Origin of the sequence: Sphingopyxis sp. BE259, assembly GCF_031457495.1 — a bacterium.
Taxonomy (GTDB): Bacteria; Pseudomonadota; Alphaproteobacteria; order Sphingomonadales; family Sphingomonadaceae; genus Sphingopyxis.
In genome coordinates, this window is record NZ_JAVDWM010000001.1 from 3,567,769 (window position 1) to 3,622,890 (window position 55,122).

A 55,122-nucleotide genomic window follows, 5' to 3' on the forward strand; every position below is an offset into this window, starting at 1 on the left:
TGATTCTCCAGTGTCTCGAACGGCGTGAAAAAAGGATCGAAGACGATTTCCTGCGGTACGATGCCGATCGAATATTTGGCGTTGCGCGGGTCGGCGTCGATGTCGAAGCCCCAGATGCTCGCCGATCCCGCCGTCTTGTTGACCAGCCCCGCCAATATATTGATCAGCGTCGACTTGCCCGCGCCATTGGGGCCGAGCAGCCCGAAAATCTGGCCCCTCGGCACGTCGAAGCTGACATTGTCGAGCGCCTGCTTGCCGCCGGCATAGGTTTTGGACACGGCGTCGATGCGGATGGCGGCTTCGGTCATGGCCTGTGCCATAGCCGCGCGCCCGCGCGTGTAAAAGCCCCCATCGCCCCGGCCGCATTTGCCCAGCGCCGCGTTAACGCTATGTTGGAAACTTGCCGCTAGGACCAATTCTGTGAGGACCAGACGCATAAATAACCCGCAGCTCGCGCTGCGCGGCATCGCCGCCTGCGCGCTGATGATGGCCTCGGCCGTTGCGGTGCCGGCCCATGCCCAGCAGACCGCGCAGGGCCAGAGCGAAGCCATCGTGCTGCGCCCGCTCTCTTTCTTCAAGGTCAACGACCTCAGCTTTGGCGACATCATTCCGTCGAACGTCGCCGGTACGGTGACCCTGGAACCCGATGGTTCGCGCAGCCGCACCGGCGGTGTCACGCTGGCCGGCAATGGCGGCGAGCCCGCGCGTTTTGCCGGCCTCGGCAGCCTTAATCGCGAAGTCAACATCTCGCTCGGATCGAATACGATCTGGCTCAACGGGCCGGGGGTGCGGATGCGCGCCCGCACCTTTGAAATCGGCAGCACCCCGACTGCGGTGCTGTCGACCTCGCCGACGCGCTTCCGGATCACCTCACCGCTCGGCAACTATAATTTCCCGGTCGGCGCGACGCTAGAGGTCGGCGCCAACCAGGCGCCGGGCGATTACAGCGGCACCTTCACGGTGACACTCAATTATCTCTAGAGCTTCTGTGGGGGAAGAAGCGGCACCGGATGACCACCTGTATTCGCAAGAATGCTTGCCGGTGCCGCATGTTCCCACCCATCTAGCCCCCTTGGCGCAGACCCCGATTGCTCCCGCCCCGCGCGCTTGCTATGGGCGCGGTCGATGACCCAGCCTGCGCCCGAAACCATCCGCACCCCCAAAACCCGCATCGCTTGCGACGGCACCGGCGATGGCCTCGCCGACGCCGCGCTCGGTCACCCGCGCGTGTGGCTGGAAATCGATCCCGACGCGGGCTTTGCCGATTGCGGCTATTGCGACCGTCGCTTCATTCTGAGCGGCGGGATCGCCGACCACGCCTGATCACCGCGGCGGGCGGTCAGACGTAAACAGCCTCTTTACCAACCCTGTGCATCAACGACTCACATCCCGCTGGCATATCTGTGCCAGACAGGAGCAGAATCTGTGGGGATTCGAGGGACCAGAAACTGTCAGGACGCGGCCCGCGCCCTGAGCACCGCCGCCGTCGCGGCTGGCGCGCTGCTGTGTGGGCCGGTCCACGCCGCCGACACCAATGTCACCGTCAATGCCGCCGTCGTGCGCCCGAACACACTGATCAAGACCGACGATCTCGATTTCGGGACGCTCGTCAGCGGCGCGGCGGGTGGCACGGTAACCATCAACCCGGTGACCAATGCCCGCACCTCGGGCGGCGGCGTGACGCTGGTCGGCACGAGCGCACAGCGTGCGGTGTTTCAGGGCACCGGCGGCATTTTTCTGATCACCGTGTCGGGCAGCACGTCGGTGACCTTGGCGCGCATCGGCGGCGGCGCCCCGGCGATGACCGCGACGCTGGTCCGCGCCGCCAGCACCGGCGGCGGCGGCATCGCCCTGCTCGGCGGCACGTTGCTGCCCAGCGGCGTGCAGACCTATTATATCGGCGGCACCCTGACCGTTCCCGCGAATCAGGCGCCTGGCGATTACAGCGGCACCTTCACGCTGACCGTGAACTACCTTTAATTACGCCATGACGGTTTGCGCCGACGCGCACCCGTGCCTATATCGGCCGCATGACCCGTCCCACCGACCCCCGCCGGTTCCTCTATCGCGCCGACGCGCTCGACCCCGATCTGGCGCAGGCGCTCGCGCGCGAAGCGCTGGCGAAAGCCGACGACGGCGAGCTGTACCTGCAATATCGCGCGACCGAGAGCTTCGGCTTCGACGACGGGCGCCTCAAGACCGCCGATTATTCGACCGACGCCGGGTTCGGTTTGCGCGCCGTGTCGGGCGAGATGACCGGCTTTGCCCATGCCAGCGAAATCAGCGCCGGGGCAATCCGCCGCGCCGCCGAAACGCTGGCGCTGCTCGATCCGTCGAACCAGCCGCACGCCGCGCCGCCGCCGCGCACCAACCGCCACCTGTATGACGAAGCGAACCCGCTCGACCTGATCCCGTTCGCGAAGAAGGTCGCGCTGTGTCAGGAAATCGACGCCGCCGCGCGCGCCCGCGACCCGCGCATCGCGCAGGTGTCGGTGAGCCTCGCGGGCAGCTGGTCGGTGGTCGAGATCGTCCGCGCCGACGGTTTCCTCGCCACCGACATCCGCCCGCTGGTCCGCCTCAACGTCTCGATCGTCGTCGAAGAAAACGGCCGCCGCGAAACCGGCGTGTTCGGGCTCGGCGGGCGGTACATGTACGACCATCTGTTCGAACCCGCGCAGTGGAACCGTGCGATCGACGAAGCGCTGGCGCAGGCGCTCGTCAACCTTCGCGCCGTCGACGCCCCGGCGGGCGAGTTCACCGTGCTGCTCGGCCCCGGCTGGCCGGGGGTTCTGCTCCACGAAGCGGTTGGCCACGGGCTGGAGGGTGATTTCAACCGCAAGGGCACCAGCGCCTTTTCGGGCCGCATCGGCCAGCGCGTTGCCGCCCCCGGCGTCACGGTGGTCGACGATGGCGCGATGGACAGCCCGGTCGGCGGCGGCCGCCGCGGCTCGCTCAGCATCGACGACGAAGGCACGCCAACGGGTGAGACGGTGCTGATCGAGGACGGCATCCTCAAGGGCTATATGCAGGACCGCCTCAACGCGCGGCTGACGGGGACGGAGCCTACCGGCAACGGCCGCCGCGAAAGTTTCGCCCATGCCCCAATGCCGCGCATGACCAACACCTTCATGAAGGGCGGCAGCGACGATCCCGCCGAACTGCTGAGCCGCGTCAAAAACGGTATCTTCGCCAAGAGCTTTGGCGGCGGACAGGTCGATATTGTGTCGGGAAAATTCGTGTTCAGCTGTACCGAGGCGTACAAGATCGAGAATGGGAAGATCGGCGATTCGATCAAGGGCGCGACCTTGATCGGCGACGGGCCGAGCGTGCTGACCAAGGTCATGGGAATCGGCAATGACATGGCGATCGACGAAGGCATCGGCATCTGCGGCAAAGGCGGCCAGAGCGTTCCTGCAGGCGTTGGCCAGCCGACCTTGCTGGTCAGCGGGCTGACCGTGGGCGGGACGGCGTAAACCGTCGCCAGCCACTGTCGTCATCCCGGACTTGATCCGGGATCCATAGTCGCCGCCCGCTGCATGGACCCCGGATCAAGTCCGGGGTGACGATAGCGTTGTGACGCACCTCACTTGGCGGCGCCCCTTCCCGCGCTTATAGTCCTTCAAACAGAACAAGAATCGGGTCGCATCATCCGCCGGGTCTCCCCCGGCAACAGGGAGGATATTCATGCGTTCGAGTCTGCGTTTTGTTTCCGTTGCGACCATCGCCGCGATGCTCGCCGCTGTCCCCGGCTCCGCGCAGAAGAGCACCGGTCCCAAAGAACGTTATGAAATGGACGTCGCGACCGCATCGGGCTTCGCCGCGATGGCGGCGGGGGGCCGCGGGGTCGGCAATGTCATGGGCATGATGTTCGGCGGCGGACCGGAGGGCAAGGTCGCGCACACTCTGGAGCTGCGGCTGGGATCGAACCAGGCGCCGACCGCACCGCCGGTCAAGGCCGACCATTTCTTTCTGCCGCAGGCCAAGCTCGGCAAATCGGTGCCGCTATGGGGGCCCGAACCCGGCAAGCGGCAGGACGAAACCGGCACGTCGGAATTGCCGAAGGATTTTGAACGCCCCAAGGGCCGACTGCTCCTGTTCTGGGGCTGCGGCGCCAAGGCCGGGCCGGGGCAGCCGGTGATCATCGATTTCGCCAAGCTCGCCGCCGGACAGATGCCCCCCAACCTCTATACCACCACCGTGCCGCGCATCCGCGAAGTGATGACGTCGAACAGCAAATCCTATGCCGGGTGGCCGAACAGCAAATCGTCGAAACAGCCGCCGTCGGGGTCGTCGCTGCTCGGCGCCCACCGGATCGCGGGCAATGTCGGGCCGGAGATCAACTTCACCCTGGCGCAGGATTATATGCCCGCGCTGAACGCCTCGACGTCCATGCAGGGCGACGGATCGGTGATGGTCCGCTGGAACCAGCTCGCCCCCGCGACCGGCTATGTCGCCTGGGCGTTCGGCGGCATGGACCGCGGTGGGGCGGGCGGCGACATGGTGTGGTGGACCAGCAGCAACGCCCGCGAATTCGGCGGCGGGCTGTGGGACTGGTTGCCGCCGTCGACCGTTGCCGGGCTGGTGACCAAGAAAGTCGTGATGCCTCCTGCACAGACCAGCTGTGCGATCCCGGCCGAGGTCAAAAAGGCGTCGGGCGAGATGATGTTCGGCAACCTCAACGCCTTTGGCCCCGAGGCCAATTTCTCTTACCCGCCCAAACCCGCGGGCAATGCGGTGTGGAACATCGACTGGACCGCAAAAGTCCGCTTCCGCTCGCACACCAGCCTGCTGATCGGCGCCGATTTTGGCGGCCAGAACGGATCTGCGAGTGGCGCGAACGCGAGCAGCGGCACCGCCGCGCCACCGGCGAAAAAGAAGAAATGCAAAGGCCCGCTCGGCATCCCGCTGCCCGATGGGGCGTGCTGAATCCCGCAAATGCCGTCATCAGTCAGCCCTTGTTCACCCCGGCGCGGGTATGGCGGCATCAGGTAGGGTATTGAGCAAGACAGGAGTCGGACCATGCGCCCGCTGATCACCGCTATAGTCGCCGCCGCCGCCATCGCGGCAATGCCCGCTACCGCTTCCGCCATGGAGCGGCAGGCGCCCGAGGACCGCCTCGCCAAACTGCTCGAAGGCCGCGTCGCCGGTCAGCCGCAGGATTGCATCCAGCTGTCGACCGTCAGCAGCAGCCAGGTGATCGACAACACCGCGATCGTCTATCGCATCGGCAGCACCCTGTGGGTCAATCGGCCCGAGGGCGGCGCCCAGTCGCTCGACGACGACGATATTCTGGTCACCAAGTTGCCGACCGGCCAGCTGTGCAGCATCGACACGGTCCAGCTCCAGGATCGCGGCAGCAACATGTACAACGGCTTCGTCTCGCTGGGCAAATTCGTGCCGTATCGGCGCGTGAAGGGCGAATAGCGATATTTGGTCATTGCGAGCGCAGCGGAGCAATCCAGGGGTTGCATAAACCGCTCTGGATTGCTTCGCTGCGCTCGCAATGACGAACGCTTTGGAAACGCCCGCCACCCCGCCCACCGACTGGGCGCAGCAGCTCCTTGCCTTCTGGTTTGTCGCCCACGGCCACGACGACTGGTATCGCGGCGGCGCCGATTTCGATAAGGCGGTGCGCGACCTTGCCGAAGGCTGGCACGAAGCGCTGCGCTCGCGACCCGCCGAAGCCTTCCTGACCGATCCCGACACCGCGCTCGCCGCCGCGATCCTGTTCGATCAGGTGCCGCGCAACATCTTTCGCGGCCATGCCGATGCCTTTGCCACCGACCCGCTCGCCCGCGCCATCGCGCGCGGCATCGTCGAAAAGGGATGGGATCAGGCCTGGCCCGACGAACGGCGGCAGTTCGCCTATTTGCCCTTCGAACATAGCGAAGACATCGCCGATCAGCGCGAATCGCTGCGCCTGATGGGCCAGCTCGCCGACCCGATGTTCCTCGATTACGCACAAAAGCATTTCGACATCATCGATCGCTTCGGCCGTTTCCCGCACCGCAACGAGGCGCTGGGCCGCGCGACACGCGATGACGAGGCGGAGGCGATAGAAGCGGGCAAGAATTGGTGATAGGGCGGACGCGATCCACCATCCTTTTGCGGCGCGGAGCCCAGCCATGGCCGACTTCACCGACACGCTGACCGACAAACATATCGCCTTCATCGAGAAACAGCCGGTCTATTTCACCGCAACCGCCGCCGCCGATGCACGCATCAACCTGTCGCCCAAAGGCTATGCCGACAGCTTTCGCATATTGTCCGACAATCAGGTCGCCTACCTCGACCTCGCCGGATCGGGCAACGAGACCCACGCGCACCTTGCCGCAGACGGGCGCATCACAATCATGTTCTGCGCCTTTGACCGCAGCGCGCTGATCCTGCGCATCTATGGCCGCGGGCGCCCGGTGCTGCCGCAGGACGATGAGTGGGACGTGCTTGCGGCGCATTTCACCCTGCTGCCCGGCACCCGCCAGATTTTCGTCATCGACGTGGAGAGCGTCCAGACCAGCTGCGGTTGGGGCGTACCGATGATGGAGTTGCAGCACGAACGCGACACACTGCAAAAATATCACCGCCAGGCCGACCGCGCCTTGTGGGTCGAAAAGACGCTGGGCCGCACCAAAAGCATCGATGGTCTGCCGACGCGCCCGACCGACCGGTTTATCGAGGGCGAGACCGCCTGATGCCATTGGTCGAACTGGTCCGAATTCCGAATGGCGCTGAGGCCGAACTGCTGCGCGGGCGGATCGAAAGCGCCGGGGTGCATGCGGTGTGCTTCGACGCCGGCATGAACATCGCCGAAAGCGTCGGGCTGATGATCCCGGTGCGGATCATGGTGCTCGACGAGGATCTGGACGAAGCGCGGGCATTGCTGGCGGAATTTGACGATCCGGGGAACGGCTTGGCGGCTGGAGCGCTAGACCGCTGAGACCATGATCAAAGTTGCCAGTTACAATATGCGCAAGGGCATCGGGCTCGACCGCCGCCGCGATCCCGGACGGGTGCTGTCGGTGCTCGGCGAACTCGACGCCGACATCGTCGCGTTGCAAGAGGCCGACCGGCGGTTCGGCACCCGCGCCAGCGCGATCCCGCCACATATGTTCGACGAGCATAGCGACTATGTCCCGGTCGGGCTGACCGGACGCCCGCACAGCATCGGGTGGCACGGCAACGCGCTGCTGGTCCGCAAGGGCGCCGCGATCGAGGAAAGCCACGCGCTCCACCTGCCGACGCTCGAACCGCGCGGGGCGGTCGCGGCGACGATCCGCATCGGCGATACCAGATTGCGGGTGGTCGGCATGCACCTCGACATTTCGGGGCTGCGGCGGCGGCAACAGGCGCGCGCAATCCTGAACCATGTCGCCGACGGCGAGGAGCTACCGACGATCCTGATGGGCGACTGCAACGAATGGCGCGCCACCGGCGGGTGCCTGCACGATTTCGGCGAGCGCCACCGGCTGGTCGACACCGGTCACAGCTTCCACAGCCGCCGCCCGGTCGCCAAACTCGACCGCATCTTTGCCTCACCCGACCTCGAAGCCATCGACGCCGGGGTGCACCGCAGCGCGCTCGCGGCGCGGGCGTCGGATCATCTGCCGATCTGGGCGCGGTTTAGGGCTGCGGGATAGCAGCAGGATCGGATGTCTGCTCGGGGTGGGGAGCGGACGTCCCCCACCCTCGTCACCCCGGACTTGATCCGGGGTCCATGCCCCCTTGCGCTGCCGTGATCTTGAGAGAGCAGATGGATCCCGGATCAAGTCCGGGATAACGAAAGTTTATGTCCGCTACCGGTCGAAACCGGCCATTGTTTGTCGCCTTGGCTGCGCGCAAGGCTCAACCGACATTGCTGCCCAAAAATTAGGCAAATTCCTGCCTCCCCTGCCCAGCAATCGACCGAATCTTCGCCCATCACCTCCCAATCCGTCACAAAATGTTAACTTTTCTGCCGCCCGCGCAATCTGGCACGGCTGTTGCAGTGCAACATGGTGCTATTGGGTAAAAGGGGGCATCATGAAATTGATCCTGGCAATCATTAAACCATTCAAGCTCGACGAGGTGCGCGAAGCGCTCACCGGCTTGGGTATCGCCGGCATGACCGTGACCGAGGTCAAGGGGTTCGGCCGGCAAAAGGGGCAGACCGAAATCTATCGCGGCGCCGAATACGCCACCAACATGGTGCCGAAGGTGAAGATCGAGCTCGTCTGTGACGACGCGCTCGCGCCGCGGGTGGTCGAAACGCTCCAGCAAAGCGCCGGCACCGGGTCGATCGGCGACGGCAAGATTTTCGTTCTCGACGTGGGTCAGGCCGTGCGCATCCGCACCGGCGAGACCGGCGAGGCGGCATTGTGATGACAAAGGGGGAAACTATGACGTTCGCAAACAAGATTGCGGCGGGCGCCGGGGCCGTGGGCCTCGCGCTGTTCGCCGCGCTTCCTGTCTGGGCGCAGGAAGCGGCGACCGCGGTCGCCGCACCGGCCGCGCCGGCAGTTGAGGCGGCGGCGCCCGCCGCTTTCGTGCCCACCGCCGAGATGGTGAACAAGGGCGACGTGGCGTGGATGCTCGTCGCCTCGGCGTTGGTCCTGATGATGTCGGTGCCCGCGCTGGCGCTGTTCTATGGCGGCCTGGTCCGCGCCAAAAACATGCTGTCAGTGCTGATGCAGGTGCTGACGATCGTCTGCGTCGCGGCGCTCGTCTGGTTCAGCTGGGGCTATTCGATGGCCTTCACCTCGACCGGCACGCCCTTCCCGTCGCTGTTCGGCGGGCTCGACAAGGCGTTCCTATCGGGCGTCGATGTGACGACCTTTGCCGCGACCTTCTCGAACGGGGTCTATCTCCCCGAATATGTCTTCGTGGTGTTCCAGATGACCTTCGCCTGCATCACGCCGGCGCTGATCGTCGGGGCGTTTGCGGAGCGCGTGAAGTTCACGCCGCTGATCATCTTCACGGTGCTGTGGCTGACGCTGGCCTATTTCCCGATCGCCCACATGGTGTGGTATTGGGCCGGACCGGACTTCCTGCATGCCGCACCGACCGACATGGGCCTGCTGTGGGGCTGGGGTGCGCTCGACTTTGCCGGCGGCACCGTCGTCCACATCAACGCTGGCATCGCCGGTCTGGTCGGCTGCCTCGTGATCGGTCCGCGCCTTGGCTACAACACAGAACCGATGCCGCCGCACAATCTGGTCATGACGATGATCGGCGCCTCCTTGCTGTGGATCGGCTGGTTCGGTTTCAACGCCGGTTCGGGCCTGGAAGCCAACGCCTTCGGCGCGCTGGCCTTCATCAACACGCTCGTTGCTACCGCTGCTGCGGGGGCGACCTGGGCGATCATCGAGCAGATCATCCACAAGAAACCCTCGCTCCTGGGCGGGGTTTCGGGTGTCGTCGCCGGTCTGGTCGCGATCACCCCGGCGGCGGGCTTTGCCCACCCCGGCACCGCGATCCTGCTCGGCGCCGTCGCCTCGCTGGGCTGCTTCTTCTTCGTCACCACGGTGAAGAAGAAACTCAAATATGACGACACGGCCGACGTGTTCGGCATCCACGCCGTCGGCGGCATCATCGGCGCGATCGGCACCGGCTTCGTCGCCAACCCGGCATGGGGCGGTCAGGGCTGGATCGATTACACCGCGCCCGTCGCCGTGGCCGGCGAGTTCGACCTGACCGGTCAGGTGATGACCCAGATCTGGGCCGTCGGCACCACCGTGCTGTGGACCGGCGTGGTCAGCGTGGTGCTGTTCCTCGGCCTCAAATATACCATCGGCCTGCGCCCGTCGAAGGACGTCGAGCAGGAAGGGCTCGACCTCGCAGAGCATGGCGAGCGCGCCTACAACTACTGATTACACGAGACAGGATACCCGTCGCCGCACGTCTCTCCTTTCAAAAGACGGCGGCGGGATCCTCACCAGGTTCCTCCTGCGAACCACTGGCCGGGGCTTGTCCCCGGCCATTTTTTTGATTGTGGCCAAATTGGCCACGGGCCAGGGGTTTATCCCCGGCCATTTTTTTGATTGTGGCCAAATTGGCCACGGGCCAGGGGTTTATCCCCGGCCATTTTTTTGGCCTGCGACGCCGCACGCTTGCATTCGGCTACTGTGGCCGCCGCGCAACAGCTCTCGGTAATTTTGTTGCGCGGGATTCGCGGACCATTGCGAATTGCCCCGGACAGGCGCACCTCTTGCGGCGCGACGCGGCAACATAGCCGCGCGCGTTACAGAGAGGATATCACCATGCATGCTCGCACTATGCTGCTGGCCGGGCTTTCGACGCTCGCGCTGGTTCCTGTTGCCACGCCCGCGCTCGCCCAAGAGGCCGGCGCCGCCGACGACGACAGCAACATCATCATCGTCACCGCGACCAAACGCGACGCCAATCTTCAGGACATTCCCTTCTCGATCAACGCCCAGACGGCCGAGGACATCCAGAAATCGGGCGCCGTGACGCTGGAGGATCTGTCACGCAACGTCGCGGGTCTGTCGGTCCAGAACCTCGGGCCCGGTCAGAGCCAGGTGTCGGTGCGCGGCGTGTCCGCCGGGCAGGTCGTGCGCGACCAGCCGGGGGTCAAGGAACAGGTCGGGGTGTATCTCGACGAAAGTGTGATCTCGCTGTCGCTGTTCACCCCCGACGTCGATCTGTACGACCTCAACCGCGTCGAAACGCTGCGCGGGCCGCAGGGGACGTTGTTCGGGTCGGGTTCGGTCGGCGGCACCATCCGCTATATCACCAACCAGCCCAAGATCGGGGTGATGGAGGGCAGCGTGGAGGCGAACCTCAACCTCGTCGATGGCGACGATATCGGCGGCCATCTGAAGGGCGCCGTGAACATCCCGATGGGCGACACCGCAGCGATCCGCGCCGTCGGCTATTACACCCGCTACGGCGGCTTCATCAACGCGGTCGGCCCGGCGGGCGGCGACGATGTCAACAGCGGCGAACGCTATGGCGGCCGCCTCGCGCTGACCTTTGAACCCAGCGACAATTTCTCGATCACCCCGCGCGTGGTGTATCAAAAGATCACCGCCGACGGCTTCAACCGCCAGGACATCTACAACCTCTACGGCAACCGCTTCACGACGACGCGGCCGCAGGTCACCTATGACGAGCGCGAGCAATATCTGTTGCTGCGTGAGGGGTTCGAGGATGAAACGCTGATCGCCGACCTGAACGTCAATGTCGGCCTTGGCGGTGCCAAGCTGACCTCGGTGACCAGCTATATCAACCGCGACATCCTGGTCAGCCGCGACGCCAGCGCGCTCACCGGGTCGGTGTCGGTCGATCTTGGCTATCCCGACGCCGGGGTGCTGCTGCCCTCGAACCTGCTCGATACCACCGACCTCAAAACCTGGTCGCAGGAGCTGCGGCTTGCGTCGGACAATGACAGCCCGTTCCAGTGGGTCGTCGGCGCCTTTTATTCGAAAGTCGACCGCGTCTATACCCAGACGCTGCCGACCCCGGGCTATGACGCGGTCACCGATGCCACGCTCGGCGCCGGCACCTCGGCAGCGGTCGCCAACGGCTTTGCTGCCAATTCGCCGTACAACGCCTTCCTGCCCTACGACATCAAGCAGTTCGCGCTGTTCGGCGAGGTCAGCTACGACCTCAGCGAAGCCTTCACCGCCACGGCGGGCGGGCGCTATTACGACTTCAAGGAAACGCGCAGCTTCAAATCGGGCGGCCTGTTCGCCAATGGCGACAACCGCACCGACAGCACCAAGTCGAGCGGCTTCACCCCGCGCTTCCTGCTGTCCTACGACCTCAGCGATGCGGTGACGGTCAACGCGCAGGCGTCGAAGGGCTTCCGCCTCGGCGGGGTCAATGATCCGCTCAACCTGCCGCTCTGTTCGCCCGCCGATGCCGCATTGTTCGGCGGCTTCCAGGATTATGACGACGAATCGCTGTGGAACTACGAGCTTGGCGTGAAATCGCAGGGCCGCGGCTTCACCTTCAACGCCGCGGGCTTCTACAACGACATCAAGAACCTGCAAGTCACGCTCGATGCCGGCAGCTGTTCGTCGCGTGTCGTGTTCAACGTGCCCAAGGCGCATTCGATGGGGGTCGAATTCGAACTCGGCCTGTCACCCGCCGACGGGCTCGACTTCAACCTGTCGGGTAGCCTGATCGAGGCCGAATTCGATTCGACGCTGCCTGGCGTGCTGGCCGCGACGACCGGGATCCGCGAAGGCAACCGTCTGCCGTCGGTACCCAAATTCCAGCTGTCGGCGTCGGGCAGCTATGAATGGCCGATCGGCGATACGGCGAACATGTATGTCGCCGCATCATTCCAGCATGTCGGCACCCGCTTCACCCAGCCGGCCGACCAGGAAAACAATCCGCGGACCTTCGTCCACGGGCTGCCATTCGGCGGCGCTCCGGCGGGCGCATCGACGACGGTCGACCTGCAATTGCCCGACTATCAGCTGGTCAATCTCAGCGCCGGGGTCGACTTCGACAACGGCCTGTCGCTGATCGCTTACGTCAACAATCTGTTCGACGAAAATGCGCTGCTGTCGTTCGATCGCGAACGCGGCGGGCGCGCGCGCCTCGGCTATACGGTCGGCCAGCCGCGCACCTTTGGCATCACCGCGCGCAAGACGTTCTAGGACCAGGAAAGGGGCCGGTTCGGGTGCGAACCGGTGCCTTTTTTGCTGCACGCTGCACTGCACAATATTTAGGCAACTCTGCCGCAATTTTAGGCCTTTTCAACATGACATTAATATGGCATTCATTGCGTCAACAGTTTCAGGAGGGGAGAGCCTGAAAGGCTGGGCCGGGACGCAAGTCCCGGCCCTCTTTTTTTGCGCGCCGGATAGGCTGCCCGTAAAAAAGCCTGATTTCAGGATTTTCTCTCAAAGCGCAGCGCCGCAAAGCCGCGCCAGCTGCTGTCATCCTTTAACACCGAATCGGTGACGATCATCCGATCGGACGCTTCGAGCACGTAGGTCGAGCGACCGATTTCGACGTCGGCGCTGCCCCACAGATTGTGCCATTCCGACCCCGAAACGCGCCCGCCGATCGGCCGTGTTCGGCCGTCCTTATCGGTCCAGCGGCCGCTCACCCGCCCTTTGGCATCGACACGGTAAGTCGCCTCGGCCGCATAGGCGATCGGCGGCGTTCCCGGCACCGCCAATTGATAGGCGAGCACCGTCGCGCTGCCATCGGGCGCCGCCTTGATCACCAGCGTTGCCGTCGCTGCCTTGCCGAAGGCGGTCCCTTCGCCGGTCCACGTCCCGTGCCAGGCGGCGAGCGATGGCGCCAGGTCCTCCGCCGCCGCGGGGGCCGCGGCCGCCAGCATCGCCGCGACGACCCAGCGCGCCGTCATGCCGCCATTTCCGATCGCGAGAACATGAAGGGATTGCCGTCGGGATCATAGAAAGTGATCAGCTTTACCAGCCCCGGGATATGCTGGATGTCGCCGTCCTGCCGCACCCCCTCAGCATCGAGATGCGCTTTGGCCGCATCGATGTCCACCACTTCGAATACATTGGTCGCGCCTCCGCCCTGCACGACCGCCTCGACCTGGCTCAGCCCGATATTGACCCCCGCCATCGGGGTCGCGAGTTCGCACCAGCCGATCTCGTCGGCGCGGTAGAGCAATTTGCAGTGCATGACGCGCTCGTACCAGGCGATCGACGCGGTCATGTCGGTCACCCCCATCGAACAGGTCAGCTCGGATCCGATTTCGAGTGTCATGCCATTCCTCCCACACCCATCACGCTTGCCTCATTGGTCCGGTTTGTATAGTTACTTGCAAATGCCGTCAAGCACGCCCGACCCGCTGCTGATCCAGCTTGGCAGCCACCGCTGGCTGGTGCCGTTGCTCGCCGATCTGGCGGCGCATCGCGGCGCGCGTTTCGTCGAGATGATCCACCGGCTGGGGCTATCCCGCGACAGCCTGACGCGCACGCTGGAAGCCGCGGCGACGATCGGCTGGGTGCAGCGCAATCCGGGTCACGGTCACCCGTTACGCCCCGAATATATCCTTACGGAAGCAGGCGCCGCCGCCGCCGCGCGCGCCGCGACGATCAACGAAGCGCAGGTGGCGATCGGCCTGCCGCCCGGCGCCGCAACGCGCTGGACGCTGCCGCTGGTGGCAGGAATCGGCGCGGGCCACGACCGCTTCAACGCCCTGTCGCGGCTGCTCGCCCCCGCCACCCCGCGCGCGCTGTCGCAGGGGCTGTCGGTGCTGGGCGCACATGGACTGGTAAACCGCGCGGTGCTGGATGGGCGACCGCCAAGCAGTCGCTACGACCTTACCGGGCGAGGACAGGTGCTGGCGGGAGCGTGCCGCTGATTGCGACGAGTAGCAGACTAGCTACACGCGCCGGTGCGCTCGGCAATCACGCTGATCGTCAGCTTGTTCATCGTCGCCTGCGCCTGCTTCATCTGCTCCGCCTCTTCGGGCGCCATCGACGCCAGCACCGAATCGGGGAGTTCGAGCTTGATCTGCCCGTTGATATCGACGCGATCGCTCGACACTGCGCCGCTATAGGCAATGTCGAAACTGCCGCCCGCCGCGCGTTCGGGATCGGTCGGGCAACTCAGCTTGCCACTGAACGCATTGCCCTGCCGCGGTGCGGCGTCGAGCGAACAGCCCTCGGCCATGCCCAGATGTTGGCGTACCAGCATCTCGGGAACATCCTCGCCATAACCGGCAACGAGGCAAAAGCCGTCCTGCTCGTCTCTGGCAATCTTGCTGGCCAAGGGCATTCCGCCCTGCATGTCGCCGCCGATCGACACCTTATATTGACCGGGCAGCAGCGTCGCGGGTGCCTCGCTCGCCGGATCGCGCGCCTCGGTGCAGCCCGAAAGCGCCAGACCGGTCGCCACGACAAGCGCCGCCGCTGCGGTGCGAAACAGTAAAGCCACGCTGAAACTCCCCCATGCCCGTGCACAGCAGACTTAGCGGACATTCTATGCAAATTCGTAAATCAGCGCGCCGAAAGCGCCGCCTTCACGAACTCCGCTGCGCGTTCGCCGATCATGATGCTCGGCGCATTGGTGTTGCCCGACACCAACCGCGGCATGATGCTGGCGTCGGCGACCCACAGACCGTCGATGCCGTTCAGCTTCAGCGTCGGGTCGACCACCGCGCCCGCATCGCTGCCCATGCGGCACGTTCCGACGGGGTGATAGACGGTGTCGGCGCGGCTGCGGATCAGCGCGTCAAGCGCGGCATCGTCGTCGAGGTTCACCGGGTGCCGATCGCTCCCCGCATAGTCCGCCAGCGGCGGCGCGGCGACGATCCGGTGCATCATCCGCACCCCGGCCCTTAGGGTCACCATGTCGCGCGCGTCGGTCAGAAAGCCCGGATCGATCGCGGGCGCTGCCGCGGCATCGCCCGACGCCAGCCGCACCGTGCCGCGGCTTTCGGGGCGCAGCACGCAGGCATGGCACGAAAAGCCGTGGCCCTTGACCTTGGTCCGCCCATGATCCTCCAGCATCGCGGGGACGAAATGATATTGGATGTCGGGCGCGGGCAGATCGGGATGCGATTTCCAGAACCCCCCCGCCTCGGCAAAGCAGGTGGTCATGATGCCGGTGCGCTTCAGCCGGTGCTCAATAACCGCCTTCGCCATCCGCCAGGTGCCCGACAGGCTGCTACCGAGCGGGTCGGCCGACCGTGTTTCCCAGCTCGACACATAATCGATATGGTCCTGCAGATTGTCGCCGACCGCGGCGCGGTCGAGCGTCACCGCGATCCCCTTGTCGGCCAGATGTTCCGCCGGGCCGATCCCCGACAGCATCAAGATCTGGGGCGATCCGAACGCCCCCGCCGAAAGCACGACCCCGCCGCGCGCGCGCAGTATTTCCTGCCGCCCGCGGCGGCGGATCATCACCCCGGTCGCGCGGCCATCCTCGACGATGATCTTTTCGACCAGCGCCCCGGTCCGGATGTCCAGATTGGCGCGCCCGCGCAGCGGCTCGACATAGGCGCGCGCCGCCGACCAGCGTTCACCGCCCTTTTGGGTCACCTGATACAGCCCGAACCCTTCGTTGTTCGGTGCGTTGAAATCGCCGGTGCGCGGCAGTTGCAGCGCGGCGGCGCTTTCGATGAAACGGCGGCTGGTCACATTGGGCCAGCGCTGGTCCATGACATTCAGCGGGCCTTCGTGCCCATGAAATTCATCGCCGCCGCGCTCATTGCCCTCGCTGCGCTTGAAATATGGCAGCACGTCGGCATAGCCCCACCCGGTCGCCCCCAGCGCCGCCCACTGATCGTAATCAAAGGCATGGCCGCGGATATAGACCATCGCGTTGATCGCGCTCGACCCGCCCAGCCCGCGCCCGCGCGGCTGATAACCGATGCGACCATTCAATCCCGGTTGCGGCAGCGTTTCATAACGGTAGTTCGACTTTTCGGGGATGAAGGGCATGAACCCCGGCGTCTTGATCCGCACATCGTCGTTCGTCCCGCCGGCCTCGACCAGACACACCGTCCGCGTGCCATCCTCGGCCAGCCTTCCGGCCGCCGCGCTTCCCGCGCTACCGCCGCCGATGACGATGATGTCGAATTGATCCATATCCGCCGCTCCCCTCGCCACCGGTTCGGTGGTCAATCGGGACTTACATGAATGTCATTAAGCGGTGTGGCAACCCCTCTCCGTTCGTGTCGAGCGAAGTCGAGACACGTCTGCGCCCGCCTTCGCGTGTCTCGACTTCGCTCGACACGAACGGGCATCCAGGATGCCCTACGCCGTCGCCCGATCGTTCAGATGCAATTGCCCATCAGACAAGCAATCAAAAGAAGGATCATCGGCGAAGCGATCGCGAGGGCCAGGATCAGCAGCAACCCTCCCGCCGCCGCCAGCCGAGCGTCGCCTTGGCGCCAACTGAAAATCGCGCCGAGGCCGAAAACAACCAGAGCGCCGGAAAGAAGCACGATGTTGATCTCGGCGGGCGCGGCTTCGGCATGGAACAGCAACAATACAATCAGCGGCACGCCGCCCGCCAATAGCGCAGCTAAATCCCAGTGCTTCCAACCGGCAAAACCGTGGGGCTTACCTCGCGCCCTCACTCCGCCGCTTCCTCGCTCGCTCGCCCCGCCGCCCAGCGTTCCTTGATCATTGCGCTGGTCGCGCGGCTGCCGTCGTGGCTCCAGCCGGGTTCGCGCCAGATATAGCTCAGCTTATGCTTCCACGGCGCCGCCCATACATCCTTGGCGATCCCGACCCATTCATGCACCGCCGCCCACAATATGTTGAAGCTGCCGAGCTGTTTGACGATGCCATAGCGCACCGGCTCGTCGTCGCGTTCGGCCACGAAGCTGCCGAACATCCTGTCCCAGATGATGAAAACGCCGGCGTAATTCGCATCGAGATAGCGCGGATTGACGCCGTGGTGGACGCGGTGGTGCGACGGCGTGTTCATCACCGCCTCGAACCATTTGGGCAGTCGTTTGATCGCCTCGGTATGGATCCAGAACTGGTAGATCAGGTTGAGCCCGGCGCAGAAGAAGACCATCGCGGGCGGAAAGCCGATCAGGAACAAGGGCAGGCGGAACAGGAAGGTCAGGCTGAAAAAGCCCGTCCAGGTCTGCCGCAGTGCGGTCGACAGATTATAATGCTGCGAGCTGTGGTGGATGACATGGCTCGCCCAGAACCAGCGCACGCGGTGGGCGCTGCGGTGAAAGGCGTAATAGGCCAGATCGTCGAGAAAGAAGCAGAGAATCCACGCCCACCACCAGCGAGCAAATTCGATGCCGATGTCGAACAGGCGAAACTGATACACCCAAACCGACGCCGCGATCACCCCTGCGCCGACCAGCGCCCCCGCGACCTGGCTGCCGGTGCCGAGCATCAGCGACGTCATCGTATCGCGCGCGCTGTAGCGGCTTTTGTCGGCGCGCCGCGAAATCACCATTTCGGCAATTAGCAGCAGGATGAACGCCGGAACGGCGTAAACCACCGGATCGGGCAGACTATCCACAGTTGAGATCCCGCATCCGGCTCGCCCACATTCCGGCATCCTTGCCCAGATGCAGCGTCACCGCGCCGAACGTCCGCTCGGGCATCGTCAGGGTCAGGAAATCCTTGTCGAGCCGCCCCTCGACGCTGGCATCAATGGGGCGGGCGGCGAAATGATTGCCGTGGGCGCGAACCAGCATCTGGCGCCCCTCCGCATTGCGGACGATCGCAGCGAAACCCGCGCGGTCGCGCGCGGCCTCAACCCCGCCAAATCCCGCCTCGGCCTCTTCGGCGAGCCGGATCGCATGCGCTTCATCTTCGATCCGCGGATCGCTGCCCAGCCCCAGCTGGCCGACCAGCCATACGACAAACAGCACCGCGACCACCGAGCCGCCGAGCTGGATCAGCTCCGCCAGTGTCACCGCTCGCCCGCCAGCGCGTCGAGCATCGGGCGCATTCCCGACAGGTCGTAACCCGCATTCGCCCCCGCCTCGCAAATCGCCTCGACATCGTCGCCCGCCCGCGCGCGGGCCAGCGCCCACAAATGCGTCGAGCGCGTCCCCGAACGGCAATAGGCGAGCACCGGCCCGGTCGCCGCCGCCAGCACCGCATCGAGCGCGTCGAGCTGCGGATGGCTGAACCCCGCATGGCCCACCGGGATCGCCGCATAGGCCAATCCCTCGGCCGCCGCGGCCCCGGCAATATCGTCGCCCTGCGGCGCATCGGGCTCCTCGCCGTCGGGGCGGTTGTTGACGATCATCGCAAAGCCCGCGGCCTTTGCCTCGACCACATCCTCAAAGTTAATCTGCGGGGCGACGCTATAGTCGGCGGACAGGGTACGAAAATCGCTCATGGCCGCGATGTATAGGACAGCGGCTTTCGCTGACAAGCGCGAAGGTGCGGACATGGCCCCGGGACGACCGCTTTGGGGTGGGGAGCGGACGTTCCCCACCCTCGTCACCCCGGACTTGATCCGGGGTCCATGACCCCTTGCGCCGCGGCAATCTTGAGAGCGCGCATGGATCCCGGATCAAGTCCGGGATGACGAAAGTTTATGTCCGCTTCCGGTCGAAACCCGACGATCAAAACTGCCGGATCACCGTCAGAAACGCTTCGCCCCACGCCTCCAGTTTCTTGGCGCCGACCCCCGGAATCGTGCCCATCGCGTCGAGCGTCGCGGGCCGGTCGGTCGCCATCGCGCGCAGCACCGCGTCGTGAAAAATCACATAGGGCGGCACATTGGCTTCGGCGGCGAGCTCGCGCCGCGTGGCGCGCAGCGCATCGAACAGCGGATCGCCGATCGGGTTGGCGACTCCCGCGCCCGCCCCGCCGCGAACCTCGCGCTTCGTCCGCTTCACCGGCGGTTCGGCGATCAGCACCGGTGCCTCGCCCTTCATCATTATGCGCGCGCTGGGGCCGAGCATCAGCCCGCCATGCTCGGTCGTCTCGAGCGCCTCGCGCGCCACCAATGTGCGCACCAGCGGCTTGATCAGCCGCGCTTCGTCGCCCGCAACGATCCCGAATACCGACAATTTGTCATGCCCACGCCCCACGATCCGCTCGTCGCTGCGCCCGGTCAGCACCGCCTCGATATGTCCGGCGCCATAGCTTTGCCCGGTGCGATACACCGCAGACAGCAGCTTTTGCGCCAAGACCGTCGCATCGACCTGCGCCGCCGGGTCGAGGCAATTGTCGCAATTGCCGCAGCGGTCCGGCGGGCTTTCGCCGAAATGACGCAGCAACTGCGCGCGGCGGCATTCGACCGTTTCGACCAGTGCCGCGAGCGCGTTCAGCCGCACCCGCTCGCCCGGCACCCGCGCCTCGGGCAGCTCGCTCAGCCGCATCCGCGCCTTGGCAAAATCATCGGCGCCCCACAGCATCATCGCCTCGGCCGGATCACCGTCGCGCCCGGCGCGCCCGGTTTCCTGATAATAGCTTTCGATCGATTTGGGCAGCGCGGCGTGGGCGACGAAACGCACATCGGGCTTGTCGATCCCCATGCCGAACGCGACCGTCGCGGTGACGATACCGTCCTCCGACGCGACGAAATCATGCTGGACGCGCGCGCGCAGTTCGGCATCGAGCCCGGCATGATAGGCCGCGACGCTGCGCCCCGTCGCCTTCGCCAATTGGTCGGCCAGTCGCTCGGTGCCGCTGCGCGTCGGGCAATAGACGATCCCCGGCCCTGGATTGGCGGCGATGAATTCGACCAGCTGGCGCGCCGCGGTCACCCGCGGGCGGATCGCGTAGCGGATATTCGGCCGGTCAAAGCCCGCAAGGATCAGCCCGTCGTCGGGAATCCCGAGCTGAAAGAGAATATCCTCTCGCGTGTGCTTGTCGGCGGTCGCGGTCAGCGCCAGCCGCGGCACCGCCGGAAACGCGTCGAGCAACGGGCGCAGCAGGCGGTAGTCGGGGCGGAAATCATGCCCCCATTCCGAAACGCAATGCGCCTCGTCGATCGCGAACAGCGCCGGGGTCTTGGCCTCAAGCAGTGTGCGAAACCCTTCGCCTGTCGCGCGTTCGGGCGCGACGTAAAGCAGGTCGAGTTCGCCATCGCGATAGCGCTGCCGCGTCTCGGCGCCATCGGCATCGACGCTGGTCAGGCTGGCGGCGCGAATCCCCGCCGCGCGCGCGCCGCGCAGCTGGTCGTGCATCAACGCGATCAACGGCGACACGACAACGACGCAGCCATCGAGCGCCACCGCCGGCAGCTGGTACGTCAGCGACTTGCCCGCCCCGGTCGGCATCACCGCCAGCGTGCGTTCGCGTGCCATCACGCGATCGACGACGTCGCTTTGACGGCCACGGAAATGGTCGAAACCGAAGGTGGATTTCAGAAGGGGGAGAAGCGCGTCGGCAGACATTGGGACGGGCGATAGGGAAGATGGCAGGGGGAGGGAAGACCCCATAAGCTCCGTTCGTCCTGAGGAGCCGCTGAGCGAAGTCGAAGCGGCGTCTCGAAGGATAAGGCGCCAAGTGGTTCGAGACGGGTCTTCGGCTTCGCTCAGCCCCTCCTCACCACGAACGGCAGGGCTTCACGCCCGCACCAGCATCGCCCGCTCGGCCATCCGCGCCGCCGTCTCGCGTTCGGCCATCACGACATGGTCCGCGCCGCGCCGCACCAGATCGGCGACCTCTTCGTCCGAATGCGCGCGCGCGACGATCACCAGCTTCGGGTTGATCGCCCGCGCCCGCCGCACGATCGCGCCCGCCTCGACGCCTTCGGGAATCGCGATCAGCAGCGTCGATGCCTCTTCCAGACCGGCTTGCCGCAAGACACTTTCCTTGGTCGCATCGCCCACGATCACAGTCGCGCCCGTCGCGCGGGCGGCTGCCGCCATATCCTTTTGGTCCTCGATCACCGTCAGCCCCTCACCGCGCCCGCAGATCAGACCGCCAATATGGCTGCCGACGCGGCCAAAGCCGATCAGCACCACCCCGGCGTTGCACAGCGCAGCGGATTCCTCGCTCGCCATATCCACCGGTTGGGGCGCCGCATCGGCACGGATGCGGCGCACCGCTAGCGTGAACAGGATCGGGTTGACCAGGATCGACAGCAACGCGCCCGCCAAAATCAGGTCGCGCCCGGTTTCGGGCAGCACCCCCAGCCCGACCCCCAACCCCGCCAGAATGAACGAAAATTCGCCGATCTGCGCGAGACTCACCGACACGGTCAGTGCCGTCTGGTTCGTGTGACCAAAGGCGCGCACCAGCGCAAAAGCGGCGAGCGATTTGCCGACGACAATGATCGCCACCGTCGCCAGCACCGGCCCCGGCTGTTCGACCAGCACCTTGGGGTCGAACAACATCCCGACCGACACGAAAAACAGCACCGCAAAGGCATCGCGCAATGGCAGCGTCTCCTCGGCGGCGCGGCGGCTGAGCTGCGTTTCACCGAGGATCATCCCCGCAAAGAACGCGCCAAGCGCAAACGACACGTCAAAGATGACCGCGGCACCGAACGCCACCCCCAGCGCGATCGCCAGCACCGCGAGCCGGAACAGCTCGCGCGATCCGGTGTGCGCGGCCCAGTGCAGCACCCACGGCAGGATACGCCGCGCGACGACAAACATGAAGGCGACAAAGCCGACGACCTTGAGCAGCACGATCGCCGCTGATTGCAGCAGTCCGGCGCTGCTACCCTCGTCGCCGCGGTCGCCGAACATCGCGGGCAGCAGCACCAGCGCGAGCACCATGACCAGATCCTCGACGATCAGCCAGCCGACCGCGATCCGCCCCTTTTCGGTCTCGACCATATCGCGGGCCTGCAACGCGCGCAGCAGCACGACCGTACTCGCGACCGACAGGGCGAGGCCGAACACGGCGCTGCCCTTGATCGACCAGCCGAGCCACAGCCCGAGCATGATCCCCAGTGCCCACGCCACCGCAATCTGGGCAATCGCCCCCGGCACGGCAATCCGGCGCACCGACAGCAGGTCTTTCAGCGAAAAATGGAGGCCCACCCCGAACATCAGCAGGATGACGCCAATCTCGGCCAGTTGCATCGCCAGCCCGGTGTCGGCGACGAACCCCGGCGTGAACGGCCCGACCAGCACCCCGGCCAGCAGATAGCCCGCAATCGGGGAAATCCGCAGCCGATGCGCCAGCGCCCCCATCAGGAACGCGACGCCCAGTCCGGCGACGATGGTGCCGATCAGGGTGGTGTCATGCGGCATGAGATCATGCCTAAGGGGCGGGCAGGCAGGGGGTCAACCCAACCCGGTCAAACTTGTGGCGAAAAAGCCTCAGCTTTCGCGCGGCACGCTGTCCGGGAACCAGCGCCGCCCGAACCAGAAGGCCAGGTTGACGAGCAGGATCAGCACCGGCACCTCGACCAGCGGGCCGATCACCGCGGCAAAGGCGACCGGCGACGCCAGCCCGAACGCCGCAATCGCAACTGCAATCGCCAGCTCGAAATTATTGCCCGCCGCGGTAAAGGCGACCGCCGTGGTGCGCGGATAATCGGCGGCAATCCATTTGCCCATCGCAAAGCTGATCACAAATTGCAGGACGAAATAGATCGTCAGCGGCACCGCGATGCGAAGCGCGTCGAACGGCAGGGTCAGGATTTCGCCGCCTTTCAGGCTGAACATCGCCGCGATGGTGAACAGCAGCGCGACCAGCGTGATCGGCGCGATGCGCGGCAGGAAGCGCGTTTCATACCATTGCTCACCCTTGGCGCGGACCAGCAAGGTGCGGGTCAGGAACCCGGCGAGGAACGGAATGCCCAGATAGATCAGCACCGCCTCGGCGATCATCCATGTGTCGATGGCGATCAGCTGCCCCTCCAGCCCCAGTAGCGGCGGCAGGAAGGTCAGGAAAAACCACGCATAGGCGCTAAAAAACAGGATCTGGAACAGCGAATTGAACGCGACGAGCGCTGCGACATATTGATTGTCGCCCTTCGCCAGCTGGTTCCACACCAGCACCATCGCGATGCAACGCGCCAGCCCGATCAGAATGACTCCGGTCATATACGCCGGTTCGTCGCGCAGAAAGATTACCGCGAGCACGAACATCAGCACCGGCCCGATCAGCCAGTTCTGGACCAGCGACAGCATCAGCACCCGCCGATCCTCGAACACCTGCGGCAGCGCGGCGTAGCGCACCCGCGCCAGCGGCGGATACATCATCAGGATCAGCCCGATCGCGATCGGCAGGTTGGTCGTCCCGACGCTCATCGCGTCGATCCGCGCCGGTAGCGCCGGGAACAGCGTTCCGAGCGCAACGCCCAGAGCCATCGCGAGGAAAATCCACAGCGTCAGATAGCGGTCGAGAAAGCCAAGGCGGCTGCGCTGCATGTCAGGCGGCCCCTTCCATCGCGCCAATCGCGTTCAGCGCCTCACGCCGCTCCGCCGCGCTCATCGTTTCAAGCGGCAGCGCCAGCATCGCGTGCACCCGCATATCAAGCAGGCGATAGGTTTCGGCAAAGGCGGCATCCACCGCCGCTTCGTCTCCGGTGACATCGGCGGGATCTGGCAGCCCCCAATGCGCGCGCACCGGGGCGCCGATGAACAGCGGACACGCCTCGCCCGCCGCATTGCCGCACACGGTGATCGCGATGTCGATGCGCGGCGCATCGGGCGCGGCAAATTCATCCCAGCTTTTCGAGCGGAAGGGCGCGATGTCATAGCCCTCGCGCGCCAGCAGACGCAGCGCGCCGGGGTGCGGCACGCCCTTGGGCTGGCTGCCCGCACTGAACGCGCGGATCCGGCCCGCGCCCTTGCGGGCGATCAGCGCCTCACCCAATATGCTGCGCGCCGAATTGCCGGTACACAGCACCAATATGGTCAGCCCGCCGGTGCCGGTCATGTCAGCAGCAGCCGACCTTGACCGGCGCCGCCTGCGGCATCGTCGGCACGCAGCACGCGCCCTCGGCGGCATTGTCCGACGCCAGCGGCGCAAAATCGGGGCTGTCACCATAGACCGTCGCTTCGCCATTGGTCAGGAAGGCTTCCCAGACGACGCCGTCGGGGTCGGCGATCCAGCTTTTTTCGGATTTGGCGTAGCAACAGGTCGTCGCGCCTTCCTCCAGCACCGGCGCCCCGGCGTCCTTCAGTCGCCCATAGACCGCCGCGAGTTCAGCTTCATCCTCGACCTGAAGGCCCACATGCTCGATACCCTTGGCCGCGTCTTCACGCACCGAAATCGCGAAATTGATCCGCGGATCGTCGAGCATCCATTTGGCATAATCGGGCTTGGTCACGCTCGGCGCGGTGCCGAACAGCCCCGAGTAAAAGGCGATCGATTTGTCGAGGTCGCTGACCCCGACGTGCATATGAAACCGGCTCATGCAGCAGTCCTTTCATTCTTGTCTTTGGTGTCACAAGGCGCGGCAGGCGCGCATATCGCCCCGCCGCAACAATTTTCCATCAGGAAGCCGAGCAGCGCGGTCATCGCGCCATAGTCGGCCGAATAGATCAGCGACCGCCCATCGCGCCGCTGTGCGATCAGTCCGGCGTTGGTCAGTTGCGCAAGGTGAAAGCTGAGCGACGACGCGGGCACCCCCAGCGCCTCTGCAATCGCGCCTGCCGCGAGCCCGTCCGGCCCCGCCTGTACGAGCAGCCGGAATAGCGCCAGCCGATGCTCCTGCGCCAGCGCGCTTAAAGCGCGAACAACCGTTTCCGACTCCATCGCCACCTCCGTGATTCGATGATTGTCGAAATATGGAAATCAGAACGGGCCGTCAACAGATATTTCGAAAATATTCGAAATGAATTTGCACCTCGTCATTGCGAGCGAAGCGAAGCAATGACGAATAATTGGGCGGCCTTAAACCGTCCCCTCTTCCTTCTCCGCCTGCTGCCGCGCCCACATATCGGCGTACAGCCCGCGCATCGCGAGCAGTTGGTCGTGCGTCCCCGTCTCGGCCACCCGGCCATGATCGAGCACGATGATCCGGTCAGCGCCGGTCACCGTGGATAGGCGATGTGCGATCACCAAGGTCGTCCGCCGTTCGGCAATGCGTTCGAGCGTGTCCTGAATCGCCGCCTCGGTGCGGCTGTCGAGCGCGCTGGTCGCTTCGTCCAAAATCAGCACCGGCGGGTTTTTGAGCAAGGTCCGCGCGATCGCGACGCGCTGTTTCTCGCCGCCCGACAGCTTCAGCCCGCGCTCGCCGACCTCGGTATCGTACCCCTGCGGCAGGATTTCGATAAAGCCGTCGATCGCCGCGCCCTCGGCCGCCGCCGCAATCTCCTCGGCGCCTGCGCCTTCGCGGCCATAGGCGATGTTGTAGCCGATGCTGTCGTTGAACAGCACCGTGTCCTGCGGCACGATGCCGATCGCCCCGCGCAGGCTGGCCTGCGTCACCGCGGCAATATCCTGATCGTCGATGGTGATCCGCCCGCCTTGCGGATCGTAGAAACGGAACAGTAGCCGCGCAATCGTCGATTTTCCCGCCCCCGACGGCCCAACGATCGCCAGCGTTTCGCCTGCGCCGACCGCAAAGCTGACGCCGTTCAGGATTGTGCGGTCAGGCTCATACCCGAACACGACATTTTCGAACGCCACTGCGCCGCCCTGCACCACCAGCGGCAGCGCGCCTGGGGCATCGCTGATCTCCGGCGGGGTGTCGATCAGGCGGAACATCGCCTCCATATCGATCAGCCCCTGGCGGATCACGCGGTACACCATGCCGAGCATGTCGAGCGGGCGGAACAGCTGCGCGAGCAGGGTGTTCACCAGCACCACGTCGCCGACCTTATATTCGCCCGTCGACCAGCCCCACACGGTGTAGGCCATCGCCCCCGCCAGTGCGGCGTTGGTAATCAGGCTCTGCCCGATGTTCAGCCACGCGAGGCTGTTTTCGCTTTTCACCGCGGCGCGCGCATAACGATCGGCGACGTCGCGGTAGCGCGCCTCCTCGCGCGCTTCGGCTCCGAAATATTTGACCGTTTCGTAATTGAGCAGGCTGTCGACGCTGCGCCCGATGGTCAGCGTGTCGAGGTCGTTCATCTGGGTGCGCAGCGCATTGCGCCAGTCGGTCACCTTGCGGGTGAAGATGATATAGACGATCACCATCAGCGCCGTCGCGCTCGCCAGACCAAAGCTGAACTTGGTCCAGAAGATGATCAGCACCGCCAGCAATTCGATGATCGTCGGGGCGATGTTGAACAGCAGGAAATAGAGCATCGTGTCGATGCTCTTGGTCCCGCGCTCGATCACCTTGGTGACCTCGCCCGTCCGCCGCGCGAGGTGAAAGCGCAGGCTCAGCGCATGGAGGTGGCTGAACGTCGCGATCGCCAGCTCGCGCGTCGCATCCTGCCCGACGCGCTCGAACACGACGTTGCGCAGATTGTCGAACAACACCCCGGCAAAGCGCGCGCCGGCATAGGCGAGCACCAGCCCGATCGCGAGCGCGACGCCCTCCTCCATCCCCGGCACCATCTTGTCGATCGCGGCGCCATAGAGAAAGCCCATCGACAGCTGGACGCCCTTTGACGCCAGGATGATGAGCCCCGCCAGAACGATGCGGACCTTGTGCTCGGTATGCCCCGCGGGCCACAGATAGGGCAGGAAACGCTTCAGCGTCTCGAGAACGGGCGGTTCTTTGGCCGCGTCGGCGGAGGTGGCGGTGTCGGGCGGCATGCGCGCCCCATGTAGGGGGGCGAGAGCAGAAGGCCAAGCGGGGTGAACGGCGAAATGGATCAACCCCATCAATTCGTCATCCCGGCGAAGGCCGGGATAACGATTATCGGGGTGACAAAGCTAGAGTTTCTCGCGCGGACCTAAATGCCGCATGATCCGCTCGATCAAGCGGCGCTCCTCGGACGTCGGGCCAACGACAACGGGGGGTTCGATGCGGCGACCGAACAGCGGACGGCGCGGCGGAACAAGCGGGGCGAAGCGCATCGGGGGCTCACCTTCGTGACGCGGCGTCGCCCCCCGGCGCCGCAATGGTTCTGGTCCCTGCGCCAATGGTGAAGGCACAGGGTTGCCGAACTGTCAAAGACGCTGGTTACTGCTTTCTTTCCGGTACCGTGAAGGTGCCGGTGACGCGCCCGCCGGTGCCGCCCGCAACCGGATTGCCGTCGGGGCCGCGCGCCGCGCCGCGCCCGTCGACCGTCGCCCGGCCGCTGTTCAGGTCGATGACCATGCGCCCGCCATTCAGGCGATTACCGCGCTGGGTCAGCTGGACATTGCCGACCATCGTGATCAGGCGGCGGTCGAGGTCATAGATCGCGACATTGCCCGACGCGCGCTCGTCGCCCTTGGTCACCACCACGCCGCCGGTCGCGTCGAGCCGGTTGACGTCGGTGCCGCCCGACCGCGAATAGGCGACGGTCATCCGTGCTGCGGTCAGCGTCATCCCCGCCTGCGTCACCCGGACGTTACCGGCGATGACGACGCGGTCGGCGCGGTCCTGCACTTCGATGCTGTTCGCGGCAAAATCGACCGGGGCGTTGCTGTTGTGGTTGGCGAGCGCCTGCGCCTGCGCGGCATCCCCGCCGGTGCCGACCGACAGCAGGGCGAGGCTGGTGAAAGCAAACCCCGCGCCCGCAAGCGCCATGCTTTTCATGGTCCAAAGCCGGTTCATTTGATCACTCCCTGATTGATCCGCAGCCGCGCATTGCCCTGCAATCGCACGATCCGCTGGTCGAGATCGGCGGTCAGTTGGTTGGCCGAAAAATTGCCGATGTTCAACGTCCCGTTGACGCCGCCCTGTCCGACCAGGGTCCGCGTCTTGAGGTCGATCGACACATTGCTGGCATCGATGCGGTATCCGCCCGCGCCCTTGACCTGCACCAGTCCCGGCACCGCGACCTTTTCGGTCTCCATATTATAGGCGCTGTTGCGCGCGACGATCGTCGCCGGTCCGTCGGTCAGGCGGATCGCCCCCGACAGGTCGGTCATCCGCACGATCGGTTCGGCCGAGCTTTTCTGCACCGCGCTGCCCGCGAGCAGCGCAAAGGGCTGGCCCTTGGCATCCTGGCCGCGATATTCGGCGCGGGTCACCTTCATCCGCTCGGTCGCCATATCGACCTTGTCCTTGGCGAGCAGGAAGCTGATTTCGGAGCGCTGGGTGAAGGGCGAAAAGACCAGCACCGCGGCGACCACCCCGATGACCAGCGGCAGCCCGAACCGCAGGATACGCACGACGCGGTCGTGACTCGACCCGCTGGTCGCCCACAGGCGGCGCATCGTGCGGTCAAGATCGGCGCGTTCGGACATCGTCTCTCCCGCGAATCAAGTGTGAGCGAAAATATCGACCTCGGGCCACCCGGCCAGGTCGAGCGCGGCGCGCGTCGGCAGGAAATCGAAACAGGCTTGCGCCAATTCGGTGCGTCCCTCGCGCGCGAGCCGCATGTCGAGCACCTCTTTCATCGCGTGCAGGAAGCGCACGTCGCTCGCGGCATAGTCGCGCTGCGCATCGCTCAGCTCGGCGGCGCCCCAGTCGCTCGACTGCTGCTGCTTCGACACTTCCTGGCCCAGAAGTTCGCGCACCAGTTCCTTCAATCCGTGGCGGTCGGTGTAGGTGCGGATCAGCTTCGAGGCGATCTTGGTGCAATAGACCGGCGCGGTCACGACGCCGAGCGCCTGTTGCAGCGCCGCGATGTCGAATCGCGCAAAATGAAACAGTTTCAACCGGTTGGGGTCAGTCAATATTGCCTTCAGCACCGGGGCGTCATATGTGCTGCCGGGGCCAAAGCGGACAAGATGCTCGTCGCCCGACCCGTCGCTGATTTGAACCAGGCAGAGCCGGTCGCGCAGCGGGTTCAGGCCCATGGTTTCGGTGTCGATCGCGACGGCACCGGGGCCCAGCGCGCCCGCGGGCAAATCTTCTTCGTGGAAATATACAGTCATGGGCCCGCCTTAGGCGAAGCGGCGGTGCCGCTCAATGACTGGTTTTCCCGGCATCCGCCGGTCCGGCGCCAGCCCGCGGCAAAGCGCGCTTTGTCCGGCAGCGGCGGCGTGAATTTTCCGTTCGCAGATGCCATCTGTTTCAGCTATATATTGCGTCGTTAGCGGCATGGGGCGAGTCTGTGCCCGTGGTGAAGTGCGTCCCCGTCCGACGCAAGGCGCCGATCATATGGGGTATGGACGAACCGAAAGCGACTATTAGACAATGAGTTTCAACAAGGATCGCCGCGGCCAGCGGGGGCGCGGCAAGCGCGATGATTTCGGCAATTTCGACAGCTTCGAACCTGCACCTTATGGCGGCGACAGCTACGGCGGCGGCAACCGCGGTGGCGGGTTTGGCGACCGTGGCGGCTTTGGCGGCGGTGACCGCTCGGGCGGCGGTTTTGGCGGCGGCGACCGCGGCGGCTTCGGCGGCGGCGATCGTGGCGGCGGTGGCGGCTTCGGCGGCGGGCGCGGCGGCGGCATGCCCGCGCAGGTCGTCGGTGAAGGCCAGGGCACGGTCAAATTCTTCAACGCAGCGAAGGGCTTCGGCTTTGTCGCGCGCGACGATGGCGGCGAAGACGTCTTCGTTCACATCAGCGCGGTCGAACAGGCGGGGCTCCAGGGTCTCGCCTCGGGACAGCCGATGGGCTTCACGCTCGTCGAACGCAATGGCAAGGTGTCGGCCATCGATCTGAAGATCGAAGGCGAACCGATGCCGATCGAAGACAGCGGCCCGCGCCGCGACGATCGTGGTGCCCCCGGCGCCGCACCGGGCGGCGCCCGCGGGCGGCGTCAGCTGACTGGTGAACGCACGTCGGGCACCGTCAAATTCTTCAACACGACGAAGGGCTTCGGCTTTATCGCGCGCGACGACGGACAGGCCGACGCCTTTGTCCACATCAGCGCGGTGCAGCGCGCCGGCATGACCGGCCTCGACGAAGGCGACCGCGTCGCGTTCGACATCGAAGTCGACGATCGCGGCAAATTCGCCGCGGTGAACATCCAGCCGCATCAGGACTGATCGGCGGATAACCGGATAGGAAAAGGGCGGCTTGCGGGCCGCCCTTTTTTTCGGGACGTCTATGGCGGCAAGCGGTCGATTGCAGACAAAAGCGATCCTCCCCATCGACTTGCGATGGGGAGGGGGACCTCTCGCGAAGCGAGGGGTGGAGGGGCAGCAACGTCAGCGCCATGGCCCCTCCGTCAGCGCTTCGCGCTGCCACCTCCCCATCGCAAGTCGATGGGGAGGATAAGTTACAGCAACACACCACCCCAAAGCCGCCAAACCTCAGTACCCCAGCGTGGCTTCCAAAAACCAGATCCGCTGCTGCGTCTCGTCGGCCCACGTGTCGACCAGGCCGCTGGTCGCGATGTCGCCCTCGGCCTCAGCCGCAGCTTTCACCTCTTTCAACTGGCCGAGCAGGATCTTGTTGTCGTCCGCCAGCGTCCGGATCATCGCCTCGGCATCGGTTCCCGCGACATCGTCGTCGCGGATCGACTGACGGCGGCCGATGTCACCGACCGATTGCAGCGTCCGCGCGCCATTTTTTCGCACCCGCTCGGCGATCAGATCGGTGGTCGCGAAAATCTGCGTTGCCTGTTCGTCGAACAGCAGATGCAGTTCGCGAAAGCGCGGCCCCTGCACATGCCAGTGATAATTTTTGGTTTTCAGATACAGCGCAAAACTGTCGGCGAGCAGCACGTTCAGCGCATCGGCGACGGCGGGGACATTGTTGTTCTTGTCGGACATGGGAGCATCCTTTCGTTGACCGTCCCTGTATAGCGCGCCTCGATGACATTTTCCCATTGAACCTGTTCGTCGCACTCATCGATAAAAGCGATAACAAACCCGAAATAACAGCGATCAACCGATCAATCCGAACGCCCCCATCGCAGTGCGAATGCCCCAGATTGTCAGGATCGCCGCACTGACCCAGCGCAGGATATGCGCCGCGCGCTGCCCCGCCAGATCGGGGCCAAACGCCAGGAACGGCAGCATCGCCAGCGTCCAGCCGACCAGTCCGCCCGCCGCCGCCCATTGCCCCGCGCCGCTCGTCGCCGCGAGCGCGCCGATCAGGAAATGGCTGCGATCGCCGAATTGGGCGAGCAGCATCCGCCCCGCCAACATCGTCGGGGTGGCCGCCAACGCCTTGTCATCGAACAGCGACGGTCGCCCCTGCCACAGCAGCGCCGCCGCCGCCGACAGCATCGCCATCGCCACCAGCAGCGCCGCCACCCCCTGGCCGATCATGCGATTGGCTATCGCACCGGCGGTTGCGGCGATCATGGCATTCAGGATGAAGGCGCCGAAAGCAATGCCGGCGACGACCCGCCGGTCCGCTCGGTCGCTGAGCAGCCGCGACAGCAATATCCCGCTGCGCCCGTCGGCATTGGCCAGCAGCACCGCCACCAGCGCGAGCATGATTGCATCCATGGAAAACGGTGTGGATTGTCAGGCGATGAGGGTCAATGGCCCAGACGCATCGCGACCGACGCCAACCACGCCTCTTGCGCCGCCGCGGGCAGCGGCCCGCGCGGCACGCTGGCAGCGTCGCTCATCGCGTCGAGATAGGTCAGGATCGCGGCGCGGTAACCACCCCCGGCGACCGCCGATTCAAGCCGGCTGGCCAGCGTCTCCACCGCGGCGAAACCATTGTCGCGCGCCAGACAGCGGATGTCGTCGATCCCTTGGACGATCTGCGCCAGCGCACAATGCGGCAATGCTTCGGCAAGCGCGCCGATCTGGCCGGTGATCCGGTCCTGAATGTCATGATATGGGTCGGCTTGGGTCCGCATCACTCACCCCCTGTCCTGATGGGGACGATGCGCTTATTTGGTTAACGGGCGGTTAGCGGCGATGTCAGCGGTGACCGGGGAGGCCGCCCTGCCCCTGTTTATTGCGATACATATCGCGATCCGCGGCGGCCAAAATATCCGATTCGGTCATCCCCGATTGCAGCATCGCGATCCCGAAGCATGCCGACAGCGCGATCTGATGGTCGTCATAATGTGCCGGGGCGGCGGTAAGCACATCGCCCAGTCGCGCGATCTGGGCGCGGGCGCCATCCTCGCTCGACTGATCGAGGATCAGCCCGAATTCATCGCCGCCGATGCGCGCCGCGACGTCGGTGGCGCGGATCGATTCGGCGAGCCGTTTGGCGATTTCCATCAAGGCGAAGTCGCCCGCAGCATGGCCGAAACTGTCGTTGATCAATTTCAGCTGGTTGACGTCGACGAACACCACTGCGGCGCGTTCGGCGTGACGTTCGAACCGCGCCATGCGGTGATGGATCGCGGTCAGGAAATAGCGGCGATTGAACAACGGGGTCAGCGTGTCGCGTTCGGACACCCGTTCCAGTTCGGCGACGGCGATCTTCAATACGCGGTTCTCGCGGCGCAGCGCGTCGCGTTCGCGGCGTATTTCACGCAGTTGGTCCTCGATGGAGTCAACGGATAATGCGGCGAACTGATCGACCGCAATCCGCGCCCCCCCTACGCTGTCCATTCAACGTCCCCGCAACCTACGCTTGCTCCCCGGCCCGATGCCGATGATTATCGAGCCGCAACCCTAAACGCGACTTGATACCAATCGGTAAACGCTGGGGCGGCGAACCACAATTACCCGTTCGGGGGGTCACAGCGGCAGCGATACCGGCGCTGGAAACCACCGTTTCCGTCGCTTCTGCGGGCAGTTGCCGCGCGCCGCGTCGGGGCATGGGATAAGGGCGCGGCGGAATAATCCAAAGGTGGGCCCGGCGCCCCCCGAACGACATCGCGCCTACCCCGTTCGGCTAAAGGGTTGATCGGGGCCGCCAGCGAACCGGCGGCGTTGCCCGCGCGCGGCCTTGTCGCTAGGGGGTATGCGGCGGCGATTCATCCGTGGGTCGGACGCCGTTGCAGGAGGGTCTCGGGATGGGCGATAGCGCGCCGCAAGTGGGCGTCATCATGGGCAGCCAGTCGGACTGGCCGACGATGGCGCACGCGGTCCATATCCTCGAGGAATTCGGGATCGCGCACGAGGTGCAGATCGTGTCGGCGCATCGCACCCCCGACCGCCTCGTCGCTTATGCCAAAGGCGCGGCGGCGCGCGGCCTGCACGCGATCATCGCGGGCGCTGGCGGCGCGGCGCATCTGCCCGGCATGGTCGCGTCGATGACGCGCGTCCCGGTGCTCGGTGTGCCGGTCCAGTCGGCGGCGCTCAGCGGCGTCGACAGCCTCTATTCGATCGTCCAGATGCCCGGCGGCGTGCCGGTGGCGACCTTTGCGATCGGCAAGGCGGGGGCGACCAATGCCGGGCTGTTTGCTGCCGCGCTGCTGGCGAACACCGACGCCGATCTGGCGCAAAAGCTCGGTGCCTGGCGCGACGCGCAGACCAGCGCCGTCGCCCCGACCCCTGTGCGCGAGGGCTGATCTTTTGCTGGCACCCGGTTCGACGATCGGCATCCTCGGCGGCGGCCAGCTCGGCCGGATGCTCGCCGTCGCCGCGGCGCAGCTGGGGTATCAGGTTCATATCTACGCTCCCGACCGCGAGAGTGTGGCGGCGCAGGTCGCGGCGCACCATGTCCAGGCGGCGTGGGACGACGAGCCGCGCCTCGCCGCCTTTGCCGCGGCGTGCGATGCGGTGACGATCGAGTTCGAAAATGTCCCGGTCGACACGGTGCGCTTCCTGTCGGGGCATGTGGCCGTGCGCCCCGGCGCGCAGGCGCTCGAAATCGCGCAGGACCGGCTGGCTGAAAAAACGTTCGTCACCGCGCTCGGCGGCCGCCCCGCTCCCTTTGCCGCGGCGCCCGACCGCGCCGCGCTCGCCGCCGCACTGGCCTGCGTCGGCACCCCTGCGATCCTCAAGACGCTCCGCATGGGCTATGACGGCAAGGGGCAGGCGCGGCTAATGACCCCCGCCGACGCCGACATCGCGTGGGATGCGATCGACCGCCACGCCGCGATCCTCGAGGGGTTCGTCACCTTCGCCCACGAATTTTCGGTGCTGCTTGTCCGCGGCATCGACGGCGAGACGCGCTTCTGGGACAGCAGCGTCAATGTCCATCAGGACGGCATCCTTGCGACCTCGGCGCTGCCGCCGCCGCAGATCATCCTCGACCAACAGGACGGCGCCCGCGCACTGATGGCGCGGATCGCCGACGATCTTGACTATGTCGGCGTGCTGACGGGCGAGTTTTTTGCGACCGCCGACGGCCCGATTTTCAACGAAATGGCGCCGAGGGTCCACAATAGCGGTCACTGGACGATCGAGGGGGCGGTGACCAGCCAGTTCGAAAACCATATCCGCGCTGTTGCGGGGCTTCCGCTCGGCGACACCGCGACCGCCGCGCTGCCCGTCACCATGCGCAACCTGATCGGCGCCGACATCGAGGCCGTCCCCGCACTACTTGCCGACGGCGCGTGCCACGTCCATCATTATGGCAAGACCGACGTCCGCGCGGGCCGCAAGCTCGGTCACGCGACGTGGGTCGGCACACCACTGGCATGAACCACCCCGAAATCACCCTCATCCTCGCACGCGCCGCCAATGGCGTGATCGGTGCCGACGGCAAGATGCCCTGGCACCTGCCCGCTGACCTGCGCCGTTTCAAGCAGCTGACGATGGGGCGCCCGATGATCATGGGGCGCAAGACGTTCGACAGCCTGCCCGCGATCCTCGAAGGCCGCCGCCATATCGTCCTGACCCGCGACCCCGACTGGCAGGACGAGGGCGCCGAGCCGGTCGGCAACGTCGATGACGCCCTCAAGCTCGCCAACGCCCCGCACGTCATGGTGATCGGCGGCGGCGAAATTTACCGCCTGTTCCTTCCCCTCGCCGATCGTATCGAGCTGACCGACGTCGCGATCGAGCCCACAGGCGATGCCGTCATCGCCTATCCCGACCCCGCCGAGTGGCGCGAGATTGCGCGCGACGATCATCCCGCCGACGACGCCGGCCGCCCCGCCTACAGCTTCGTCACGCTGACAAGGATTTAGACGCATGCGCCGCTGGCTGATCGCACTCCTGCTCATCGTCGCCCTCGCCGCGCTCGCCTTTTTCGCGCTCGCCCCCGGGATTATCGAGCGCGGTACCAACCAGATCGACGACAAGCCGCTCCCCGCAGTCAGCGAACGCGCCAAAGCGCTGCACCGAACGCTGACGATCGTCGATCTGCACAGCGACACATTGCTGTGGAAGCGCGACATTTTGGATCGTGCGGATCGGGGCCATATGGACCTGCCGCGGCTGCAGGACGGCAATGTCGCGCTACAGGTCCTCGCCAGCACGACCAAATCGCCCAAGGGGCAGAATTACGACGCCAACAGCGGCGATACCGACAATATCACCAGCCTGGTGATCGCACAGCTTCAGCCGGTCCGGACGTGGAACTCGCTGCTCGAACGGTCGCTGTGGCATGCCGAAAAGCTGCACCGCGCGGTCGCGGCGTCGGACGGCAAGCTGCGCGCGGTCGCCACCGCCGCCGATCTCGACGCGCTGGTCGCGGCGCGCCAGGGCAAGCCGCTGACCACCGGCGCGCTGCTCAGCATCGAAGGGCTGCACCCGCTCGAAGGCAAACTCACCAATCTCGACAAACTCTACGCCGCGGGCTTCCGCATGGCGGGGCTCACCCATTTCTTCGACAATGATCTCGCCGGGTCGATGCACGGTCTCAAGAAGGGCGGCCTCACCCCGCTCGGGCGGCAGGTCGTCACCGCGATGGAAGCCAAGGGCATGGTCGTCGACATCGCGCATTGCTCGAACGCCTGCGTCGCCGACATATTAAAAATGGCGCGCCGCCCCGTCGTCTCCAGCCATGGCGGGGTGCAGGCGACGTGCAAGGTCAACCGCAACCTCAGCGACGAACAGATCCGCGGCGTCGCGGCGACCGGCGGCCTGATCGGCATCGGTTACTGGGACGCCGCGATCTGCGACACCGCGCCCGCCAGCATCGCCAAGGCGATGAAGCATGTCCGAGACCTCGTCGGCATCCAGCACGTTGCGCTCGGCAGCGATTATGACGGCGCCACCACCGTCCGCTTCGACACCTCGAAACTGGCACAGGTGACGCAGGCGCTGATCGACGCCGGGTTCAGCGACGACGAGATTCGCGCCGCGATGGGCGGCAATGCGGTGCGGGTACTGCGCGCGGGGCTGGTTCCGCTGACGCCGCCCGTGCCGTGACGGTCCCGTCCACATCCGTTCGCCCTGAGGAAGGGCTGACCCTGAGCCTGTCGAAGGGTCAGCCCTGTCTCGAAGAGCCCTTCGAGATGCCGCTTCGACTTCGCTCAGCGGCTCCTCAGGGCGAACGGGTTGAGGTAGGTCGATGATCCGCCTCGACGGCCACGCCCGCATCGCCGACCCGCTGCGCGGCGGCGTCATCGCGCTCGGCAATTTCGACGGCTTTCATGCCGGGCACCAGGCGGTCGTCGGCCGCGCCGTCCGCCATGCGCGCGACGAGGGCCGCCCGGCGATCGTCGCGACCTTTGACCCGCATCCGGTGCGCTTCTTCAAACCCGACGTCCCGCCCTTTCGCCTCACGACACTCGACCAAAGGCAGGAATTGTTCGCCGCGGCGGGCGCCGACGCGATGCTCGTCCTGCCCTTCGACGCCGCGCTCGCGGGAACCTCCGCCGAGGATTTCATCACCGGCCTGCTGCTGACACGCTACGGCGCCGCCGGGGTCGTCACCGGCAGCGACTTCGTGTTCGGCAAGGGCCGCGGCGGCGATGTCGTCACCCTCGCCGACCACGCCCGTCGCCTTGGCTTCTTCACCGAAATGGTCGCCCCGGTCGAGGACGACGCGGTCATCTCGTCCAGCCGCATCCGCGAGGCGCTGCAGGCGGGCGACTGCGCCACCGCGGCGCGCCTGCTCACCCGCCCCTTCACCGTGCGCGGGACGGTCGAGCACGGCGACAAGAATGGCCGCCTGCTCGGCTTTCCCACCGCCAACATCGACATGGGCAACTACCTTCGCCCTGCCTACGGCATCTATGCGGTGACCGGCCGCCTGCCGGATGACCGCGTCCTGAAAGGCGCCGCCAACCTCGGCATCCGCCCCAGCTTCGATCCGCCCAAGGAATTGCTCGAACCGCATTTCTTCGACTTTGCCGAGGATCTGTACGGGCAGGACATCGACGTCGCCTTCCACGCCTTCATCCGGCCCGAGGCGAAATATGACAGCATGGACGCGCTGATGGCGCAGATCGCGAGGGATTGCGACGCGGCGAAATCCTTGCTCGTCGACATCTAAACCCTCTCCCCTTGCGGGAGAGGGCAGTGAGACTTGCGAGCTTGCTCGCTAGTCGCAACGGGTGAGGGGGCAGCGCGCTATCGATATGGCGCCGCCCCCTCACCCAGCTTCGCCTAGGCAGCAGAGCTGCCAAGGCTGCGCAACCCTCTCCCGCAAGGGGAGAGGGATTGGGGGTAATGATGGCCGACGCGAACACCGACTGGGCCACCGCCCTCGAACCCCCACCCAGAAAGCCGCTCCGCCGCGGCACCAAGATCGCGCTCTGGCTGTTCGCCGCGCTCGTCGCCTGGCTGACCCTCAGCAACGCCAGCTTCCTCGCCCCCGCGCCCACCGGCAAAGCCAAACTCATCGCGCACCGCGGCGTCTATCACCTTTATGACAAGCGCGCCGCGGTCGGCCGCGACACCTGCACCGCCATGCACGCCTATCCGCCAGAACATGAGGTGTTCGAAAACACCCCCGAATCGATGCGCTGGGCGGTCGGGCTGGGCGCCAACATGGTCGAGATCGACGTCGCGCCAACCAGAGACGGGCGCATGGTCTTGTTCCACGACTGGACCGTCGACTGCCGCACCGACGGCACCGGCGCCACCCGCGACCTGACGCTGGCGCAATTGCAGGCGCTCGACATCGGCCATGGCTACACCGCCGACGGCGGCAAGACTTTTCCCTTGCGCGGCAAGGGCATCGGCAAGATGCCGACGGTCGAGGACGGCCTCGCCGCGCTCCCCGTCCACCCGATCCTGTTCAACTTCAAATCGAAGAACCCGCGCGAGGCCGACCAGCTGTTCGCGATCATCAAGGCCTCCGGCCGCGACAGCCAGGAACTCGGCGACGCCTTTTACGGCCACCAAGGCCCGGTGAAGCGGATGCGCCAATTGCTCCCCGCCAACTGGTCGTTCGACCTCAAGCGCGAGGCGATGCCGTGCACCAAGGATTATGTCGCCTATGGCTGGACCGGCATCGTCCCCGCCAGCTGCCGGAACGGCGTCCTGGCGATCCCGATCAATTACCAATGGGCGTTCTGGGGCTGGCCCGACCGGCTGATCGCCCGCATGGACAGCGTCGGCGCGCGCGTCATCGTCTTCGGCCCTTATGAACGCGGCAAATCGAACGAAGGCCTGACCACCCCCCAGCAACTCGCCAAAATCCCGGCCAGCTTCAACGGCTATATCTGGGTCGAAGACATTCGCGCAGTCGGCCCGGCGCTGCGGCCGCGGCAGAAATGAAACCGTGCCATCATTTGATCGTCACCCCGGACTTGATCCGGGGTCCATGCTGCGAGGCAGGACTGGACCGCGGATCAAGCCTGTCCTGAGCCTGTCGAAGGGTCCGGCGTGACGAAGCTGGTATTACCCCTCGCCCATATGCTTTGCGCCCACGCAAATCTGCGCTAAGCGCCGCGCACCATGACCGACAGCACGCCCCCCGCCGAGCAGCGCGATTACCGCGACACCGTCTTCCTGCCCAAGACCGACTTCCCGATGAAAGCCGGCCTGCCGCAGAAGGAGCCGCTGATTCTGGCGAAATGGCTGCAGGACAATCTGGAAGGGCAGATTCGCGCCGCCCGCAAGGGCCGCGAGCAGTTCATCCTCCACGACGGCCCGCCCTACGCCAATGGCGACATGCACATCGGCCATGCGCTCAACCATATCCTGAAGGACATGGTCGTCCGCACCCAGACGCTGAAGGGCAAGGACGCGCCCTATGTGCCCGGCTGGGACTGCCACGGCCTGCCGATCGAGTGGAAGGTCGAGGAGCAGTATCGCAAGAAAAAGCTCAACAAGGACGAGGTTCCGGTCGAGGAATTCCGCGCCGAATGCCGCGCCTATGCGCAGCATTGGGTCGACACCCAGCGCGAGCAGCTGAAGCGCCTCGGCATCGGCGGCGACTGGGACCATCCGTACCTCACGATGGATTATGAGGCCGAGGCGACCATCGTCCGCGAACTGCTCAAATTCGCCGCGAACGACATGCTCTATCGCGGCGCCAAGCCGGTGATGTGGTCGCCGGTCGAAAAGACCGCGCTCGCCGAAGCCGAGATCGAATATGAGGATATCGTCTCGACGCAGATCGATGTCGCGTTCGAGATAACGGACTCGCCGATTGAAGAGTTGAAGGGCGCTTACGCTGTTATCTGGACGACCACCCCATGGACGATCCCGGTGAACCAAGCTTTGGCCTATGGACCGAAAATCAACTATTCAATCCTCCCGTTGGACGGTCAGAAGTACATCGTGAACACGATCAACGTCGGCGATTTTCTTAATAGAATCGCAGAAGGCGACCATGAGCGCTTGGACAAGCTGATCTGGCAAACCGTCGATTCCGCGGGTAATTTCAACTGCAAAGAAATTGAGGGCGCCGATCTCGCCGGTACCATCGCCCGCCACCCGATGCACCATCTCGGCGGCTTCTTCGCGCGTCCGCGTCCCTTCCTCGCGGGCGATTTCGTCACCACCGACAGCGGCACCGGGCTCGTCCATATGTCGCCCGACCATGGCGAGGATGATTTCGACCTCTGCAAGGCGAACGGCATCGACCCCGTGTTCGCGGTGGAGGGCGACGGCAAATATCGCGCCGACTGGGGCTGGCTCGGCGGTCAGGGCAGCGTGATCAACCCGAAATTCAACGCCCCCGACGGCCCGATCTGCACCGACCTGCGCGAAGCCGGCGGGCTGCTCGCGGCGTCGGCCGACTACAAACACAGCTACCCGCACAGCTGGCGCTCGAAGGCGAAGGTCATCTATCGCTGCACCCCGCAATGGTTCGTGCCGATGGACCGGGTGATGACCCACATCGAGCCCAAGGCGCCGCGCGAGCAGCGCTGGGAAAGCGAAGGCGGCGCGATCAACCCCGCCGAGGAGGATCTGTGCGCCGCGCCGACCTTGCGGCAGGCCGCGATGCACGCGATCGACCGCACCCGCTTCGTCCCCGAAAAGGGCCGCAACCGCATCGGCAGCATGGTCAAGGATCGCCCCGACTGGGTGCTGTCGCGTCAACGCGCCTGGGGCGTGCCGATCACGCTCTTCGTCGACCGCAAGACCGGCCAATATCTCAACGACCCGATCGTCAACGACCGCATCGTCGCGGCGGTGAAGGCGGGCGGCGTCGACGCATGGAGCGATGCGCGCGCGCAGGAATATCTCGGTGATGCCTACAACGCCGCCGATTACGAGCGCATCGTCGACATTCTCGACGTGTGGTTCGATTCGGGCTGCACCCACGCCTTCGTGCTCGAAAGCGGCCGCTGGCCCGCGCTCGTCCGCCACGACGGCGGCACCCACAGCGCCGACCTCTATCTCGAAGGCAGCGACCAGCATCGCGGCTGGTTCCAGTCGTCCTTGCTCGAATCCAGCGGCACGCGCGGACAGGCGCCGTACAAGGCGGTGCTGACGCACGGCTTCACGATGGATTCCAAGGGCTTCAAGATGTCGAAGTCGCTCGGCAACACGATCAGCCCGATCGACCTGATGCGCGACTATGGCGCCGACATCCTGCGCTTGTGGGCGCTGAGCGTCGACTTCACCGAAGACCATCGCATCGGCAAGGAAATCCTGACCGGGGTCGCCGACCAGTATCGCAAGCTGCGCAATACGTTCCGCTATCTGCTGGGCGCGCTCGAAGGCTTCACCGAAGAAGAGCGCATTGCCGACGTCGCGGCGATGCCCGAACTCGAACGCTATATGCTCTCGCTGCTCGCCGACCTCGATGCCAAAATGGCGCAGGCGGTCGAGGATTTCGACTTCAACAGCTACACCCGCCTGCTGTCGGATTTCTGCAACGAAGACCTGTCGGCCTTCTACTTCGATATCCGCAAGGACAGCCTCTACTGCGACATCGGCCCCGCCGCGCCGCTCGGCACCGACAAGCGCCGCGCGTACCGCACCGTGCTCGACACGCTTTTCCATGCACTGGTGCGCTACGCCGCGCCGGTGTTGGTGTTCACCAGCGAAGAAGTGTGGGGGACGCGCTATCCCGACGAAGGCAGCGTACATCTGCTGGAGTGGCCCAACCTCGACACCCTCCTCCGTCATCCCCGCGAAGGCGGGGATCCCGCTTCTTCCAGCGCGGCCGCAGAGCGGGATTCCCGCCTTCGCGGGAATGACGAGTTGATGGAGCGTTGGACGCAGTTCCGAGCACTCCGGTCACACGTGAACGAGGCCATTGAGCCGCTTCGCCGCGAGAAAATCGTTCGGTCGAGTTTGGAAGCGAAAGTTTATTTGGGTAATTCTGGCCTTGATGAAGACACCGAAGAAACATTCGATCTGGCTGAACTCTTTATTTCGGGCGATGTCGATCTCATGTCGCTCGTCGATAGCGGCGGTGAGACCAATTCCTTTTCGTTTCGCGAATACGGTGATGGTATTATGATAGGAATTGCGCGCACCACCGACCACAAATGCGGCCGCTGCTGGCGCCACCTCCCCGAAGTTACCGAGGACGGCAACTTGTGCAATCGCTGCGAGACGGTATTGAACCCCGCATGACAAGCTCTCGTTCGCCGCACCTGCGTTTCGGCCTGTTGATCGCGGCCTTCGCCTTCATTCTCGATCAGGTGACCAAATGGGTCGTGATCACCCCGCTGTCGCTCGAGGCGAAGCGTGAGATCGAGATTATCGACATCTTCAACCTGACCTGGGCAGAGAATTGCGGCATTTCGCTGTCGATGTTTTCGGACTGCAACGACACCACGCGCTGGACTTTGGTCGCGGTGACCGCGGCGGTCGCCGCCGCGGTCGGCATCTGGATGACCCGCGAAAAGGCGCGCGGCGACGTCATCGCGCTGGCGCTGATTCTGGGCGGGGCGCTCGGCAATATCGTCGATCGTGTCCGCCACGGCTTTGTCGTCGATTTCGCCGACCTGCATTTCGGCGATTTCCGCCCCTTCCTGATCTTCAACGTCGCCGATGCCTGCATCTCGATCGGGGTGCTTTTGCTGGTTGCGCGCGCGCTGCTCTTCGGCGAAAAGGCGGCCAGCACGGGCGGGTCGCCGTCCTCCGACTAAACGGGGCGCATAGGAGTTATTACAGTGAACCGGACCACCGCCATCCTGGCCGCCTCGATTCTGGCCACCACCCTGTCGGCCTGCGGCTCGAACAACCTGTTCAACCGCGACCGCCCCGACGAATTCGCGGTGTCGCGTCAGGCGCCGCTGGTCGTGCCGCCCGACTTCTCGCTGGCCCCGCCAGCCCCCGGCACCGTCCGCCCCGGCGGCGAATCGACCGCGGAGCAGACGCTGCGCGCGCTGTTCGGCGGCCCTTCGGCCCGCAGCCCCAATGAAGCCGCGGTCATCAGCAGCGCCGACGGCGCCCGCGCCGACCCCGGCATCCGCAGCCAGGTCGGCAGCCCCGACACCCAGGTCGTCGACAAGGGCCTGGTCACCCGCGACATCCTGGCCGCCCCCGAAGGCGACGGCCGCGACGCGCAGGCGGCGATTCCGGGGGCCTGAACCCGGCGCACATCACCGACTGGAAAGGCCCGGCTGTCCGGGCCTTTTTCGTGGCGGTCAGCGAAAAATCTGCGACACGACGACAAAAAGCACCAGCGCCTCGACCATCGCGCGCGAGGCATGGCCCGCGGCGCGCCAGTAGCCGCAGCGCAAATGATGGGCGAACCACAGGATCTGCAACGTACCGAACCATAGCAGCGCAAAGACAAGCAGCGCGAAACCGGTCACCTCCCACTCGACCTGCCCCGTTCGCATCAGGATCGACGACGCGCTCACCATCATTGCGAAGGGCGCGGTGACATAGCATTGGCTGTAAAAGGGCGGCTTGAGCGGCCCGCGGTCGAGCTTCACATGCCGCGCCCGCACCATCCGCGCCGCCATGATCAGCGGAAAAATGCTGAAGAACGCGACGCGCACCAATATCAGACTGCTGTCGTCGCTGATGAAGGCGCTCAACCCGGTCTTGCTGGTGATCAACTGGTCCTGCCCGACGAGCGACAGTTCGGCGGCATGCGTCAGCGCGATGGTCAGCAGCAGGAACAGCGGCGGCGACAGCGTATCGCTATATTGCCGCGCCGCCGGATCGCCGAGTTCGCTGTCGGCATAATCCATCATCGTCAGCGGCTTGGTCAACGCGCGCCACAAGGTGACCGGATAAAAGACCAGCCACGACATGATCTCATAGAGCAGCTCGTCGAGCGACTGGATGAGTTTCAGGAAATCCATTGGCCTCGCCCCCGCTGCCAGCGATCCAGACTAAGCCCGCGCGCCCGCTTCCTCGACCCCCGCGCTGTTGTGGCGCAGCGCTTTCAGCACGCAATCGACGATCTGCGGCGCATTCAGCCCCGCGGCGTCATATTGCAGTTCGGGCTTGTCCTGGTCCTGAAACGCATCGGGCAGGCGCAGCGTGCGCAGCTTCAGCCCGGCATCGATCAGCCCCTCGTCGCTCGCCAAGGTCAGCACATGCGCGCCCAGCCCGCCGACGCTGCCTTCCTCGACCGTCACACACACTTCGTGGCTCGCCAGCGTCTTGCGGATCAGTTCTTCGTCGAGCGGCTTGGCGAAACGCAAATCGATGACGCTCGTCGACAGCCCGCGCGCTTCCAGCGTGTCAGCGGCTTTCAACGCCTCGGCCAATCGCGTGCCAAGCGAGAAGATCGCCACCGTCTTGCCGCTGCGCACGACGCGACCCTTGCCGATCTCCAGCTTCACCGGAACCTCGGGCAACGCGACGCCGGTGCCATTGCCGCGCGGATAACGGAAGGCGATCGGCCCCGCGTCATATTCCGCGGCGGTGTAGGTCATATGGACCAGCTCGGCCTCATCGGCCGCCGCCATCACCACCATATTGGGCAGCGTCGCCAGATAGGTGACGTCGAACGAGCCCGCATGGGTCGATCCGTCGGCGCCGACCAGCCCGGCGCGGTCGATCGCGAAACGCACCGGCAGGTTCTGGATCGCTACATCATGGACGACCTGATCATAGGCGCGCTGGAGGAACGTCGAATAGATCGCGCAGAACGGCCGCATCCCCTGCGCCGCCAAGCCCGCCGCGAAGGTCACCGCATGTTGTTCGGCAATCCCGACGTCGAAGCTGCGCGTCGGATGCGCCTTGGCGAATTTGTCGACGCCGGTCCCCGACGGCATCGCCGCGGTGATCGCGACGATGCGCGGGTCGGTGTCGGCCAGCTTCGCCAGCGTCTCGCCAAACACATTCTGATACTGCGGCGGTCCCGGCGGCGCTTTCGCCTGTTCGCCGGTGATGACGTCGAATTTCTGGACGCCATGATATTTGTCGGCGGCCGCCTCGGCGGGGGCATAGCCCTTGCCCTTCATCGTCACCGCATGGATCAGCACCGGGCCATGGTCGCTGTCGCGGACATTTTCCAGGATCGGGATCAGATGGTCGAGGTTATGCCCGTCGATCGGCCCGACATAATAAAAGCCCAGTTCTTCGAACAAGGTGCCGCCCATCGCCATGCCGCGCGCATATTCGTCGGTCTTCTTTGCCGCCTTGTGCAGCGGCTCGGGCAATTTGCGCGCAAAGCGCCGCGCGATTTCGCGCAGCTCGATAAACGGCCGCGACGACACCAGCTTCGCCAGATAGGCCGAGAGTCCTCCAACAGGGGGAGCGATCGACATATCATTGTCGTTGAGGATGACGATCAGCCGGTTGCCCGCCTGCTTCGCATTGTTCATCGCCTCATAGGCCATGCCCGCCGACATCGACCCGTCGCCGATCACCGCGATCGCCCGGCCCGGCTGATTCTTCAGCTTGTTGGCGATCGCAAACCCGAGCGCGGCGCTGATCGAGGTCGAACTGTGCGCGGCGCCGAACGGGTCATATTCGCTCTCGCTGCGCTTGGTGAAGCCCGACAATCCGCCGCCGGTGCGCAAAGTTCGGATGCGGTCGCGGCGCCCGGTGATGATCTTGTGCGGATAGCATTGGTGGCCGACGTCCCACACGATCTTGTCGCGCGGGGTGTCGAACACATAATGCAGCGCGGTGGTCAGCTCGACGACCCCCAGCCCCGACCCCAGATGGCCGCCGGTGGTGCCGACGGCCGAAATCATCTCGGCGCGCAGCTCGTCGGCGAACTGGCGGAGGTCTTCGGGCTTCAGCTTGCGGAGGTCGGCGGGGACATCCACCGTGTCGAGCAGCGGCGTTGACGGACGGTCGGTCATGCCGCCGTCATAATGGTAACCCGCGATACTGTCGAACGAAAAGGCGACGGCGCCGGATCAGCGCGCGCTCGCCGGGTTCCGAATATCGTCGGCCAATTGCCAGCAACCGCCGCTCGGTCGAAAGGTCAACGCGCCGCCCGGCCCGGTCTTTTCGATCAAGGTTCCCGGCCCGTCGCCCTCCCCGGGCGCAAATCGCCCCGGCATCCAATCGACGCGCTGGATGCCGCCGTCGCCGGTGCTGAAATCGACCTGAACATAGACCAGCTGGCGCGGGTCGCCGCCGTTCGCCGCGAACAACCGCTCCGATGCGCGGGTGACATAGCTGTAATCCATCATCACGATCGGGAAATCACGGACCGCCGCCGAGCCATAACGCGCCCGCACAGCCTGGCTGTTGGCAAACGGCCACAAAAAGGCCGGGAAGTCGCCGTTGCGGCAGGCACTCGCGGCTTCATCCAGAAAAAAGCGGTCGCTCTCGCTCAGCGGTTCGGCGGCCATGGCGCCGCCCGGCGCCAGCCCCATGAGCGCCGCCGCCATCGCCCAGCGCATCCGCCCGTCACTCTTGCTCATCGTGTTTCACCTCCTCATCGGTCGCGGCGTTTTTCGCCGCGCCGATCTGGGCATAAAGGCCGCGCACCATCAGGTCTGTGAACACGATCATAACCCCGATCATCCCGATCAGCAGCGCCACCGCGGCGACCGGGAACGGCCCGATGCTATTGATCGCGCCGCGCCGCAGCGCGACGGCGAGCGCCGCCGCGATCGCCATCAGCGCATAACCGATCAGGCGCGGGGTGCGGTTCATCGGCGCGACAGCCAGGCCGGGGCAGGACTGGGGGCGCGCCGCGAGGAACCAACGGCGAAGCGGCGCGATAAGGAGACGGCGAGGGCCGGGTGATGCATGAAAGGCACGATGCGGCCAAAACCATGGTTCGGCAAGACGAAGCCTTTGCAATATCTGGACGATCGCATACACCCCCAGCCAAGAGGGGCAAGAATATAGGATGTTTATGCCCGATTTGACGCCGCTCTTTCGTCTGGTTCGCCGGACCGGCACGCTTCCGCTTTTCGCAACGCTCGCCTTCACGGGCTTCGCTGCCGCCCCGGCGTCGGCCGCCGATGCGCCGCTGCCCGCCGACCTGACCGCGCCCGGCGATGCCGCATCGAGCCTCGAAGCCGATCAGCCCGCGCGCTACGTGCAAGACAGCAGCGACCTCGACGAAAATATCCTGCTCCCCGCGGCGCGCGACGACGATGCAGATGGCGAACGCAAATGGTCGCGCGACTATATCGCGGTCGCTGGCGGCTTGCTCAACTCGCCCGACTACAACGGCTCTGACGATCGCCGCATCCTGCCCGCCTTTTATGTGCGCGGGCGGGTCAGCGGTTATTCCTTTTCGACTCGCGGCACCAATTTCCAGGTCGACCTGATCCGCCATCGCCGCGGACAAAAGACCGATTTCAAGTTCGGCCCGATCATCAGCCTGCGCGCCGACCGCTCCGGCAGTGTCAAGGATCCGCAGGTCGATGCGCTCGGCAAGCGAAAGGCGGCGATCGAGGCGGGCTTTTTCACCGGGGTCACCCACACGGGCGTCATCACCAGCGCCTATGACCAGATCGGCTTTCGCCTCGTCGCGTTAAAGGACATATCGGGCCGCCACGGCAGTTGGGCAGCGTCGCCGACGATCGATTATGGCACCCCGCTGTCGAAACGCGCCTTCATCGGCATATCCGCGTCGGTCAATTTTTACGGCAAGGGTTTTGGCCGCTATTATTACGACATCGATCCGGTCGGCAGCGCCGCGAGCGGCCTGCCCGTCTACACCGGTGCCGGGACCAAGGCGACGGCGGGCAAATATACGCTGGGAATGGCGGGCGCCTATGCGTTGTCGGGCGACCTTCGCAAGGGGTTCGTGATGATCGGCGGCGCCCAATACGGCCGCCTGCTGTCACGCTACGCCGATTCGCCGATCGTGAAGGACGTCGGCAGCGCCGACCAATGGCTGTTCGGCGGCGGGCTGGCGTATCAGTTCTGAGCGGATGCGGGCAAAAGGCGATATTTGTAGCATCGTCATCCTGAACTTGTTTCAGGATCCATGGCCTGCCGTTTCCTTCGGCGCGGCACCAAATTCGAGCTCAGGCCGTGGATGCTGAAACAAGTTCAGCATGACGAAGTTGAAGGTCCGATCCCTACCCCAAAGCCGCCGCCGCCCTCACCCCAACCCCGCAACCCGCGCCCGCGCCTTCATCGCCTCGACAAACGCGCGCGCCGCGGGCAATCCCGCGCGTGACTGTTCGAACAGCAGATGGACTGGTAGCGCCGGCGGCTGGTCGTCCGCCAGCAGCGCGATCAGCCGCCCGGCAGCGAGCGCGTCGGCGAGCTGATAGCTGAGCAGGTTGGCGATCCCCAGGCCCGCCTCCGCCGCCGCCAGCGCCGCATCGACCGTGTTGACGACCAGCCGCGGCCTGGGATCCAGCCGCCAGCGCCCGCTCGCCAGCTGCCAGTCGCTGGTTGCACGCGGCCCCATCGTGCCGATCAGATCATGCCCCGCCAGGTCGTCGACCCCCTGCGGCGCCCCGCGGCGGGCCAGATAGGCGGGGCTGGCGACCAGCATCTGGCGCACCCGGCCGATCCGCACCGCGGTCAATCCCGAATCGGCGAGCGCGCCGATCCGTACCGCAACGTCGATCCCCTCCTCGACGATCCGGACGTTGCGGTCGATCAGCATCATCCGCACCACCAGCTCGTCATGCTGCGCCATCAGCGCACCGACCACCGGCAGCACATGCAGCCGCCCAAACATCACCGGCGCGGTCACATACAGTTGTCCACGCGGCGCGGCCGTCGCCCCGCGCAGTTCGCGCTCGGCCCCCGCCAGATCGGCCAGGATGCGCCGCGCCTGGTCCAGAAACGCCGCGCCTTCGTCGGTCAGCGCGACCGCGCGGGTCGAGCGGTGGAACAGCAGCGTCCCCAGCCGCGCCTCCAGCGCCGCGATGCCGCGCGTCACCGCTGGCGGCGAGCTGTTCAGCTTGCGCGCCGCCGCCGCAAAGCCCCCCTCGCTCGCCACCGCGACGAACATTTCCAGGGTCAGCAGGCGGTCCATCGATTATTCCATTTGTCGGAACAGAATAGTTCCAATTTCACCGATTATCACATGAACCGCAACAAACTATCTCTCCGTGTGCGAACAAGGGCATGTCCCCTCTGCCTTTGTTCGCCCCTTACGGAGGCGCGGCATGGCCCAAAACTACCGGCACACCCTGTTCAGCGACGCCGTCAAGACGTTGCAGGAACGCCACGGCTCGCGCGCTTCCTATCTGAAAATGGACGCTGGCGCCGACGGCACGCCCGATGCGCTGACCGCCAAGGAGCTGGACTATATCGCGCTGCGCGACAGTTTCTACATGGCCAGCGTCACCGCGGACGGCTGGCCCTATATGCAGCACCGCGGCGGCCCCGCGGGTTTCCTCCGCCATATCGCGGGCAACCGCATCGGTTTCGCCGACTATCGCGGTAACAAGCAATACATCAGCACCGCGAACCTCGCCGGCGACGACCGCGTCTCGCTGTTCCTGATGGATTATCCGAACCGGGACCGGCTGAAGCTGGTCTGCCATGCACACAGTATCGAGCTCGCCGACGATCCGGCGCTCGTCGCCTCGCTGATGCCCGCGGGGTATCGCGCCATCCCCGAACGCGCCTTTGTCATCGATGTGATCGGGTGGGAGTGGAATTGCTCGCAGCATATCACCCCGCGCTTCACCGAAGCCGAAATTTCCGCCGCGATCAAACCGATGGCGGCTGAACTCAATCAGCTGCGCGCCGAACTTGCGGCGCTGCGCGCAAACGGAGACGAACGATGATCCATCTCTATGGCACCCCGCGGTCGGGCAACACCCACAAGGTCCGCATGGCGCTGACCTTTCTGGGCCTGCCATGGGACGAGCTAGCGACCGACGCCGCGGCGCGGCAATCAGACGCTTTTCGCGCCCTGACCCCGATGGCGCAAATCCCCTTCCTCATCGATGGCGAGGTCCGGCTGCGCGACAGTCAGGCGATCCTCGCCTATCTCGCGGCGCGCCACCGCCCCGGCGAATGGGACGGCCGGACTCCGCGGGAACGCGGTGAAATCACGCTGTGGCTGTCGCACGCCGCCAACGAGATCGCCAACGGCCCGGCCACATTGCGCCTCGCGCGCCAGTTCGGCGCTTCCATCGCCGAGGATCAGGCGCAGGCGATCACCGTACGCTTTCTGCCCGTCATCGAGGCGCATCTTTCCGACCGTCGCTGGCTCGTCGGCGACCGGCTGACCATCGCCGATCTGGCCGTCAGCCCCTATCTGGCGCTGATGGCAGAGGCCGACATCGACCTTGCCGACTGGCCGGCAATCGGCGAATGGACACGGCGGATCGCGGCACGTCCCGGCTTTCCCGCCATGCCGGGCTGGCCCGCCGCCGAAGGAGCCGAATGATGCCCTATGTGAACATCAAGATTACCCGCGAAGGCGCGACGCCCGACCAAAAGGCCGAACTGATCGCGGGGGTCACCGACCTGCTCCAACGCATCCTCGGCAAAAATCCCGCGACCACGGTGGTGACGATCGACGAGGTCGACTTGGACAATTGGGGCATCGGCGGGCTGCCCGTCACCGAATTTCGCGCGGCGCAGGCGGCAAAGGCACCGCCGCAATGACCACCAGCAACGCCCCGGCCTTTGCCGTCATCATGCTGCTGACCGGCATCGGTATCCCGGTCCTCGCCGCGCTCAACGGCGGGCTCGGCGGGCGGCTGGGCAGTCCGCTCGCGGCATCGACGATCCTGTTCGGCCTCGCCTTTCTGATCGCCGCGACCGGCGCGCTGGCGACGGGGTCGCTCGGCCAGATCCGCTTTTCATCCGACGTCCCGTTCCATTTCTACTTCGGCGGGCTGTTCGTTGCGTTCTACGTGATCTCCGTGACCTTCATCGCCCCCAAATTCGGGGTCGGCAACGCGATCTTCTTCGTCCTTGTCGGCCAGCTCGCCAGCGCCGCGGTGATCGACCATTTCGCGCTGTTCGGATCGATGCGCTTCCCGGTCGATGCCAAGCGCCTCGCGGGCATCGCGCTGATGGTCGCGGGGGTGTATCTGGCGCGGCGGACGGGTTAGCGACGCCGGTAGACCCAGCGCATCGGCTTTGTCCCGTCGATCAGCGAAATCGTCGCGGTCAGCGTTTCGCCGGTGCGGACATAGGCGATACGCTGCGGATAATCATGCGCCGCATTTTCGAACGTCGCACGCGCAGTGTCCCGTCGCACCAGCCGAAACACCACTGGCGCCCCGCCCTGCGGCTGCGCCATATAGGCGAGCGCCCCGTCGGTGCCACGCACGATCCGCAGAAATTCGAAGTCGCGTAAAACATCGCCGCGCCCCGATCGGCTGTGCCCCAGCATCACCCCGCCGCGCGGCGCCGTCCAGCTTTCCTCGGTCCACCGCCCGTCCGCCTCGCTGACCCATTGCCCCGCCAGCCATCCCAGGTCCTGGACGTTCGCCGCCGGACTTGCCGCCATCAGCAGCGCACCCAGCCCCGCCGCAAGCCATGCCTTCATCGGTGCCCTCCATGGTGACGCGACGACAGTCGGCGTCGCGCCACCATGATAGCGCAGCGACGCCGCGCCTAAAAGCGCCCGACGACCTGCACCCCATAGAGCCGCGGTTCGGCGGGGATGAAGGTCGGGATGCCGAATGCGCCGCCGGTATTGCCGGCGTCGAGCAGATAATCCTCGTCGGTCGCGTTGCGGACGAAGCCGGCGATCTCGAACCGGTCGTCGGCAAAGCTCACCCCGGCGCGCGCGTTGACCAGCGTCACCGCATCCTGGCTGATCGCTTCGCGGTTCGGCACCTCGAAAAATATCTTGCTGCGATAGGTCACCGTCGGGGTCGCGAACAGCCGCATCCCGCCGCCCAGATCGGCGTTGATCGTGAACCCAGCCGCGGCCTGCCATTCGGGCTGGAGGCGGAAACGGTCGCCCGCGAACACGCCGTTCGCCGCCTTGTCGTCGATACCGCCGTCGATATAGCCGACATTGCCGAACAGCCGGAACCAGTCGCTCACCGCAAAGCTCGCCTCGGCCTCGACCCCCAGGTTGCTCGCGGTCCCCGCGCTCTGGGTGATCGTCGTGCCATTGGGCTGGGTCACCGACACCTGGAAATTGTCATAGGTCTGGTAATAGACCCCCAGCGAGCCCGAAAAGCCGCCGCGCGCTGCCTTCAGCCCGACCTCGTAATTCCACACATTTTCCTCGGCAATCTGGCTGATGTTCGGCACCGGCCCCGCCGCCGTGCTGCGCGCGCCCAGATTGACGGTCGGCGACCGGCGCCCCTTCGACACGGTGGCGAACGCATTGAAGCCGCTCCCGAACCGATACAGGATGTTGAAGCGCGGCAGGAAGGCCTGGAAACTGTCCTCGCTGTAATAGGTCTGGCCGCCCGTATCGACCTGTCCCGGGATCAGCGACGCGCCGCCGCTGATGACCGACCGCGGCACCACGGCGAAAAAGCCCGAGCGACGCTTTTCGATCAGCGCCCGCACCCCGGCGGTCACCTCCAGCGCCTCGGTGGCGATCCAGGTGCCGTCGGCGAACACCGAATAGCTCTGGTTCTTGCCGATATTGCCAAAGGTCGAGCTGTACGGGATGGTCGTTGCCAATCCGGTCGTCAAAATCCCCGTCGCCGCCGCCGCCGCGACGCTGCCGTCGGGCGCGATACACGGCAGGTTCGGGATCAGCCGCGCCGCGCATTGCAGGAAAATGCCTTCCTCGCTGGAGAAGGGCACGATCTGCGAGCCATCCTCGACAAAGCCGTTCCAGCCGAACGAGCCGCGAAACGCATCGCTCTTGTACGAAAAGCGCGTCTCGTGGTTATACTGCCACCCCTTGGCATCCTCGGCGAATTCCAGATACCAGGCGGCGCTGCCGTCGGCGTCGAACACCTCCAGCGAATCGAAATCGCGATAGCTGTTGATCATCGTGATCGTCCAATCGTCGGCGACCTGCCAGTCCAGCGTCAGATTGGCGTCGTAAACGTCGCGGCGCAGCCCCAGCTTGGCGAGCCCCAGCACGCTTTCGGACAAGGGCGAGCCGCCCAGCGCCGCATCGCCGAACGGGTTCGCCGGCCCCGACGCGGTCGGATAGGTGCCCGAGATAAAGGGCGTGCCGCTGTGCCGCTGGCGGTCATAGGTCAGGATCAGGTCGGCGGTGAAATTTTCGGTCGGGGTCAGCCGCAGCGATCCGCGCACCCCCAGCTGGTCCTGCGCATAGAGATCCTCCTGGCCCGCCGCCAGGTTGCGGACATAACCGTCGCGCTGTTTCCATTCGGCGGCGACGCGCCCGGCAATCTTGTCCGACCCCAGGTTGATGAAGCCGCCCAGCGTGATCGCGTCGAAATTGCCGTAACTCGCGTTCACTTCGCCCGCAAAGCCGGGTTTGGGCCGCGCCGAAATGATGCTGATCGCGCCGACCGCCGATGCGGTGCCGAACAGCGTCGCCTGCGGCCCCTTGATCACCTCGATCCGGTCGACGTCGTAAATCGCCTGATACGACCCGCGCGAACGCGAAATGTCGGTGCCGTTGTAATACAGCGTGACGCGCGCCGCCTGCTGCGCCGAACCGCTGTCCGACGTGATGCCGCGGATGACGACGCCCGGATTGTTGGCGCTCTGTTCCTGGATGTTGAGCCCGGGGACATAGTTCGACAGTTCGTCGAGGTCGCTGATGCCCAGATTGCGCAGCTGCACGCCACTGGTCGCCGAAATGGTGATCGGCACGTCGATCGACCGTTGCTCAATCTTTTGCGCGGTGACGACGATGTCACCGCCCGATGCCGCACGATCGTCGGCGGTAGGCGCCGCATCGGCCTGCGCGAGCGCGGGGGTGGCGGTGGCGGCGAGCAGCAACAGGGTGAACGCACGAACGGAGCGAGCCATGGGAGAGACCTTTTTGTTTTGAGTTTTGTTCGGAAACGAAACGGCGGACGTCGCTCGCCCTTTGCCGCCCCGCGGCGTCGTTTCCGTGTCGGCGCAGCGACAGGATGATGACAGGTCCGCGCCCGATTGTGACAGCGCGGCGCCGACGCCAGGCACCTGCACCAGTACATCAACAGGTTGTGTGATCCGCCAAGCCGCTGATAAATGACCCCTATGATCTCGCGTCTTGCTCTCGGCTTGCTGGCCGCTCTCGCCTTTGCGCTTTTGGCGCTGCCGCAACCGGCCCACGCCGCCTTCCCATGCCCCGGCGGCCCCGCTCCCGGCCAGGTCCAGGTCGGCGTGTCGGGGGGCAGCCACGGCGTCGCCGCGGTGCCGATGTGCGAAAACACCGGTGGTGGCGGCGACGATGGCGGCGGTGGCGGGGTCTATTACATCTATGGCTCGATCGCCTGGCATCCCGACGCCGACGATGTCTGGATGGTGGGCAATTACGACGCGCCCTATGCCGCCGAGCGCGAGGCGCTGGCGGCTTGCAACTCCGCAATGGGCGGCGGTTGCAGCTCGATCGGCGAATGGCATAATTCGTCGATGGCGATCATTCGCGACCGCAATGGCGTGCTGTGGAACGCCTGGACCGGCAATGGCGGCGCGGCGCGCAAACGGACGCTGGCCGAATGCAGCGCCAAACAGCATGTCCCGTGTCAGGTGCTCGCGACCTTCTCGTCGGGCAAGCGCCGCCACGCGCCGAACCTTGCCACCGCGCGCAAGCTCTACGCCGTTGGCGCGTGGGTCGAGGGGACCGAGGGGTTCGACAGCCGCCTCTACATCGCCAGCGGCCAGCGCGATGCCAGGGCCGCCGAGCGCCTCGCGCTCGACGCCTGCACCAAGGCGACGAAGCAGCGCTGCGCGATCCTTGCCTTTGTCGGCAACGGGACGATCCAGACCTATCGCCTCGGCGCCAGCGACCAGAGCGCCACCGTCGAAGCCAATGCCAAACGCGCCGCACAGGCCGCACAGGCCAATTGCAAGAAGCGCAAACAGCCCTGCACCCTCCAGCGCGCCTATGACAGCCGCACCCCCGGCGAATTCGTCCACGACTTCATGGCGACAGCGCCAAAATAGCCGCAATACCCTGCCCAGGCCGCCGACCCCGGCGGCTCCCGATCCCGCCTCGGCCCGCTCCCGGCGGCCGCGCTTTGGCGCGCGCCAACGGCAGCCAGCGACGCCGGGATCGATATAATGACCCGGGTCTCTGGGCCGGTTTTCATCACCGCATAGTCAGAGATATAGACGCAATCCTCCGGGGCATAAGAAAATAAAAATAACGTATAAAATAGAATTTCCCCCAAAATCACTCAGGAGGTCATGTGACTGTTTCCATAAAGGATTTGATCGAAGAATCATTGAACCACCGCGCCGTAAATCACCCTTATCTTGCCGCGTTAGATACCAATGACCTGCCCGATAGCGATTGGGCGCTGCGCGATTTTGCAGAACATTATTACGGCTATTCGCTGCATTTCCCGCGCTATCTGACCACGG

At 65.4% G+C, this 55,122-nt stretch carries 61 protein-coding genes (2 of these 61 cut by a window edge); 31 read left to right on the top strand and 30 right to left on the bottom strand.

Annotated elements, in window-relative coordinates; all coding sequences use genetic code 11:
- Window positions 1-308, bottom strand: the 5' portion of a protein-coding gene (locus J2X44_RS17085; protein ID WP_310086767.1) for an ABC transporter ATP-binding protein. Its footprint begins 613 nt before the window's first position; 308 of the gene's 921 nt are visible here — the first part of the coding sequence; its start codon is at window positions 306-308; the stop codon falls past the left edge of the window.
- A gap of 112 nt (window positions 309-420) precedes the next feature.
- On the opposite strand from J2X44_RS17085, the gene J2X44_RS17090 reads away from it, so the two are divergent.
- The 13 genes from J2X44_RS17090 to J2X44_RS17150 all read left to right on the top strand — a co-directional run bounded on the left by J2X44_RS17090 (window position 421) and on the right by J2X44_RS17150 (window position 12,605).
- Window positions 421-981: a DUF4402 domain-containing protein gene (locus J2X44_RS17090; RefSeq protein WP_310086770.1), complete on the top strand. Its 561-nt coding sequence runs from the start codon at window positions 421-423 to the stop codon at window positions 979-981.
- A 144-nt stretch (window positions 982-1,125) separates the two neighbouring features.
- Window positions 1,126-1,323 carry a zinc-finger domain-containing protein gene (locus J2X44_RS17095; protein ID WP_310086771.1) on the top strand — a complete coding sequence of 66 codons (198 nt, stop codon included), beginning with the start codon at window positions 1,126-1,128 and terminating at the stop codon, window positions 1,321-1,323.
- A 102-nt stretch (window positions 1,324-1,425) separates the two neighbouring features.
- On the top strand, window positions 1,426-1,980 hold the full coding sequence (locus tag J2X44_RS17100; RefSeq protein WP_310086775.1) for a DUF4402 domain-containing protein: 555 nt from the start codon (window positions 1,426-1,428) through the stop codon (window positions 1,978-1,980).
- A 50-nt stretch (window positions 1,981-2,030) separates the two neighbouring features.
- Window positions 2,031-3,473, top strand: coding sequence for a metalloprotease TldD (gene tldD, locus J2X44_RS17105; RefSeq protein WP_310086778.1), 1,443 nt, complete (start codon window positions 2,031-2,033; stop codon window positions 3,471-3,473).
- A 211-nt stretch (window positions 3,474-3,684) separates the two neighbouring features.
- Window positions 3,685-4,926: a hypothetical protein gene (locus tag J2X44_RS17110; RefSeq protein WP_310086781.1), complete on the top strand. Its 1,242-nt coding sequence runs from the start codon at window positions 3,685-3,687 to the stop codon at window positions 4,924-4,926.
- A 93-nt stretch (window positions 4,927-5,019) separates the two neighbouring features.
- Entirely contained in the window at window positions 5,020-5,424 is a 405-nt protein-coding gene (locus J2X44_RS17115) for a hypothetical protein (RefSeq protein WP_310086784.1), read from the top strand.
- 79 nt (window positions 5,425-5,503) lie between these two features.
- Window positions 5,504-6,079 carry a DUF924 family protein gene (locus tag J2X44_RS17120; protein WP_310086787.1) on the top strand — a complete coding sequence of 192 codons (576 nt, stop codon included), beginning with the start codon at window positions 5,504-5,506 and terminating at the stop codon, window positions 6,077-6,079.
- 46 nt (window positions 6,080-6,125) lie between these two features.
- On the top strand, window positions 6,126-6,692 hold the full coding sequence (locus J2X44_RS17125) for a pyridoxamine 5'-phosphate oxidase family protein (RefSeq protein ID WP_310086789.1): 567 nt from the start codon (window positions 6,126-6,128) through the stop codon (window positions 6,690-6,692).
- Window positions 6,692-6,937, top strand: a complete 246-nt coding sequence (locus tag J2X44_RS17130) for a DUF2007 domain-containing protein (RefSeq protein ID WP_310086792.1) — start codon at window positions 6,692-6,694, stop codon at window positions 6,935-6,937. Before J2X44_RS17125 ends, J2X44_RS17130 begins: the two co-directional genes overlap by 1 nt.
- Window positions 6,938-6,941: 4 nt before the next feature.
- Window positions 6,942-7,637, top strand: a complete 696-nt coding sequence (locus J2X44_RS17135) for an endonuclease/exonuclease/phosphatase family protein (protein WP_310086795.1) — start codon at window positions 6,942-6,944, stop codon at window positions 7,635-7,637.
- A 382-nt stretch (window positions 7,638-8,019) separates the two neighbouring features.
- Window positions 8,020-8,358, top strand: coding sequence for a P-II family nitrogen regulator (locus J2X44_RS17140; protein ID WP_003043080.1), 339 nt, complete (start codon window positions 8,020-8,022; stop codon window positions 8,356-8,358).
- A 17-nt stretch (window positions 8,359-8,375) separates the two neighbouring features.
- Window positions 8,376-9,845 carry an ammonium transporter gene (locus J2X44_RS17145; RefSeq protein ID WP_310086825.1) on the top strand — a complete coding sequence of 490 codons (1,470 nt, stop codon included), beginning with the start codon at window positions 8,376-8,378 and terminating at the stop codon, window positions 9,843-9,845.
- Between the two features lie 390 nt (window positions 9,846-10,235).
- Window positions 10,236-12,605, top strand: a complete 2,370-nt coding sequence (locus J2X44_RS17150) for a TonB-dependent receptor (RefSeq protein WP_310086828.1) — start codon at window positions 10,236-10,238, stop codon at window positions 12,603-12,605.
- Window positions 12,606-12,838: 233 nt separating this feature from the next.
- Here J2X44_RS17150 and J2X44_RS17155 read toward each other — a convergent pair whose 3' ends face one another.
- Both J2X44_RS17155 and J2X44_RS17160 read right to left on the bottom strand, forming a co-directional pair.
- Window positions 12,839-13,324, bottom strand: coding sequence for a hypothetical protein (locus J2X44_RS17155; protein ID WP_310086831.1), 486 nt, complete (start codon window positions 13,322-13,324; stop codon window positions 12,839-12,841).
- Window positions 13,321-13,695, bottom strand: coding sequence for a VOC family protein (locus J2X44_RS17160; protein WP_310086833.1), 375 nt, complete (start codon window positions 13,693-13,695; stop codon window positions 13,321-13,323). Before J2X44_RS17160 ends, J2X44_RS17155 begins: the two co-directional genes overlap by 4 nt.
- Window positions 13,696-13,756: 61 nt before the next feature.
- Between J2X44_RS17160 and J2X44_RS17165 the strand changes: the two genes are divergently transcribed.
- Complete coding sequence (locus tag J2X44_RS17165) at window positions 13,757-14,296, top strand: winged helix-turn-helix transcriptional regulator (protein ID WP_310086836.1); 540 nt, start codon at window positions 13,757-13,759, stop codon at window positions 14,294-14,296.
- Window positions 14,297-14,313: 17 nt separating this feature from the next.
- Here J2X44_RS17165 and J2X44_RS17170 read toward each other — a convergent pair whose 3' ends face one another.
- The 16 genes from J2X44_RS17170 to J2X44_RS17245 all read right to left on the bottom strand — a co-directional run bounded on the left by J2X44_RS17170 (window position 14,314) and on the right by J2X44_RS17245 (window position 29,213).
- Complete coding sequence (locus J2X44_RS17170) at window positions 14,314-14,871, bottom strand: hypothetical protein (RefSeq protein WP_310086839.1); 558 nt, start codon at window positions 14,869-14,871, stop codon at window positions 14,314-14,316.
- 62 nt (window positions 14,872-14,933) lie between these two features.
- On the bottom strand, window positions 14,934-16,526 hold the full coding sequence (locus tag J2X44_RS17175) for a GMC family oxidoreductase N-terminal domain-containing protein (RefSeq protein WP_310086842.1): 1,593 nt from the start codon (window positions 16,524-16,526) through the stop codon (window positions 14,934-14,936).
- A gap of 188 nt (window positions 16,527-16,714) precedes the next feature.
- A complete protein-coding gene (locus tag J2X44_RS17180; RefSeq protein WP_310086845.1) occupies window positions 16,715-16,957 on the bottom strand; it encodes a hypothetical protein in 243 nt (80 codons plus the stop codon).
- A gap of 59 nt (window positions 16,958-17,016) precedes the next feature.
- Complete coding sequence (locus tag J2X44_RS17185; RefSeq protein WP_310086848.1) at window positions 17,017-17,931, bottom strand: sterol desaturase family protein; 915 nt, start codon at window positions 17,929-17,931, stop codon at window positions 17,017-17,019.
- On the bottom strand, window positions 17,924-18,331 hold the full coding sequence (locus J2X44_RS17190; RefSeq protein ID WP_310086851.1) for a hypothetical protein: 408 nt from the start codon (window positions 18,329-18,331) through the stop codon (window positions 17,924-17,926). Before J2X44_RS17190 ends, J2X44_RS17185 begins: the two co-directional genes overlap by 8 nt.
- A complete protein-coding gene (locus J2X44_RS17195; RefSeq protein WP_310086855.1) occupies window positions 18,328-18,762 on the bottom strand; it encodes a TIGR01244 family sulfur transferase in 435 nt (144 codons plus the stop codon). Before J2X44_RS17195 ends, J2X44_RS17190 begins: the two co-directional genes overlap by 4 nt.
- A 229-nt stretch (window positions 18,763-18,991) precedes the next feature.
- The gene (gene recQ / locus J2X44_RS17200; protein WP_310086858.1) at window positions 18,992-20,773 is read right to left on the bottom strand and encodes a DNA helicase RecQ; all 1,782 of its coding nucleotides are present in this window, start codon (window positions 20,771-20,773) and stop codon (window positions 18,992-18,994) included.
- A 171-nt stretch (window positions 20,774-20,944) separates the two neighbouring features.
- Window positions 20,945-22,585 (bottom strand): YbaL family putative K(+) efflux transporter, encoded by a 1,641-nt coding sequence (gene ybaL / locus J2X44_RS17205; protein WP_310086861.1) that lies wholly within the window; start codon window positions 22,583-22,585, stop codon window positions 20,945-20,947.
- Window positions 22,586-22,654: 69 nt separating this feature from the next.
- A complete protein-coding gene (gene arsB / locus J2X44_RS17210; protein WP_310086864.1) occupies window positions 22,655-23,710 on the bottom strand; it encodes an ACR3 family arsenite efflux transporter in 1,056 nt (351 codons plus the stop codon).
- Between the two features lies 1 nt (window position 23,711).
- Window positions 23,712-24,221 carry an arsenate reductase ArsC gene (locus J2X44_RS17215; protein ID WP_310086867.1) on the bottom strand — a complete coding sequence of 170 codons (510 nt, stop codon included), beginning with the start codon at window positions 24,219-24,221 and terminating at the stop codon, window positions 23,712-23,714.
- Window position 24,222: 1 nt separating this feature from the next.
- Window positions 24,223-24,702, bottom strand: a complete 480-nt coding sequence (locus J2X44_RS17220; protein WP_310086869.1) for an ArsI/CadI family heavy metal resistance metalloenzyme — start codon at window positions 24,700-24,702, stop codon at window positions 24,223-24,225.
- Entirely contained in the window at window positions 24,699-25,043 is a 345-nt protein-coding gene (locus J2X44_RS17225; RefSeq protein WP_310086872.1) for a metalloregulator ArsR/SmtB family transcription factor, read from the bottom strand. The genes J2X44_RS17220 and J2X44_RS17225 overlap by 4 nt, the downstream gene beginning before the upstream one ends.
- 138 nt (window positions 25,044-25,181) lie before the next feature.
- The gene (locus tag J2X44_RS17230) at window positions 25,182-26,996 is read right to left on the bottom strand and encodes an ABC transporter ATP-binding protein/permease (RefSeq protein ID WP_310086875.1); all 1,815 of its coding nucleotides are present in this window, start codon (window positions 26,994-26,996) and stop codon (window positions 25,182-25,184) included.
- Between the two features lie 370 nt (window positions 26,997-27,366).
- Window positions 27,367-27,945, bottom strand: a complete 579-nt coding sequence (locus J2X44_RS17235; protein ID WP_310086878.1) for an LptA/OstA family protein — start codon at window positions 27,943-27,945, stop codon at window positions 27,367-27,369.
- Window positions 27,942-28,580, bottom strand: a complete 639-nt coding sequence (gene lptC / locus J2X44_RS17240) for an LPS export ABC transporter periplasmic protein LptC (protein ID WP_310086881.1) — start codon at window positions 28,578-28,580, stop codon at window positions 27,942-27,944. Before lptC ends, J2X44_RS17235 begins: the two co-directional genes overlap by 4 nt.
- A gap of 15 nt (window positions 28,581-28,595) precedes the next feature.
- Complete coding sequence (locus J2X44_RS17245) at window positions 28,596-29,213, bottom strand: ribonuclease H-like domain-containing protein (RefSeq protein WP_310086884.1); 618 nt, start codon at window positions 29,211-29,213, stop codon at window positions 28,596-28,598.
- Window positions 29,214-29,475: 262 nt separating this feature from the next.
- Between J2X44_RS17245 and J2X44_RS17250 the strand changes: the two genes are divergently transcribed.
- The gene (locus J2X44_RS17250) at window positions 29,476-30,273 is read left to right on the top strand and encodes a cold-shock protein (RefSeq protein ID WP_310086887.1); all 798 of its coding nucleotides are present in this window, start codon (window positions 29,476-29,478) and stop codon (window positions 30,271-30,273) included.
- Between the two features lie 267 nt (window positions 30,274-30,540).
- On the opposite strand, the gene J2X44_RS17255 is transcribed toward J2X44_RS17250, so the two are convergent.
- From J2X44_RS17255 to J2X44_RS17270, 4 genes are all read right to left on the bottom strand, one after another.
- Window positions 30,541-31,002, bottom strand: coding sequence for a DNA starvation/stationary phase protection protein (locus J2X44_RS17255; RefSeq protein ID WP_310086890.1), 462 nt, complete (start codon window positions 31,000-31,002; stop codon window positions 30,541-30,543).
- 114 nt (window positions 31,003-31,116) lie between these two features.
- Window positions 31,117-31,686 (bottom strand): hypothetical protein, encoded by a 570-nt coding sequence (locus J2X44_RS17260; protein ID WP_310086892.1) that lies wholly within the window; start codon window positions 31,684-31,686, stop codon window positions 31,117-31,119.
- 32 nt (window positions 31,687-31,718) lie between these two features.
- Window positions 31,719-32,048, bottom strand: coding sequence for a hypothetical protein (locus J2X44_RS17265; protein ID WP_310086894.1), 330 nt, complete (start codon window positions 32,046-32,048; stop codon window positions 31,719-31,721).
- A gap of 64 nt (window positions 32,049-32,112) precedes the next feature.
- A complete protein-coding gene (locus tag J2X44_RS17270; RefSeq protein ID WP_310086896.1) occupies window positions 32,113-32,757 on the bottom strand; it encodes a GGDEF domain-containing protein in 645 nt (214 codons plus the stop codon).
- A 407-nt stretch (window positions 32,758-33,164) separates the two neighbouring features.
- Here J2X44_RS17270 and purE point away from each other — a divergent pair, with 407 nt between their 5' ends.
- The 9 genes from purE (at window position 33,165) to J2X44_RS17315 (ending at window position 42,935) form a co-directional block, all read left to right on the top strand.
- Window positions 33,165-33,662 carry a 5-(carboxyamino)imidazole ribonucleotide mutase gene (gene purE / locus J2X44_RS17275; RefSeq protein WP_310086898.1) on the top strand — a complete coding sequence of 166 codons (498 nt, stop codon included), beginning with the start codon at window positions 33,165-33,167 and terminating at the stop codon, window positions 33,660-33,662.
- Window positions 33,663-33,666: 4 nt separating this feature from the next.
- Window positions 33,667-34,740 carry a 5-(carboxyamino)imidazole ribonucleotide synthase gene (locus J2X44_RS17280; RefSeq protein ID WP_310086899.1) on the top strand — a complete coding sequence of 358 codons (1,074 nt, stop codon included), beginning with the start codon at window positions 33,667-33,669 and terminating at the stop codon, window positions 34,738-34,740.
- Complete coding sequence (locus J2X44_RS17285; protein ID WP_310086901.1) at window positions 34,737-35,228, top strand: dihydrofolate reductase; 492 nt, start codon at window positions 34,737-34,739, stop codon at window positions 35,226-35,228. Before J2X44_RS17280 ends, J2X44_RS17285 begins: the two co-directional genes overlap by 4 nt.
- A gap of 4 nt (window positions 35,229-35,232) precedes the next feature.
- Window positions 35,233-36,414, top strand: a complete 1,182-nt coding sequence (locus J2X44_RS17290; protein WP_310086903.1) for a dipeptidase — start codon at window positions 35,233-35,235, stop codon at window positions 36,412-36,414.
- A 142-nt stretch (window positions 36,415-36,556) separates the two neighbouring features.
- Entirely contained in the window at window positions 36,557-37,483 is a 927-nt protein-coding gene (locus J2X44_RS17295; protein WP_310086904.1) for a bifunctional riboflavin kinase/FAD synthetase, read from the top strand.
- Between the two features lie 176 nt (window positions 37,484-37,659).
- Window positions 37,660-38,712, top strand: a complete 1,053-nt coding sequence (locus tag J2X44_RS17300; protein WP_310086906.1) for a glycerophosphodiester phosphodiesterase family protein — start codon at window positions 37,660-37,662, stop codon at window positions 38,710-38,712.
- 180 nt (window positions 38,713-38,892) lie between these two features.
- Complete coding sequence (gene ileS / locus J2X44_RS17305; RefSeq protein WP_310086908.1) at window positions 38,893-41,973, top strand: isoleucine--tRNA ligase; 3,081 nt, start codon at window positions 38,893-38,895, stop codon at window positions 41,971-41,973.
- Window positions 41,970-42,491 carry a signal peptidase II gene (gene lspA / locus J2X44_RS17310; RefSeq protein ID WP_310086911.1) on the top strand — a complete coding sequence of 174 codons (522 nt, stop codon included), beginning with the start codon at window positions 41,970-41,972 and terminating at the stop codon, window positions 42,489-42,491. Before ileS ends, lspA begins: the two co-directional genes overlap by 4 nt.
- Before the next feature lie 24 nt (window positions 42,492-42,515).
- The gene (locus J2X44_RS17315) at window positions 42,516-42,935 is read left to right on the top strand and encodes a DUF3035 domain-containing protein (protein WP_310086913.1); all 420 of its coding nucleotides are present in this window, start codon (window positions 42,516-42,518) and stop codon (window positions 42,933-42,935) included.
- A gap of 57 nt (window positions 42,936-42,992) precedes the next feature.
- Here J2X44_RS17315 and J2X44_RS17320 read toward each other — a convergent pair whose 3' ends face one another.
- The 4 genes from J2X44_RS17320 to J2X44_RS17335 are packed head-to-tail and all read right to left on the bottom strand — an operon-like array spanning window position 42,993 to window position 46,425.
- Complete coding sequence (locus tag J2X44_RS17320; RefSeq protein ID WP_310086915.1) at window positions 42,993-43,661, bottom strand: hypothetical protein; 669 nt, start codon at window positions 43,659-43,661, stop codon at window positions 42,993-42,995.
- A gap of 30 nt (window positions 43,662-43,691) precedes the next feature.
- On the bottom strand, window positions 43,692-45,620 hold the full coding sequence (gene dxs / locus J2X44_RS17325; protein WP_310086917.1) for a 1-deoxy-D-xylulose-5-phosphate synthase: 1,929 nt from the start codon (window positions 45,618-45,620) through the stop codon (window positions 43,692-43,694).
- Between the two features lie 57 nt (window positions 45,621-45,677).
- Window positions 45,678-46,190, bottom strand: coding sequence for a hypothetical protein (locus J2X44_RS17330; protein WP_310086919.1), 513 nt, complete (start codon window positions 46,188-46,190; stop codon window positions 45,678-45,680).
- A complete protein-coding gene (locus J2X44_RS17335; protein ID WP_310086921.1) occupies window positions 46,177-46,425 on the bottom strand; it encodes a hypothetical protein in 249 nt (82 codons plus the stop codon). The genes J2X44_RS17330 and J2X44_RS17335 overlap by 14 nt, the downstream gene beginning before the upstream one ends.
- Before the next feature lie 205 nt (window positions 46,426-46,630).
- Here J2X44_RS17335 and J2X44_RS17340 point away from each other — a divergent pair, with 205 nt between their 5' ends.
- Window positions 46,631-47,656: a MipA/OmpV family protein gene (locus J2X44_RS17340; RefSeq protein ID WP_310086923.1), complete on the top strand. Its 1,026-nt coding sequence runs from the start codon at window positions 46,631-46,633 to the stop codon at window positions 47,654-47,656.
- Between the two features lie 177 nt (window positions 47,657-47,833).
- On the opposite strand, the gene J2X44_RS17345 is transcribed toward J2X44_RS17340, so the two are convergent.
- Window positions 47,834-48,724: a LysR family transcriptional regulator gene (locus J2X44_RS17345; protein ID WP_310086925.1), complete on the bottom strand. Its 891-nt coding sequence runs from the start codon at window positions 48,722-48,724 to the stop codon at window positions 47,834-47,836.
- Window positions 48,725-48,857: 133 nt separating this feature from the next.
- Between J2X44_RS17345 and J2X44_RS17350 the strand changes: the two genes are divergently transcribed.
- The 4 genes from J2X44_RS17350 to J2X44_RS17365 are packed head-to-tail and all read left to right on the top strand — an operon-like array spanning window position 48,858 to window position 50,765.
- Window positions 48,858-49,484, top strand: coding sequence for a pyridoxamine 5'-phosphate oxidase family protein (locus J2X44_RS17350; protein ID WP_310086928.1), 627 nt, complete (start codon window positions 48,858-48,860; stop codon window positions 49,482-49,484).
- Window positions 49,481-50,092 carry a glutathione S-transferase gene (locus J2X44_RS17355; RefSeq protein ID WP_310086930.1) on the top strand — a complete coding sequence of 204 codons (612 nt, stop codon included), beginning with the start codon at window positions 49,481-49,483 and terminating at the stop codon, window positions 50,090-50,092. Before J2X44_RS17350 ends, J2X44_RS17355 begins: the two co-directional genes overlap by 4 nt.
- Window positions 50,092-50,313 (top strand): 4-oxalocrotonate tautomerase family protein, encoded by a 222-nt coding sequence (locus J2X44_RS17360; RefSeq protein ID WP_310086931.1) that lies wholly within the window; start codon window positions 50,092-50,094, stop codon window positions 50,311-50,313. The genes J2X44_RS17355 and J2X44_RS17360 overlap by 1 nt, the downstream gene beginning before the upstream one ends.
- The gene (locus J2X44_RS17365; RefSeq protein ID WP_310086933.1) at window positions 50,310-50,765 is read left to right on the top strand and encodes a DMT family transporter; all 456 of its coding nucleotides are present in this window, start codon (window positions 50,310-50,312) and stop codon (window positions 50,763-50,765) included. Before J2X44_RS17360 ends, J2X44_RS17365 begins: the two co-directional genes overlap by 4 nt.
- On the opposite strand, the gene J2X44_RS17370 is transcribed toward J2X44_RS17365, so the two are convergent.
- Together J2X44_RS17370 and J2X44_RS17375 are read right to left on the bottom strand one after the other, a co-directional pair.
- Window positions 50,762-51,205 (bottom strand): DUF6265 family protein, encoded by a 444-nt coding sequence (locus tag J2X44_RS17370; RefSeq protein ID WP_310086935.1) that lies wholly within the window; start codon window positions 51,203-51,205, stop codon window positions 50,762-50,764. The genes J2X44_RS17365 and J2X44_RS17370 overlap by 4 nt on opposite strands.
- A 68-nt stretch (window positions 51,206-51,273) precedes the next feature.
- The gene (locus J2X44_RS17375; protein WP_310086937.1) at window positions 51,274-53,580 is read right to left on the bottom strand and encodes a TonB-dependent receptor; all 2,307 of its coding nucleotides are present in this window, start codon (window positions 53,578-53,580) and stop codon (window positions 51,274-51,276) included.
- A gap of 204 nt (window positions 53,581-53,784) precedes the next feature.
- On the opposite strand from J2X44_RS17375, the gene J2X44_RS17380 reads away from it, so the two are divergent.
- Complete coding sequence (locus J2X44_RS17380) at window positions 53,785-54,702, top strand: DUF4189 domain-containing protein (protein WP_310249358.1); 918 nt, start codon at window positions 53,785-53,787, stop codon at window positions 54,700-54,702.
- Window positions 54,703-54,947: 245 nt separating this feature from the next.
- On the top strand, window positions 54,948-55,122 hold the beginning of the coding sequence (locus J2X44_RS17385) for an iron-containing redox enzyme family protein (RefSeq protein ID WP_310086941.1). It continues 584 nt past the right edge of the window; the window shows 175 of its 759 coding nt (coding positions 1-175); it begins with the start codon at window positions 54,948-54,950; the stop codon falls past the right edge of the window.

Coding starts and splice junctions, on each gene's coding strand:
- J2X44_RS17095 (WP_310086771.1), top strand. CDS start 1,126: ATGACCCAGCCTGCGCCCGAAACCATCCGCACCCCCAAAACCCGCATC.
- tldD (WP_310086778.1), top strand. CDS start 2,031: ATGACCCGTCCCACCGACCCCCGCCGGTTCCTCTATCGCGCCGACGCG.
- J2X44_RS17110 (WP_310086781.1), top strand. CDS start 3,685: ATGCGTTCGAGTCTGCGTTTTGTTTCCGTTGCGACCATCGCCGCGATG.
- J2X44_RS17115 (WP_310086784.1), top strand. CDS start 5,020: ATGCGCCCGCTGATCACCGCTATAGTCGCCGCCGCCGCCATCGCGGCA.
- J2X44_RS17120 (WP_310086787.1), top strand. CDS start 5,504: ATGACGAACGCTTTGGAAACGCCCGCCACCCCGCCCACCGACTGGGCG.
- J2X44_RS17125 (WP_310086789.1), top strand. CDS start 6,126: ATGGCCGACTTCACCGACACGCTGACCGACAAACATATCGCCTTCATC.
- J2X44_RS17130 (WP_310086792.1), top strand. CDS start 6,692: ATGCCATTGGTCGAACTGGTCCGAATTCCGAATGGCGCTGAGGCCGAA.
- J2X44_RS17135 (WP_310086795.1), top strand. CDS start 6,942: ATGATCAAAGTTGCCAGTTACAATATGCGCAAGGGCATCGGGCTCGAC.
- J2X44_RS17140 (WP_003043080.1), top strand. CDS start 8,020: ATGAAATTGATCCTGGCAATCATTAAACCATTCAAGCTCGACGAGGTG.
- J2X44_RS17145 (WP_310086825.1), top strand. CDS start 8,376: ATGACGTTCGCAAACAAGATTGCGGCGGGCGCCGGGGCCGTGGGCCTC.
- J2X44_RS17150 (WP_310086828.1), top strand. CDS start 10,236: ATGCATGCTCGCACTATGCTGCTGGCCGGGCTTTCGACGCTCGCGCTG.
- J2X44_RS17155 (WP_310086831.1), bottom strand. CDS start 13,324: ATGACGGCGCGCTGGGTCGTCGCGGCGATGCTGGCGGCCGCGGCCCCC.
- J2X44_RS17160 (WP_310086833.1), bottom strand. CDS start 13,695: ATGACACTCGAAATCGGATCCGAGCTGACCTGTTCGATGGGGGTGACC.
- J2X44_RS17165 (WP_310086836.1), top strand. CDS start 13,757: ATGCCGTCAAGCACGCCCGACCCGCTGCTGATCCAGCTTGGCAGCCAC.
- J2X44_RS17175 (WP_310086842.1), bottom strand. CDS start 16,526: ATGGATCAATTCGACATCATCGTCATCGGCGGCGGTAGCGCGGGAAGC.
- J2X44_RS17195 (WP_310086855.1), bottom strand. CDS start 18,762: ATGAGCGATTTTCGTACCCTGTCCGCCGACTATAGCGTCGCCCCGCAG.
- recQ (WP_310086858.1), bottom strand. CDS start 20,773: ATGTCTGCCGACGCGCTTCTCCCCCTTCTGAAATCCACCTTCGGTTTC.
- ybaL (WP_310086861.1), bottom strand. CDS start 22,585: ATGCCGCATGACACCACCCTGATCGGCACCATCGTCGCCGGACTGGGC.
- arsB (WP_310086864.1), bottom strand. CDS start 23,710: ATGCAGCGCAGCCGCCTTGGCTTTCTCGACCGCTATCTGACGCTGTGG.
- J2X44_RS17215 (WP_310086867.1), bottom strand. CDS start 24,221: ATGACCGGCACCGGCGGGCTGACCATATTGGTGCTGTGTACCGGCAAT.
- J2X44_RS17220 (WP_310086869.1), bottom strand. CDS start 24,702: ATGAGCCGGTTTCATATGCACGTCGGGGTCAGCGACCTCGACAAATCG.
- J2X44_RS17225 (WP_310086872.1), bottom strand. CDS start 25,043: ATGGAGTCGGAAACGGTTGTTCGCGCTTTAAGCGCGCTGGCGCAGGAG.
- J2X44_RS17230 (WP_310086875.1), bottom strand. CDS start 26,996: ATGCCGCCCGACACCGCCACCTCCGCCGACGCGGCCAAAGAACCGCCC.
- J2X44_RS17235 (WP_310086878.1), bottom strand. CDS start 27,945: ATGAACCGGCTTTGGACCATGAAAAGCATGGCGCTTGCGGGCGCGGGG.
- lptC (WP_310086881.1), bottom strand. CDS start 28,580: ATGTCCGAACGCGCCGATCTTGACCGCACGATGCGCCGCCTGTGGGCG.
- J2X44_RS17245 (WP_310086884.1), bottom strand. CDS start 29,213: ATGACTGTATATTTCCACGAAGAAGATTTGCCCGCGGGCGCGCTGGGC.
- J2X44_RS17250 (WP_310086887.1), top strand. CDS start 29,476: ATGAGTTTCAACAAGGATCGCCGCGGCCAGCGGGGGCGCGGCAAGCGC.
- J2X44_RS17255 (WP_310086890.1), bottom strand. CDS start 31,002: ATGTCCGACAAGAACAACAATGTCCCCGCCGTCGCCGATGCGCTGAAC.
- J2X44_RS17260 (WP_310086892.1), bottom strand. CDS start 31,686: ATGGATGCAATCATGCTCGCGCTGGTGGCGGTGCTGCTGGCCAATGCC.
- J2X44_RS17265 (WP_310086894.1), bottom strand. CDS start 32,048: ATGCGGACCCAAGCCGACCCATATCATGACATTCAGGACCGGATCACC.
- J2X44_RS17270 (WP_310086896.1), bottom strand. CDS start 32,757: ATGGACAGCGTAGGGGGGGCGCGGATTGCGGTCGATCAGTTCGCCGCA.
- purE (WP_310086898.1), top strand. CDS start 33,165: ATGGGCGATAGCGCGCCGCAAGTGGGCGTCATCATGGGCAGCCAGTCG.
- J2X44_RS17285 (WP_310086901.1), top strand. CDS start 34,737: ATGAACCACCCCGAAATCACCCTCATCCTCGCACGCGCCGCCAATGGC.
- J2X44_RS17290 (WP_310086903.1), top strand. CDS start 35,233: ATGCGCCGCTGGCTGATCGCACTCCTGCTCATCGTCGCCCTCGCCGCG.
- J2X44_RS17295 (WP_310086904.1), top strand. CDS start 36,557: ATGATCCGCCTCGACGGCCACGCCCGCATCGCCGACCCGCTGCGCGGC.
- J2X44_RS17300 (WP_310086906.1), top strand. CDS start 37,660: ATGATGGCCGACGCGAACACCGACTGGGCCACCGCCCTCGAACCCCCA.
- ileS (WP_310086908.1), top strand. CDS start 38,893: ATGACCGACAGCACGCCCCCCGCCGAGCAGCGCGATTACCGCGACACC.
- lspA (WP_310086911.1), top strand. CDS start 41,970: ATGACAAGCTCTCGTTCGCCGCACCTGCGTTTCGGCCTGTTGATCGCG.
- J2X44_RS17320 (WP_310086915.1), bottom strand. CDS start 43,661: ATGGATTTCCTGAAACTCATCCAGTCGCTCGACGAGCTGCTCTATGAG.
- dxs (WP_310086917.1), bottom strand. CDS start 45,620: ATGACCGACCGTCCGTCAACGCCGCTGCTCGACACGGTGGATGTCCCC.
- J2X44_RS17330 (WP_310086919.1), bottom strand. CDS start 46,190: ATGAGCAAGAGTGACGGGCGGATGCGCTGGGCGATGGCGGCGGCGCTC.
- J2X44_RS17335 (WP_310086921.1), bottom strand. CDS start 46,425: ATGAACCGCACCCCGCGCCTGATCGGTTATGCGCTGATGGCGATCGCG.
- J2X44_RS17340 (WP_310086923.1), top strand. CDS start 46,631: ATGCCCGATTTGACGCCGCTCTTTCGTCTGGTTCGCCGGACCGGCACG.
- J2X44_RS17345 (WP_310086925.1), bottom strand. CDS start 48,724: ATGGACCGCCTGCTGACCCTGGAAATGTTCGTCGCGGTGGCGAGCGAG.
- J2X44_RS17350 (WP_310086928.1), top strand. CDS start 48,858: ATGGCCCAAAACTACCGGCACACCCTGTTCAGCGACGCCGTCAAGACG.
- J2X44_RS17355 (WP_310086930.1), top strand. CDS start 49,481: ATGATCCATCTCTATGGCACCCCGCGGTCGGGCAACACCCACAAGGTC.
- J2X44_RS17360 (WP_310086931.1), top strand. CDS start 50,092: ATGCCCTATGTGAACATCAAGATTACCCGCGAAGGCGCGACGCCCGAC.
- J2X44_RS17365 (WP_310086933.1), top strand. CDS start 50,310: ATGACCACCAGCAACGCCCCGGCCTTTGCCGTCATCATGCTGCTGACC.
- J2X44_RS17370 (WP_310086935.1), bottom strand. CDS start 51,205: ATGAAGGCATGGCTTGCGGCGGGGCTGGGTGCGCTGCTGATGGCGGCA.
- J2X44_RS17375 (WP_310086937.1), bottom strand. CDS start 53,580: ATGGCTCGCTCCGTTCGTGCGTTCACCCTGTTGCTGCTCGCCGCCACC.
- J2X44_RS17380 (WP_310249358.1), top strand. CDS start 53,785: ATGACCCCTATGATCTCGCGTCTTGCTCTCGGCTTGCTGGCCGCTCTC.